The organism is Pseudomonas sp. TH08 (assembly GCF_016651275.1).
Taxonomy (GTDB): domain Bacteria; phylum Pseudomonadota; class Gammaproteobacteria; order Pseudomonadales; family Pseudomonadaceae; genus Aquipseudomonas.
The window spans coordinates 357849-415519 of record NZ_JAEKEE010000001.1 but is presented as its reverse complement, the minus strand read 5'-3'; the positions used below and the strand labels follow the sequence as shown (position 1 = coordinate 415519).

The following is a 57671-nucleotide window of genomic DNA, read 5'->3' as shown; positions in this document are numbered from 1 at the left end:
ATGCCTTGCAGATTGACCAGACCGTCGCTGTAGATCGCCGCGATGCCGATCACGCCGCCGGCCAGAATGGCGCGGTGCGGGGTCTGGAAGCGTGAAAGCTTGGCCAGGCCTTTCGGCAAATAACCAGCGCGGGCGAGGGCGAAGAACTGCCGTGAGTAGCCGAGAATAATCCCGTGGAAACTCGCCACCAGACCGAACAGGCCGATCCACACCAGCATGTGCATCCACGATGAGTTATTGCCAACCACGGCTTTCATTGCTTGCGGCAGTGGATCGTTGATGTTCGACAGTTGGCGCCAGTCGCCAACGCCGCCAGCCATGACCATCACACCGATGGCGAGGAACACCAGGGTCAGGATGCCGCTGACGTAAGCCTTGGGAATCGTGCGTTTCGGGTCTTTGGCTTCTTCGGCCGCCATGGCCGCGCCTTCGATGGCGAGGAAGAACCAGATCGCGAACGGTATCGCCGCAAAGATCCCGGGAATCGAGGCCATACTGAACTCGTTCGAGCCCGACCAGCCGTTGAGCACGAAATTGCTGAAGCTGAAGCCCGGCGCGACCACGCCCATGAACACCAGCAGTTCAGCGACGGCGAGCACGGTGACCACCAGTTCGAAGGTCGCGGCAATGCTGACGCCGAGAATGTTCAGCGTCATGAAGACGAAATAGGCGCCGACGGCGGCGATCTTCGGATCAAGCTCGGGATATTGCACGTTGAGATAAGCGCCGATGGCCATGGCAATCGCCGGTGGTGCAAAGACGAACTCGATCAGCGTGGCGATGCCGGCGATCAATCCGCCTTTCTCGCCGAACGCCCGACGGCTGTAGGCAAACGGCCCGCCAGCGTGTGGGATCGCGGTAGTCAATTCGGTAAAGCTGAAGATGAAGCAGGTGTACATGGTCGCGACCATCAAGGCTGTGACCAGAAAACCCAGGGTGCCCGCAGTGCCCCAGCCGTAACTCCAGCCGAAGTATTCGCCGGAAATCACCAGGCCGACGGCAATGCCCCATAGGTGCAGGGTGCCGAGTGTGGGTTTGAGCTGTGTGATGGAAGTCATAAGTCCTCGCTGTCTTTTTTATTGTTTGATCTGTTGGACTTTCGGGTGCGGCGGTTTGGGTGGATGAATGCTGTTCACGCAGCGGCAGTCTTGGTGCAAAACCTGAATGACGGGTACGCAAGGGCCGTGCCAGAGCGGCCAGACCTATGTGTCGTGTTATTTAGGACGCCAATCGCGAGCAGGCTCACTCCTACAGGAGGAATGTGGTGCAATTGTAGGAGTGAGCCTGCTCGCGATGGCGGTCGAATGGGCGACACCGAAACATCAGTGTCGCCCCAGCTTTTTAGAAAAAGCCCAACGGATTGATGTCGTAGCTCACCAGCAGGTTTTTGGTCTGCTGATAGTGGTCGAGCATCATTTTGTGAGTTTCACGCCCCACGCCGGACTTTTTGTACCCGCCAAACGCGGCATGCGCCGGGTACAGGTGGTAGCAGTTGGTCCACACACGACCGGCCTTGATGGCGCGGCCCATGCGGTAGGCTCGGTTGATGTCGCGGGTCCACAGGCCAGCGCCGAGGCCGAACTCGGTGTCGTTGGCGATGGCCAGGGCTTCAGCTTCGTCCTTGAACGTGGTGATGCTCACCACCGGCCCGAAGATTTCCTCCTGGAACACGCGCATCTTGTTGGTGCCCTTGAGCAGGGTCGGCTGGATGTAATAACCGGTCGACAGATTGCCCTCGAGTTTTTCCACTTTGCCGCCGGTCAGCAGTTCGGCGCCTTCACCCTTGGCGATTTCCAGGTAAGAAAGAATCTTGTCGAATTGCTGCTCGGATGCCTGCGCGCCGACCATGGTGTCGGTGTCCAGTGGATCGCCGCGTTTGATTTGCAGAACTTTCTTCATCACGACGGCCATGAACTCGTCGTAGATCGATTCCTGCACCAGTGCACGGGAAGGGCAGGTGCAGACTTCGCCCTGGTTGAAGAAGGCCAGCACCAGACCCTCGGCGGCTTTTTCGATGAAGGTCGGCTCGGCCTGCATGATGTCTTCGAAGAAGATGTTCGGCGACTTGCCGCCCAGTTCCACGGTCGACGGAATGATGTTTTCGGCAGCGCATTTCATGATGTGCGAACCGACCGGGGTCGAGCCGGTGAAGGCGATCTTGGCGATGCGTTTGCTGGTCGCCAGCGCTTCGCCGGCTTCTTTGCCGAAGCCTTGCACCACGTTAAGCACGCCAGGTGGCAGCAAGTCACCGATCAGTTCCATCAGCACGGTGATGCCCAGCGGGGTTTGTTCGGCCGGCTTGAGCACCACGCAGTTACCGGCGGCCAGCGCTGGCGCGAGTTTCCACGCGGCCATCAGGATCGGGAAGTTCCACGGGATGATCTGGCCGACCACGCCCAGTGGTTCATGGATGTGATAGGCCACGGTGTTGCCGTCGATTTCGGCCGCGCTGCCTTCCTGGGCGCGCAGGCACCCGGCGAAGTAGCGGAAATGGTCGGCGGCCAGCGGGATGTCGGCGTTGAGGGTTTCGCGGATGGCTTTGCCGTTGTCCCAGGTTTCGGTGATCGCCAGCAGTTCGAGGTTCTGTTCGATGCGGTCGGCGATCTGCAGCAAAATCAGCGAGCGCGCCTGCACGGACGTCGAGCCCCATGCATCGGCAGCGGCGTGGGCGGCGTCCAGTGCCTTGTCGATGTCTTCGGCAGTGGAGCGCGGGAATTCGGCAATCGGCTGGCCATTTACTGGCGAAGTGTTGGTGAAGTACTGACCTTTGACAGGCGCGACGAACTCGCCGCCGATGTAGTTACCGTACTTGCTCTTGAACGAGACTTTGGCGCCTTCAGTACCGGGGTGAGCATAAAGCATGATTGTTCTCCTTGGCTTTGTACTTATTAGAGAAACGCGCAGGTGCGCTTGCTATAAGCGTAGAGCAAAGGTCGGGCCACTGCCGTGCAGGTCAGGTAAATCAAGGTGTTGCGTGGTTTGTGTCGGACGAGCGGATTGCCGCTGTGATGGTTTCGGTACAGTCGGAGTGACAGTTTGTACCGTTTTCGGCACAGCCTGTGACCGGCCGGTCCCGCCAGCATTGCAATACACATTTACCTGGAGGATCCTCAGCCAACAGCAACCCCTGCAGGAGCTGCCGCAGGCCGCGATCTTTTGATTTTGCTTTTCTGCAGATCAAGATCAAAAGATCGCAGCCTGCGGCAGCTCCTACAGAGGGAACATGTCGACCTTTCGGGGAGAACAATAAGAAATGCACGACAACCATTTGAGTCGCCATGCCCAACAGGTTCTCACCGTTACCCAGGGCAAACCGCACCTGCATGGGCCCGGTGCCGATCCGTCGATTGCCCGGTCGTGGCTGCGTTGCCTTGAGGACTATCACCTCGACCCGGCGCTGAGCATGGCACCGACCGTGCTCGAACACGGACGTGTGCTGGAAAGTCGCGAACGTCTTCAACAGGTTCTGCAGATCGCCGGCACTGAAATGAGCAGCCTGCATCAGCAACTCTCCGGCGCCGGCCACGCGGTGTTGCTGACCGATGCGCGCGGGGTGATCCTCAACTGCGTTACCGCACCCGCCGAACGCAAGATCTTCGAACGCGCCGGCCTCTGGCTCGGTGCCGACTGGAGCGAAGCCTGTGAGGGCACCAACGGCATCGGCACCTGCCTGGTCGAGCGTCAGTCGCTGACCATCCATCAAGATGAACACTTTCGTGGTCGTCACACGGGCCTGACCTGCTCGGCAAGCCCGGTGTTCGACCCGCATGGCGAACTGCTCGCGGTGCTCGACGTGTCCTCGGCACGCCACGACGTCTCGCGTCAGAGCCAGTTCCACACGATGGCGCTGGTCAATCTGTCGGCGAAGATGATCGAGAGCTGCTACTTCCTGCGCTGTTTCGATAACCAATGGTTGCTGCGCTTTCATCTGCAGGCTGAATCTGTCGGCCTGTTCAGTGAGGGCTTGTTGGCGTTCGACGGGGAAGGGCGGATCAGCGCGGTCAACCAGAGTGCGCTGAACCTGCTCGGGCATATTCGCGGTGGCTTGCTGGGGAAACCCGTGGAGGCGTTTTTCGATTGTTCGCTGGGTGAATTGCTTGGCCGCGCGAGTGCCAATGCCAGCGCCAGTTGGCCGCTGCGTACCCGTGACGGGCGGCATTTGTTTGCCGTGTTGCGCGGTGAGTCGCGCAAGCCGTCGCCGATCACCCCGGCAGCAAAAACAATCGAAGCTCCGCGCCTTTCCGGCATCTGCCTGGGGGACGCTGCACTGCAGGCCGATTTCCGCAAAGCGCTGCGCGTGTTCGAGCGCGACGTGCCACTGCTGATCATTGGTGAGACCGGCTCCGGCAAGGAAGCCTTCGCCAAGGCTGTGCATCTGGCCAGTCAACGCTCGGGCAAAGCCTTCGTCGCGCTCAATTGCGCAGCCATCCCGGAAAGCCTGATCGAGAGTGAACTGTTCGGCTATCGCGGCGGCAGTTTCACCGGCGCGCGCAAGGACGGCATGCGCGGCAAGTTGCAGCAGGCCGATGGCGGCACGTTGTTCCTTGATGAAATCGGTGACATGCCGCTGGCGTTGCAGACGCGTTTGTTGCGCGTGCTGGAGGATCGGCAAGTGGTGCCGATCGGCGGTGAGCCGGAAGCAGTCAACGTGCGAATCATCAGTGCGACCCACCGCAATTTGCTCGGGCGGGTCGAGGACGGTAGTTTTCGTGAGGATTTGTATTACCGGCTCAATGGGCTGGAAGTCGCGCTGCCGGCATTGCGCGAGCGAAGTGATAAATCGCAGTTGCTGGATTTTCTGCTGGCCGAGGAGGCGGGCGGCGATACGATCCTGATCGAAGAGCCGGCGCGTCAGGCGTTGCTGGCGTTCAACTGGCCGGGGAATGTGCGCCAGTTGCGCAACGTGCTGCGTACGCTGGCGGCGTTGTGTGATGAAGGGCGGATCGGACTGGAGGATTTGCCGGCGATGATTCGGCAGTTGCGGCCGCCCGTCGTGGAAACGCCGACATCCGATCACCCGCTGGAAGACGCCGAGCGGTCGGCATTGCTGAATGCCCTTGAGCAAACGCGCTGGCACATGACTCACACGGCGCAGCAACTCGGTGTCAGCCGCAACACCCTCTACCGAAAACTGCGCAAACACGGCATCGCCCGCACCGCGTAACTCCCCTGTAGGAGCTGCCGAAGGCTGCGATCTTTTGATCCAGCTTTTTAAAATCAAAAGATCGCAGCCTGCGGCAGCTCCTCCGGGAAAGGTGTGTCTATCAAATCTCCTGATCAGCTAAAGAGTGCGATTTCCCCCTCCCTACGCTAACCTGCGGCCATGTTTTACGAGGTCGACTATGCACATTCATATTCTGGGTATCTGCGGGACTTTCATGGGCTCGATGGCGGTGTTGGCCAAAGAGCTGGGCCATCACGTGACCGGCTCCGACGCCAACGTCTATCCACCGATGAGCACGCAGCTTGAAGCCCAGGGCATTCAGCTGACGCAGGGTTACGATCCGGCGCAGCTCGATCCGGCACCGGATCTGGTGGTCATCGGCAACGCCATGTCCCGCGGCAACCCGGCGGTGGAATATGTGCTGAACAAAGGCCTGCCGTACGTTTCCGGCCCGCAGTGGCTGGCTGACCATGTGCTGCAAGGACGTTGGGTGCTGGCGGTTGCCGGCACGCATGGTAAAACCACCACCAGCAGCATGCTTGCCTGGGTGCTGGAGCACGCCGGCATGAGCCCGGGTTTCCTCATCGGTGGTGTGCCGCAGAATTTCTCGGTGTCGGCCCGTCTGGGTGGCACGCCGTTCTTCGTGATCGAAGCTGATGAATACGACAGCGCATTCTTCGACAAGCGCTCGAAATTCGTTCACTACCGTCCGCGCACCGCAATCCTCAACAACCTAGAGTTCGATCACGCCGACATCTTCCCGGATCTGCCGGCGATCGAGCGGCAATTCCATCACTTGGTGCGTACTATCCCGAGCGAAGGCCTGGTGATCCATCCGACCACCGAGCCTGCCTTGCAGCGTGTGATCGAAATGGGTTGCTGGACCCCGGTGCAAACCACCGGTGCGGGCGGTCAGTGGCAAGTCAAATTGTTGAGCGAGGACGGCTCGGCCTTCGAAGTGATGTTCGAAGGCGTGTCCCAAGGCACCGTCGAGTGGGAGCTGACCGGTCAGCACAACGTCGCCAACGCCTTGGCTGCTTTGGCGGCTGCGCGTCATGTTGGCGTGGTGCCGTCGATGGGCATTGCCGGGTTGAGCGCGTTCAAGAACGTCAAACGCCGTATGGAGAAAGTCGCCGAAGTACGCGGCATCACTATTTACGACGACTTCGCTCATCACCCGACCGCGATTGCCACCACGCTCGACGGTTTGCGCAAGCGTATCGGCGATGCGCCGTTGATTGCGATTATCGAACCGCGTTCCAACTCGATGAAGCTCGGCGCGCACCGTGACGGTTTGCCGGAGAGCGTGAACGATGCCGATCAAGTGATCTGGTACGCCCCGGCGAACCTCGGCTGGGATCTGGCGGGCACGGCTGCACTGTGCACCGTGCCCTCGATTGTCAGCGATTCGCTGGAAGGCATCATCGAACGCGTGAAAAGCCAGGCCCAGCCCGGCACTCATGTGGTGATCATGAGCAACGGCGGCTTCGGCGGCCTGCACGGCAAACTCGCCGAGGCGCTGCAATGAACACTCGTTTGCAGAGCAATGGCCCCGAACGCATCACGCTGGCGATGACCGGCGCGTCCGGCGCGCAGTATGGCTTGCGCCTGCTCGATTGCCTGGTGCGTGAAGATCGCGAAGTTCACTTCCTGATCTCCAAGGCTGCGCAACTGGTGATGGCCACCGAGACCGACGTCATGCTGCCGCCCAAGCCGCAGACGATGCAGGCGTTTCTGACTGAATACACCGGGGCCGCCGCCGGGCAGATTCGCGTGTATGGCAAGGAAGACTGGATGTCGCCGGTGGCCTCGGGTTCCGGCGCCCCGGCAGCGATGGTCGTGGTGCCGTGTTCCACCGGGACGCTGTCGGCGATTGCCACGGGTGCCTGCAACAACCTGATCGAACGTGCCGCGGACGTGACGCTGAAAGAACGCCGCCAGTTGATTCTGGTGCCGCGCGAGGCGCCGTATTCGAGCATTCATCTGGAACACATGCTCAAGCTGTCGAACATGGGCGTGACCATCCTGCCTGCCTCGCCAGGCTTTTATCACCAGCCGCAGACCATCGATGACCTGATCGATTTCGTCGTGGCGCGGATTCTCAACCTGCTGGGCATTCCTCAGGACATGCTGCCGCGTTGGGGTGAACATCATCTGAGCAGCGATGAATAAGCTGCTGGCGTCTCTGTTGGTGATAGTGCTGGCGCTGCATCTGACGGGTTGCGCCACGGCGCGAACGCTCGATGCGGCCAAGCCCGGGGCGCCGGTGGTGTATTCGGGGACGCGGCTGGATTTGTATGCAATGAATGGCGGGTGTTGCGCGATGGATCGGTTTGGCGCTGAGGCGCCAAGCTATCCGGGGGTGGATCTGCCGGCGAGTGCTTTGTTGGATACGCTGCTTTTGCCGTTGTCTTTGCTCACCGTCATTGGCGTGGGGTTTCAGGCGACTGGCGGATTGTAAAAGCAAAGATCGCCGCCTGCGGCAGCTCCTACAGGTGGTTGATATCAGTCACGGATCCGTGGCGATAACCAATTCCCCTGTAGGAGCTGCCGCAGGCTGCGATCTTTTGATCTTATTTGCCGAGCTTCCTCAGATCATCCGACTCGATCACCCGAACCCCATCCTGCTCTTCCAGCGCCAGCCGCCACATCGCTCGCGCCAGTTGGCACGCCTCGATGCCACGGTATTTACCCGGAATCAGCTTCGACAACGGCCCGGCCAACTGCTCGGCCAGACGTGGCTCCGTGCGTTCACCCAACAACAGTGAAGGTCGGCAAATGGTCAACTGCGGCCAATCCTGCGCGCGCAAGGCCTGCTCCATTTCGCCTTTGACCCGATTGTAGAAAACCGATGATTTCGGATCGGCGCCAATTGCACTGATCACAATCAAATGCCGCGCGCCCATTTCCCGTGCGCGTTTGGCAAACGCCACGACCATGTCCAAATCGACCGCGCGAAACGCCGCTTCCGAGCCCGCTTGCTTGATGGTCGTACCAAGACAGCAATAGGCGATGTCGACGCGCCCCGAAAGCTGCGGCAGAAATACCTGCGGATCACCGACCGGGTTTTCCAGGTGCGGATGCTCGGCCAATGGCCGACGCGAAGGGGCGAGCACGCGGGTGATCGTTGGCTCGTTGAGCAAACGGTCGAGTAGATGTTCACCGGTCAAACCGGTGGCTCCGGCTAGCAAAACGTGCTGAGGCGTCAAGTACATAGTGTCTCTCCCTTGATACTGTTCAGCTTAGTTGCTCTTTATCGCTCCGTCGTTCAATGCAGCACTTTGCAACGCTTTTCTGGCTTGCTGTTTACGCAGCAGTTGCCAGTGCGACAGCACAGTTTTCGGCGCCCAGATTTGCGGCTCGGACGCTTCGAAATTATCCGCCAGTTCTCGCTCGGCGACAGTGGCCTTGGCCAGTTTGAATGCTTGCTCGAGATCGTCGGTCTGGTTCAGCGCCTGGGCGAACAGCGCGTCGCCGAAGTAGGTGAAGTTGGCCTCTTCGGAGCAGCCGAACGAAACGCGATCAGCGCGTGACGCGGTCATGATCAGCGTGCGTTCGTCTTTCAGGGCAGGAATGAAACCGCCTGAGTAGCACGAAGAGATCACGATGATCTTGTCGCGGTTTTTCAGCGGCGCCAGCACGGCGGCGAGTTCGTCGGCGGGCAGATCGGCGAGTTCCATGCGCGGCTGGTCGAGCACCAGTTCATGCTCGGCGGTGCCGTGGCTGGTCAGGTAGATGAACAGCAAGTCTTCCGGGCCACTGCGTTCAGCGAGGGTCTGTGCCGCTCGCCGCAGATTCTCGCGGGTGGCCATCGGCCGGTCGCCGAGGTGGTCACGGTGGTTGACCAGACGGATCTGGCCATACGCGCCAAAACGCGTGGAGAGCATGTTGGCGACGTAGTCGGACTCGCGCAGGAACACGCTCTGCTTGCCGTCGCCGCCCAGTGTCAGGGTGTACAGCTCGACCGCTGGCGTCGAGGCCGGAACGGCGGCCAGTGCATCGTTGAGCAGTCGGCCCTGGGCGAGCAGGCCGAGTTCGAGGGTGTCGGGCAGCAACTTGCCATCGGCATCGCGCACGCGCTGGCCGTTGATCCAGGTGCCGCTCATCACGCTGCCATCGGTGAGCACCAGCGTGCCGCGCCCGGAGTAACTGTCGTTGTCGAAACCGCCGATATAAAAGCTGCCGTCGGACAGATTCAGTCGGCCCTGACCGCTGAAGCGCCAGTCGCTGAACTCGCCGACGTAATGGCTGCCGTCGGCACCGATCAATTCGCCCTTGCCGGTCAGCGCGCCTTCCTTGAATTGGCCGAGCCAGACATCGCCGTCGGCATTTTCGTAGCGGCCCTTGCCGTGCAATTGATTGTTCTTGAAGCCGCCGACATAGATGTCACCGTCGGCGCTGTTGAACGTGCCGTTGCCCTCCAGCTGACCGTTGACGAAATGCCCGGTGAACGAGTTGCCGCTGGCGTCGCCACGCTGGCCTTCACCGTTGGGTTTGCCGTGGGCGAACTGGCCTTGATAGGAGCTGCCGTCGTCCATTTCGAGACGGCCGAGCCCGGAATACTGGTCAGCCTTGAACTCGCCACGGTAGGTCATGGCGTTTTCTTTCAGCGTACCTTCGCCATCGCGCCGGCCTTGTTTGAAGCCGCCGGTGTAACTGCTGGCATTGGTCGTCAGGCTGCCCTGGCCGTCGAACAGGCCTTGCTGGAACTGGCCGCGATAGACCTCGCCATTGCTGCCGTGCCATTCGCCCTGACCGTGCCACTGGCCCTTGTCGAATTGCCCGGCGTACCAACTGCCGTTGGGGTAGTCGACGCGTCCCTGACCTTGCAACAAGCCATCGACCAGTTCACCGCGATACCGTCCGCCATCCGGCAGGCGCGCATCGGGAGGCAACAGCGATTCGCCGTCGCCGCAAGCGGCAAGCAAAAGGGTCATGGCAAGCGGTGCTAGAGAAGCGAGTGGGCGCATAGCGGGATCCGGGCAATTAGGCGACCGAGTATGCCGCAGCTGTGTGACCTAATGCAGCCGGTAAAAACAGTGTTGACGCGAAACAGCGTGCGCTGCTTCGCGTCCGGAACGTTTACACGAAGCAGAGCGACAGTGGCTCGGCGATATAGGCCGGTTTGTCCGAGCCTTCTATCTCAAGCGTTGCGGTAGCTTTGAGCAGCCACTGGCCAGGTTTTTTCTCGGTGACTTCAACCATATCCACCTTCAGGCGGACTTTCGAATTGACCTTGACCGGCTGGATGAAACGCACGCTGTCCAGACCATAGTTGACCACCATCTTCACGCCTTGCGGCAGGACGAGGATGTCTTCCATCAGTTTCGGCATCAGCGACAACGACAGGAAGCCGTGGGCTATGGTGCTGCCAAATGGCGTTTGCGCGGCTTTGACCGGGTCGACGTGAATGAACTGATAATCCCCGGTGGCTTCGGCGAACAGGTTGATGCGTTCCTGATCGATGGTGAGCCATTCGGAACGTCCGAGTTCCTTGCCGACATAATCTTTGAGCTCTGCAACGGGAACATAGGGCATTGAGACTCTCCTTGGGTTCATCGGTTTTATATTTTTTTGGGTGGGGGATTTGACCGCCCTGCGAACCACTGTAGATCATCATGGCGATTTGCTCCGGTCAACCGACCATGCTTTTGGCGAATGCCGATCCATAGCGCAGGCGTGCTTATAATGCCGAGCCCCCGCTGGGTGAAAAGTAAGACGGAGATGTCGGATGTTGCTACGTGGCCTGACCCTGCTGGTGCTGTTCCAATTGCTCGGCACGGCGATCAATCATTTGCTGTTGCCGGTGCTGCCGGGGCCGATCATCGGCCTGCTGCTGTTGCTGATATTCCTGATCATTCGCGGTGAAGTCGGCGAGCCACTGAACCTCGCGGCCGGCAGTCTGCTGCGTTATCTGCCTTTGTTGCTGGTGCCGCCGGCGGTGGGTGTAATGGTTTACGCCACGGCAATTGCCGCGGATTTCTGGGCGATTGTCGGCGCCCTGGTGGTGTCGCTGATCCTGTCGATGGCCTTTGCCGGCGTGCTGATGCAACGCATGGTCAAGCGTCACGCGCACCGCTCGGAGGAGTCCTGATGCTCTTTGATTGGCAGGGTGCCTGGGCTTCGGTCATTCATCATCCGTTGTTCGGCATAGGCATCACGCTCGGCGCCTATCAACTGGTGCTGGCGGCGTTCGAGAAGACCCGCTGGATCTTTCTGCAACCGGTGCTGGTCTCCATGCTGTTGGTGATCGGCGTGCTGGTCGGCTGTGGCCTGACTTATGCCGAGTACCGCAAGAGCACCGAGATCCTCAGTATTCTGCTCGGCCCGGCAACGGTGGCGCTGGCGGTGCCGTTGTATTTGAACCTCAAACGCATCCGCCAATTGTTCTGGCCGATTTTTACTACGCTGGTGATAGGCGGGGTGGTTGCGACGGGCATGGGCGTTTTGCTCGGTTGGTGGTTCGGCGCCGAACACATGATCCTGATGACCATGGCGCCGAAGTCGGTCACTTCGCCGATTGCGATGTTGGTGGCGGAGCAGATCGGTGGCGTCGCAGCACTGGCTGCGGTGTTCGTGCTGATCACTGGAGTGATCGGCGCGATCTTCGGCCCGGCGCTGCTTAACCGTCTCGGCGTACACAGCCCCGAGGCGCGCGGCATGGCGCTGGGCATGACCGCGCACGCGGTCGGCACGGCGGTGGCGATGCAGGAAAGTGATGAGTGCGGCGCCTTCGCGGCGCTGGCGATGAGTCTGATGGGCGTGGCCACGGCGGTGTTCCTGCCGTTGGCGGTGTCGATGGTGGTGTAAGGAAATGTCTATGAGTCTGCCGCTTTTCCCGCTGAACACAGTGTTGTTTCCCGGCTGCAACCTCGATTTGCAGATCTTCGAGGCGCGCTATCTCGACATGATCGGCCGCTGCATGAAACAGAGCGGTGGTTTTGGCGTGGTGTGCATTCTTGAGGGCGACGAAGTCGGCCTGGCGCCGGAAGGTTTTGCGCTGGTTGGTTGCGAGGCACGGATCACCGACTTCCAGCAGCAGGACAACGGCTTGTTGGGGATCCGCGTGCAGGGTGGGCGCCGCTTCAATGTATTGCGCACTGAAGTGCAGCGCGATCAGTTGATCCTCGCCGACGTCGAATGGCTGGACGATGAACCCGAGCAACCGTTGCAGGACGAAGACGCCGATCTGGTGGCGTTGCTCAAGGCCTTGGCCGAACACCCGATGGTCGAGGCGTTGAACATGGGCACTGACGCGCTTGGCCAGCAGTCGCTGGCCAATCAGTTGGCGTATCTGTTGCCGTTCGCCGAAGAAGACAAGATCGACCTGCTGCAACTCGACGATCCACAGCAGCGGCTGGATGCGATCCAGGCGCTGCTCGATGAGTTGCAGGGTGAACTGTTCGCCTAGTTTTACTTTGAATCAACTCCCGTTACTTGCCAGCATTGTTTTGGCTTTTCCTTTGACTTAATTTCAAGTTGCCCGCAGGACGCGGGTGACCTGGTTAATAATAAGGATAAGTCATGACTGTTTATGAAGATGAGTGGGGCTTCTGGGACGATATTGCCGGTAAGTATATTTTGAAACATGCCGGTAGCGATCATAACGTTAATCACGTTATTGAAGCGGCGGCGGTCTACGCCGATTTGATGGTCATCGAGCGTCGTAAACGCAAGGCCGCCAAAATTCCTGCCAACGATATTCCTCGTGTTTCCGCCACGGTAGAGTCTGTCGCTCCGATGGCTGCGGCCTGAATTTTCTTGTCATGCAGAAGGATCAGTTGCTGCGGATGGATAAGCGGCAAGACTTCTGCGTGGAGGTGGTTTTATGTCTACGAATAAAAGAGACAACATTGCATTTACCGCAAATCTTTATGTCAACGGGCTGCCAGTGGTGCTTAATCAGCAACGCCTGAAGCAGCGTTTACGCGACTCGCGGATAACCCAAAGTGAGAAGCTCGATGTTGAAGTAGCACTGGCGGACCTGCGCGAATCGAGTTTTATTACCCTCGCCGACCATGAGGATGACAAACCGCTGCTGCTGAAATTCACGCCACAGGGCGACAGCTATGCGATCAATGTTGTGCTGCGCGGTATGAATGATGGCGCACGATTGATCATAGAGAGTAATACGCACAATCTACTGGTCAGTCAGAACGAACAAAGTGAGTTTTTTCAATCAGCAAGAGCGCAGTGATGCGAGCCAGACTGAGTGATCTTGAAAGCGGCCCGACTTATATCGGGCTGGCGAGCGAGTCGAATAAAAAACCGCTGTATCGCGACACCGTTAATAGAATGGATATTTTCAAAAGTGTGGATCCGAATGTGACGGGGCATATTGCTTATAACAATAAACCGGTAGTTTTTGTGTTCAAGCTTATTGATAAGCTCCCGGTTGAGGCTTGATGAAACACGCCATTCATTTGTGCAATGAATGGCGTGTTTCACACGTTCAAATTATTTTGCGAATCAGGTTCTGTAGTGCTCGGGAACGGGCCACGCAATGTCGTTGGCAAATGTATTGTTACCTTTCGGTAAATTGAGTATCTCCCCGCCAGCATTTGCAACTCGATTGATCAGTGCGTCGTAAGGGGTGTAGCCAACGAGTTCTACAGAGCGTGCGTCGGCGCCTGTCCACGTTGCTTTCTCGATTTCCTCGGCGTCTTCGCCTGCTTGCCGAAAGATGTCTTCAACCCGGGCAGCCCGCTTCAAGTCCGAGTGCACCAGCCAGATCCTTTCGGCGCTGATGCCCCGCGTAGGCATTGATATCCGGCCTTCGAGTGTATCCCCGTCAAAATCCGTGTTGATCAGATAAATGTTTTCCACCCGGGGTACGACCTCGACGCCGCGGGTGTCGATGACATACAGGAACCCCAGTTTTTGTTCGCGTCGCAGCAATGGATAGTCGCGCGAGTCGTCCATTTCAAACGATGTATCAGATTCCCCGTCGGTGCTGTGTCGACCTCCGCCTGACGCATCGCTGTCACTGAAGTGTCCCGGATAGCGATTGGCCTGGGTGTTGTAATGCCGAGGGTTGGAGTAGTAATCAAAACTCATGTAGGACAAGGCATTGGCAAGGCCAAATGTCGCGCTCAAGGCCCGTTTGGTGGTCGAGTCAGAGGGGTTGCCACGCAGTTTTATCAGTCGTTTGTCGCGAGCCAGTTCGAAAGGCGTACGCAGATCAGCACGAAACATCCCCGGGATGTCAGTCCGATACAGCGAGTCGCGCACATTGCGCTTGTAACCTGCATGCTCCAGATAGCTTTGCAGAAACTGACGGTCATAGCGTTTATCAACGTCGGGTAATGAGTCGTTGAACTGTTCACCTTCATTTCTCAATCTGAGAATGTATGGATCCAGTTCTTCGGCAATTAGCTTGAACCGTTGCTCGTCATTACTCTGGGTCAATTGCTTGTGCTGTTCGGCCCATTCGGGGAACGGTCCGTTTTGCAGATCTTGCCGCAAACGAGTCTGCTGGGCCGCCGTCAAGTTGTAGCTGCGCAGGAGGTCCGAGCGCTCGCTCAGCGATTTCTGTGGATGGAGCCATTTCAATGAGTCAGCCAAATACCGGGAGACATCCGGTTCGTCGAAACGGGTGGCCCAGTCAGGCGCCCTGCCAAGGGCTTGCGCTTCGGTGCGAAAGACTTGAGCTTCGGCGCCGTGCAGGCGGTAGGCACTCCAGATTTCGCCATCGGTCCAGTGCGCAAGCGGTGTGGCAGATGAGTCTGCTGGCGCGTGGGACCGAACGGCCTTGACCCAATTGCCGCTGCGAGAATCTCTGAGCGCCAAAAGGTCAGTGGGTAACCATCCATTGGCTTCGAAATAGTTGCGCCTGGAAACGCCGTAGTAGCCTTGGCTATCCGGTAAATGATGGATGGAGTAGTCGAGGTGATCGTAATACTCAACCGGCTTTTTCAGGCTCCAGGTGTTGCCGTTGGCGATTCGATAAAGCGGTGGCCCGGAGGGATTGCGTTCGGAAGGCAGCTTTGCCCGCCAGGCTTTCATGGCGTCATCGAACATCACCATCACTGTCTGCGTGCCGCTTTCTGCATGATCGCCGGCCACTTCGGCGAATTGCCTGCCTTTGTAGGATTTCAGTCCGGCTGTATCGGGCGCGGATAACTCGCGTCCGGGTTTTTGTACGTAGGGTTGCAGTGGCGAAACCGGGGCGGTATGCACCACCGCGGTGGCGTCCGATAGCGGCGTGACCGATACCGTCACGGCAGGCTCGGTGTGCACTGTCCTTCCTGACGAACTTTCCAGTCCGCCTTCTGATGGGAGCGGGGTTGACCCCCGGGCCTGATGCGACCGGGCAGATTGAAATCCAGGTGTTCCAGCCCGGTGTCAGGTGTGACGGGGCGGGATGTCGAAGGCGTGGAGGTATCGACTTCAGGCGTTAATCGAGGGACTTTCGGTTTGTTGCGCATAAAGGTGGGACTCCATGTCGATAAGTCAGCCGATCCAATGGCTGACTGAAGTTTCCCGATGTGGTGATGGACATCACATCGGGCGTTTCACATTAAGCAGGTCGTGCAATGATCAATGGTTAGTTGCCGGCTCGATGATCAGAGGCCGGCGCGAGCCTTGTCGGCTAGGTAATGTCGTCAGGTCCGGTAGTGCTCAGGCACCGGCCAGACGATGTCGTCGGCGAAGGTGAGTTCGCCTTTCGGCAGTTCAAGCACTACGCCGCCAGAACTGGCGATTTCGTCGATGAGTCCGTCGCAGAGGGATCTTCGGTGGTAGTTGTCGAAGTCGGTCCCCTCCCAAATGCTCTCCTCGTAATATTCGAGCCTGTCGTTGGTCTCCGCCATTGCGTAAATGTCGTCCACTCGAGCTGCCCGTCTGAGGTCCGATCGCACCAGCCAGATTCTTTCAGCACTCACGCCCCGAGTCGGCATTGATATATGCCCTTCGAGTTCGTCGAACCAGAATCTGTTCTTTTTATTGAAGGCTAGTTCCTCGTGCCCCGGGACGACTTCTACGCCACGGGTGTCAATGGCATAAACAAACGAGGTGGTCTGCTTGCGGCGCATGGAGGTGTAGTTTTGCGTGTCATCAAAGACGAACGAACTGTCAGAGTCGGATTCGTTACCTTCACGTTCTCCACGGGAAACGCTACTGGCATCGGAGTCGTAGCCATCTGACCTGTCGCCGTCTTGCGAGACATTGTCGTCGAAGGTGGATTCACCGCCCGAAGGCCTTCTTCTTACCCCCGTGTCCGGATTGATGCCGGGGTAAAGGTTGGCCTGCGAGTTGTAGTGCAGCTCGTGAAAGTAACCACCATTTGATGCAGCGTAACTTGTGGCGTTTTTCAGGCCGAAGGTCGCGCTGAATGCGCGATGGGTGGTCGTGCCGCTCGGGTTGCCCTTGCGATGGATCATGCGCCTGTCCCTGGACAGCTCGAACGGCGTTCGAGTCTCGCCTCTGAACATGGCCGGAATATCGGTACGGTAAAGCGCGCCGTACTTGTTGCGCAGGTAGCCGAGGCGGGCCGTGTAGTCGGCAAGAAATTCTTCGCTATAGCGAGACATCGGTTCACCGTGGGCGAATTTGCTACCTTGGGTCCTCAGCTTCTGCACGTGATGTTCAAGTTCTTCGGCGATCAGTTTGAAGCGCTGATCATCGTCCTTGTTCATTGTCATGCGTTTATGCTCTTCGGCCCATGCGGGCATCTGGTAGCTTTCGAGGTCCGTGCGCAGGCGCTTCAATTGCGACGCCGTCAGGTTGTAGCTGCGCAGTAGTTTGCGACGCTCTTTGAGGGACATTGTCGGGTGGACCCACCTCAACGAGTCTGTCACTTGCACGAGATCCTGATCGTGCTGGGCGCGCGTGGCCCAGGACGGCGGTTTGCCGGATGCATCCGCCTCGGCACGGAAGTCCAACAGTTGGGCGTCGGTCAGGTTGTACGTTTGCCGCAGATCGCCATCTGACCAATTCGCCAGTTTTACCGGTGGCGGGATGGTGTCTCGGGGTTGGGACAGGTCAACTTCCACCCAGCGATGGTTATGGTCTCTGTAGGCATGGGCGACAATGGGCGCGTCGCTGTCGGAGCCGAGATTGCGTACTTCGTGGAATCCGTTGGCACTCGCGGATTCGGAAACTATATGGCTTTCGCCGTCCTGAATGATCTGATGGCTGTCCAGAAAGGTCAGATGGCGGCCTTCCTTCCACAGGTTGTTTTTGATGGAACGGTAAATCACCGGGCCCGGCTCTAGTTCCGACCGCTTCTTCACTCGCCACATATTGATGCTTTGGTCAAACATGACGAATGCATGATGTGTTTTACCGTTGATTTCCAGATCCACGAACGGAGTGCCGCCGTAGCTTTTTACCCCGAGCGCGTTAGTTTCTATCGTCTTCCTATCCAACAAGGACGGGGAGAATGTGTAATCCATCAATGATCCTGGACCGGGCGTGCGGGTGGTCGAGTGACTGGTTGTCGGCAAATCGTGCACGGTCACGAAAGGTGTTGTTTGCAGATCAGCAGGGGACGGCCCGGTGAACGGCGTGTACGACGGCAGGTCCCCAGGGTTTGGGGAATCAAATCCCAGCAGCCGTCTCTCGAAATCCCTGAGGTATTCTAAAGTTATGTCGTCATGACCTGATCGTTTGGTGGAACTGCCTGGCAGGTCAGACCCCTGGGGCGAGCGTGGTCGAGGTTTTTGCCGCATAAAATTTGCACTCCATGTTTAATGGCTCGCCGATCCGTCGGCGGGCTCCGGTAAACCCGGCTCGACGCAAAGGGCGAACCGGGCAGAAATCATCGGGTAAAGCGTCAGGCGTTTTGGCTCGCCTCGATAAACAGGTCCTGCTCCTCGATACGCAAGGCTGGATCGCTATCGATGCTCCAATAGTTGTCCACCGAGTCGTAGTAAACCGTCCCGGCCATGCGCGGGGTAAAGCCGATGTTCTTGACGGTTATTTTCGTCGCCAGCTCGTTCTTTTCCCGTTGCCGACGAATATCGGCCAGCAACGCGTCGACGTCTGCGTAGCCACGCGCGTCGATCACATAGAGTTGCAGCACTTCAAACAGCAACTCGACCGAATAGATGTTGCCGGACGACGTCGCCACGCTGATCGATTCCACCGGACCTGCATGATCGACACTTGGCAGTTGAATGACCGCACTGCCGATTTGCAGATGGCGGGCGTCCAGCCGGATATCGTCGCGGGTAATCGTTTCAGTCATTTTCGTGGTGAAGATGGTCCATGACGACGCGTCGGACGTTTGCGCAATGGCCCCAGGAGTGGACAGGCTGAACGTGCTGTTGCTGACCGGATAGACATCGTAGGAAGAGGCCTGACCGTGCAAAACGTAAGTGCCATTGTGTGGTGGCGGCGGAAAGTCGATGGCCTGGGGTTTGCTGCCCAGTTGCACCGGTTTGATGGGGCCAGGTCGGACGAACGGGTATTTGCCTTGCCTTGGCTGCAGGCATTCGCGGGCGGTCAGGGTTTTGCTGCCCGGGGCGTCGGCGTCTTCACGGTAAGGCACGCGTGGCGCGGCGATGTTGTACGAGGTGCCATCACGCATGATCAAGACGATCGGGTGCCTGACTTGCACGAAGGTGGTCTTGATGTTGTTGAAGCCAGTCTGACCATCGCGGTCTTTTTTGGCCTTTATCACGCCGGTGAAATTTAGCGTCTTCGACGGCAGAAGCAGCCACAGGTTGAATTGTTCGTACTGCAAATAGCGGACGCCCGCCGCATTGCTGCTGACGGATACGTCGTAGCTGACCCTGACGTCGAGAATGTCGGTCGCGTCGTAGTCCAGATGAAGGGTTCGAGCGGCTTCGGGCGCGTTGGCAGGGGCGAAAATATTCAGGCGTGAACCGTTGCGCGAAACAAAGTGATGCGTGGCCGGGTGAGTAAAGATGTCCACCGTGCCGCTGTTGGCGATGTGTGGCGCCGGTGGACGTTCACCGATGACCAGCACGCGGCACTCGACGTCATGCGCCAGGGCATCCGTGAGTTGCAGCGCCAGAACCGGTTCCAGTTCGTAACGGTCCTGGGTCTTGAACAGCAGCCGGCTGTTTTTCACTACGCGTTTATCGTCGATCTGTTGATAAACACCTTCGACGGTCAACACATGGTCGGGCTCTTCGCCGTCCACGCCCTTTAGAGAAGTGACGACCAGCGACGTGCCAATGACCTGCCAGCGTTGAATCCGCGCCAGTGGCCAGCCGAACTCGATGATGCTCGTTTCTGTACCGTCTTCGATGATCACGGGGCGGGCTGCGGTGTTGGCGATGTAGTAACGATCAATGCCGGGCCCGCCACCCACCCGACAGTCGGTGCCGCGAATGATGATCGTATCGTCACCGGCGCCAGCCGCGACGTGGTCGTTGCCGTTGGCCGAGATTTGATCAGCGCCGTCGCTACCGGTGATTCGATTCGAGCCATTGCGCAGGGTCGAGAGGTTTTCGATGGATTTGATTTGCGCGACTTCGACCGCCGCGACGGTGGCATCCTGACTGCGCAGCGCGATCTTGCCGGTCTGCAAGTTCACGTCGTAACCCACATGACGGGTGTCGCTGGTCGGGCGCGAGCCTTCGAAGGTCAGCGTGTCGTTGCCTGCACCCGCGTCGAGGACGCTGCCTTTTGCCGGTTTTTCGGTCCGATCGAACTCCTGTCGGGTGGCCTCGAAATAGAACACATCATTCTTGTCGCCACCGGTCAGCACTTTCTCGCCTTCGGCATAGCTGAAAATATTCGGCCGGGCCTGTACGCCGACGACCTGATCATCGCCGCCACCCAGCCGCCACAAAATCGCCTTGTCGTCCCCAGGTGTGCCGGTGATCACGCCTCTGAGGTCGGCGGGCAGCCCGTCGCGGGCGTCGATGCGGTCATCGGCGCTAATGACGGTGGGCAATTTGTCTGCTTTATAGGGTTGTTCGCCGAGCGTTTCGTCCCACTGGTAACGCCAGACTTTCACCGGTTCGAGCACCACTCGGTAGTTACCGTTGACGACATGTTCCACGTAATTCTTGTAGGCGCCTTCAAGCAGTTGCTCGGTCGAGCCCTGTAGTTGTTTGGCGTAGTGAACGGAGAACTGCGCGATTTTGAAGCGGTCCATGATGTCTTCATCCAGCTCTTGGCGGGTGAAGGCGAACCAGCCGGAGCGCAAGCGTTCGTGGGCGGTCAATTCGATGTAGTCATCGATGTCGTCGACCACCCTGGCCGCCCGGTAGATTTCCGCTGTGAGAATAAGGACGACAGCGGCCGCGATACCGAGGGGGCCGGCGACGGCGCCAAACCCTTTCAGTGCAGCCAGGCCCAGGGCAATACTGATGCCCGCACCGGCTACGGACAAACTGCCGGCGACGTAGTGATCCTGACTTTCCTTGCCGGAGGTGGCGGCGGCTGCGTTGAACGATTTGATGGCGCTGAAGACGTCAAACGGCAATGTGATCACGCTGGCGAATAACCCGGCCCCGCGTGCCATATATTTACCCACCGAGGTAGCGGGAAAACGACCGAACACCTTAGAGCCACTTTCAAGCATCGCTTCACCGGTTTTGGTTAAACCACGCTCGATGATCAAGGAGCCGAGTTCAGCCCCTATCGCACCACCGTTAAACGCCGCTTCGCCCCAGTCCCCGACCTTGATGGCTTCTACCAACCCCATATAACCGCTGTAGATGCCATAAGCCTGCAAACCGACGCCGGCGCCGCTGGTAAGGTAGGTTTTGCCCGTGTGCACCCAGGAAGGCAAGTGGTCCAGAGTGTTGACACGATGGATATCGATTTTCTGCGCGGCATTGCTCAGCTTGTTCAAGCGATCGACCTGGCTGCCGGGCGTGACAGGCTCGGCGCTGACCATCAGTGCTGGCGCATCGACAGAGCGCAGTGTGGAAATCTCGAACATCAGCGTTGCCACGGTCTCGCTCGCGGCGACGTCCGTGGCGACGATGCGCGCCACGACTTTGGCCGGGTCAAAACTCATGCTGTCGAGAAAGCCCTGATCGGCCACTTTCAGATTGAGGTTGTCAGGGCTGAGGTGTTGCCCGTTGATTTTCGCCCCGAGAACCTCAAGCTCGACCCGGGACACGGTGAATTCGCCGATGCGCAGTGGTCCATAGCGTTTGTCGAGGGACTTGAGCGTCGGTGCCGGAGACTTGTCAGGCCTGGCTGTCGGCTCAGGCAGGACGGCAGGTAACTGCAGGTGCCCGGCCGGTGGTGCGTGGGTATTGGCCGAAGAGTCGATGTCCGATATCTGCAGTGTGCGAAAAGTTACCAGTTCGACAGCGGGTTGAATAAGTTTTGCCATTGTTTCAATCCTTTATAAAACGCCGCGATGCGGCGCCGGTTTCCATACCGGTGGGCGAACGAAAGGGCTCCCGTAGAGTCATTCGAGAGTTGCAGTCATGGTTATTGGTGTTTCTAGTAGTTACTGTCAGGAAACTCGTTACGAGTTGATGGTTTTATAGCTATGTGTTTGTCGTGGCTTATGTTTCAGGCCAGACAATGTCATCGGCATATTCATTTTTATTTCCGGACAACAACAATATCGGCTTGCCACTCGCCGCGACTTCATCAATCAACTGGTCGTATTCGTATTTATTGGTTCGTCCCGCATGGGTGGCCGCTTCAATAGATTCGGCACGGTTTCCGGCCTGTTCGGTAATGTCCTGGACTTTTGCGCCTTTGGTCAGGGTTGAGTTCAACAACCAGATCCGCTCCGCTGGCAGTCCTGCCCGGCTGACCGAGATCAAGCCTTCATAGTCGTCGTCGGGAAACCAGGTCTGCGGCTGCTCGCGGGCTGCGGAATTGAACATGTGGTTCTCTTCATGCGGCACGACTTCCAGGGTGCGGGTGTCCAGCGCATAAATGAACATCTCGGTCTGCCGTTCGCGGATCGTCACGTAGTTGCGTTCGTTATCCAGAGAGACTGGATCGTCGGTGTCCGACCAACTGGAAGATGAGCTGCTGTCACTGTCACTGGAGTCACTCGAACTGCTGTCCGACGCCGCCTCGCCGGCGCTTCTACCGGGATACTTGTTGGTCTGAGAGTTGTACTGGAGATATTCGGGATCTGGTGCGCTGGCATACATCAGGCCTTCCTTCAGGCTGAAGGTGGCGCTGATCGGTTTGAGGGTCGCCGCGCCCGGTTTGTGGGCATAACGGGGAAGCATCGCATCGTCATTCGCCAGTTCGAACGGGGTGCGATCGTCGCCCCTGAACAGGGCCGGTACGTCGGTTCGATACAGGCAGTCATGCTTGTTGCGCCGATAGCCCAACCTGGCGAGTAACGCTTCACGCAGTGGCGTGGTCAGGCTGGTTTCCGGGTGATACCAGTCATGCCGGGCGCCGCGTTTGAGATTGAGTTCGTTGCTCAGGTCCAGGCTCAACCGGGTGAGATTCTGCGGATTACTGAAGTCTGCCGTCAGTTGCTTGTGCGTTTCGGCCCACTGCGGAATTTGCAGTTCGGTTTTCATCTCCATGCGCAAACGCAGCAATTGGCTCGGCAACAGGTTATAGGACTGCAACAACGCTTCGCGTGCGTCCGGGCTGAGCGCCGGATGCAGCCAGCGCAAGCTGTCGCGAAGCAGGTCAGCGGCCGGGTTTGCCGTGACATTGACTTCTGCCCACAGCGGAGGCTTGCCGAGTGTTTGTGCTTCTACCCGGAACCGCCCGATGTCGGCGCCTTGAATGTCGTACACCTCCCAGATTTCCTGGTCGGTCCAGTGTTTGAGGTGCGTGGGCTGTGCGCTGAAACCAGCGCTCGGTGGGTCGACCTGGATCCAGTTACCGTAGCGATCCATAAAGGCAAAGCGCGTGCCGGTCTCCACTGAACCCAATGCCGGCTCAAGGTGGTAATAACCTTGCCCGTCGGGCGAGTGTGCCGATGCCCTGTAGCGGCTCTGGTTGAGAATGATGTGGGGTTTGGAGACGCGGGGCTGTTTGGCCGCGCTGTCGGTTTGCGCGTCTGCGGCCGGGCCCGGTCTTTTTGTCGTGTGGGGTTCTGGGCTGACGACGGGGTTCTCATTGGTTTGGCTGGCGAGGCGCCAGGTCGGCCGTCCGGGGTTTTTTACCAGCAGTGGGCCGGATGCATCGCGCTCCGTCAGCAGCTTGACCTGACAGGTGCCGAGTGTTGCATCGAATTCGACGTGCGCCGTATGCAGTGCGCCTTCGTGCTCGATGTCGACGAATCGGCGTCCGACAACAAAGCGAAAACCCGCTGCATCGGCATCTTGCAGACCACGGAGGAAGTCGGGCCTAAGCCAGTATTGGTTAAACGGATTGTCTGCTGCCTGCGCGGTAATGCGGCTGCCTGGCAATTCGCTGATGACCACTGCTGGCATGCGCGGGGTCTCCCTGCTTGAGTGGGGCAGGGGAATTTCAGTGGCGATATTGTGGGGCCAGGTGTCGACCGGCCTTGCGAAAGGCGATGAAGGCGCCGGGTTGATGCCGGGTTGTCGAGTCGTAGGTGAGTTGTTTTCGGTCTTGTTCGGAGTTGTGGCGGGTGGCTTTCTGGGTATCTTTGGGCTCATTGAAACTCCGTGGTAATTGAACTTGTATTAAGTTGGCTGTTATTTGGTATGTTTCGGGAGGGTGTTTATTTGACGTGCGGTCAAGTACAAAGCCAAATCTGCAAGAGTGATTTGCCTTGTCGGAATCGGGGTGAGCGCGGGGCTTAATCTAAATGATTTTGTACGGAGTGTGAGAGGAGAAGTGCGAGGCTTTTATCTTGAATGTGTAACTTCAGTTTTTTATTTTCGATAAAACCAAGGCTTGTAGGAAGTTGACTGGGAAAATTCTGGGGAGGGAATAAGAAGTTGGCCTCACTCTCGTCGGAAAAGTCCTCGGAGAGTGGGTAGGGGAGTTGCGTAAAGATGTGTTGCGATTAGTAGGCGTAGCGCAATAGCGTATGAGGCAAATGACGCAGGACGAAAAAGCCGAACAACACCAGCAACGCCGGCAAAATCAACCACCAGACCTTGACCGGCATGGCATTGAGCGGCTCTTTACGCTGGCTCAACCACAGTCCCGCCGCACACACGCACGCCGCCAACATCGACCCGGCGAGGATGTCCGTCGGCCAATGCGCCCCCAGGTAAACCCGCGATAACGCAATCGACAACGCCGGAATGCAACCGAGCAGCAGCCAGGTCAGGCGCATGCGCGGCGGTTGTCCCCGGCCTGCCAGAACGGCCAACACCAGGAACAGCGCAAACGAGCCGGAAGCGTGGCCGCTGGGCATGCTGTAACTGGTCAGCGGATCACTCAGCACTTCCGGGCGTACCCGAGCGAAAAACATTTTGGTGCCGGTGTTCAGCAACGCTGTGCAGAGCAACACGCCGCCGGCGAAGATTGCCTGACGCCATTGTCGACACAGCAGCAACAGGCCGGTAAGCAGGGCGCTGAACATCAGCATGTTGCGGAATTCGCCGATCAGGGTAAACGTCACCGCAATCTCATCGAGCATCGGTTGACGATGCTCCTGCACCAGGGTCATCACGCCTTGATCGAGTGCCGTCAGGTACGGATAACCGATGAACAGGCCAATCAGGATCAACAGGCTCATGCTGCTGATCCAGATCGTCGCACGGCGATGGCGGCGCAGGCTGCTGTTGACGCTGAGGCCGACCATTACCGCAATGCTTGCCGCAACGATCCCCGCTTCCAGCCAGAAGCCCTCCGGCAGTGGCAAGCGAATCGCCGCGCCGGTTGCCCAGCCCGGCAGCAGGTAAGCGAGGCTCCAGCCGGCGGCGGCCAACAGGCTGACGGCGGCAAAACGCGGAAAGGGCATGTCGCACATGCCGGCGACCATTGGCAGCATCGGACGCAAAGGGCCGATGAAGCGACCGACCAACAGGCTTGCGATGCCGTAGCGCTGGAAATAGCTTTCGGCGCCGGCCATCCATTCTGGATGATGGCGCAGCCCCGGCAAGCGGCGGATGTTCTGGTGGAAGTGGCGGCCGAGGAAATACGAAATCAAGTCGCCGAGAATCCCGCCGAGGAAACCCAGCAGCAAGGTCTCGCTCAACGACAGCGCGCCGCTGCCGGCCAATACGGCGATGGCAAACAGCAGCACCGTGCCGGGCACGATCAAACCGGCAATCGCCAGGCACTCCACGCAAGCAACGATGAACACCGCTGCGGCCAGCCACTGCGGATTGGCCGCCAGCCAACCGGTCACGCTATCGAGCCATGGCCCCATACAAACAACTCCAAATCATTAGTGGCCTCTTGTAGGAGCTGCCGCAGGCTGCGATCTTTGCTTTGCAAAAGATCAAAAGATCGCAGCCTTCGGCGGCTCCTGCATGAGTGTGTATTTACAGCAGAAAATAGTCGCGGCCTTCGACCTGACCCCGGCGCAACGGGTTCCGCGTGCACCATTGCGCGTAGGTCGCGTCGACGAAGCGGTACATCAAGTGTTCGTCGCGGCCGTGGGGGATGCCCAAACGGGTGGTCTGGATAATGTGCGGAGGTGCGGGCCCGGTGTCTTCTACCAGAAGTACTTCGTGATCGAAACGTTTGGCGTCCCACATCGGCACTTTCAGCCCGAGTGCCTTGCACAGCAAGGTCTGCCCGGCGCAGAGCTTCTGCGAAGGGCGGGCACGCCCCTGAGCATCGGGATTGTTCAACAGCATCTGCGCCAGACTCGCCGGACCACTGATGTCATCGACCCACGGATAAGCGGATTTGATCAGTACGGCGTTGCCCGGACCCTGCGCGCTGAAGTTCAGCGAATCGCCGCCACGGGCGTAATACATATAGATGTGGCCGCCATCCAGAAACAAAGCCTTACGCTTTTCCGTATAGCCAAGGGAGGCATGACTGCCTTTTTCCGCGCAGTAATACGCTTCGGTTTCGATGATCCGCGCGCTCAGCCATAAGTCGCCAACGCGATGGCGGATGACTTTGCCGAGCAGATCTTGCGCGAGCACTTGCGCGTCGCGGTCGAAAAAAGCGTCCGGGAGCCCCAGCGGCAGGCGCTCGGCGTGGGAGCGAACGGTCAGGTTGGACATGGCAGGCAAGGTTTATCCAGGCTGAAGAGGTCGTGATGATAACAATGCGCGGCTTAATTACGCCTGAACGTCGGCGATTCAAGGCTCATTTCGACCATCCGCCCGTCACCGCTGTTAGTCCCGAGACGCGACAGCTATAATCTGCCGCTTTCCTCTTTGCCAAGACCCCAGCAGACCATGACTGAGTCCGTTCTTGACTACATGACCCGATTGGGTCGCGCCGCCCGCGAAGCTTCCCGGGTCATCGGCCGTGCCAGCACCGCGCAGAAAAACCGCGCCTTGCAGGCTGCTGCCAATGCGTTGGACGCTGCGCGCGCCGAACTGGCTGCAGCCAATGAACAGGATCTGGCCGCCGGTCGCGCCAACGGTCTGGAACCCGCGCTGCTGGAGCGTCTGGAACTGACCCCGGCACGCATCGACGGCATGATCGTCGGCCTGCGTCAGGTCGCAGCGTTGCCGGACCCGGTTGGCGCGATCCGTGACATGAGCTTCCGTCCGTCGGGCATTCAGGTCGGTAAAATGCGCGTGCCACTGGGCGTGATCGGGATCATTTACGAATCCCGACCGAACGTGACCATCGATGCCGCCAGCCTGTGCCTGAAGTCGGGCAACGCAACCATCCTGCGCGGTGGCTCCGAAGCGATCCATTCCAACCGTGCCATCGCTGCCTGCATCCAACGCGGTCTGGCCGAGGCAGAATTGCCCGCCGCCGTGGTGCAAGTGGTCGAAACCACCGACCGCGCCGCCGTCGGCGCGATGATCACCATGCCCGAGTACGTCGACGTGATCGTGCCGCGCGGTGGCCGTGGCCTGATCGAGCGCATCAGCCGCGATGCCCGCGTGCCGGTGATCAAGCATCTGGACGGCATCTGCCACGTTTACGTCAGTGCCCACGCCGATCTGCCGAAAGCCCAGCGTATCGCCTTCAACGCCAAGACCTATCGGTATGGCATCTGCGGTGCGATGGAGACCTTGCTCGTCGATCAAACCGTTGCCAAGGATTTCCTGCCGTCGATGGCTGCCCAGTTCCGCGAAAAAGGCGTTGAACTGCGCGGTTGCGCGCGCACCCGAACGATCATCGAGGCCGTGGCGGCCAGCGAAGACGACTGGAACACCGAATATCTGGCGCCGATCCTGTCGATCCGCGTGGTCGACGGTCTGGATCAAGCCATCGAACACATCAACCATTACGGCTCGCACCATACCGACTCGATCGTCAGCGAAAATCTCGCCGACACCCGCCGTTTTGTGGCGGAAGTCGACTCGGCGTCGGTGATGATCAACACCCCGACCTGCTTTGCCGATGGATTTGAATACGGATTGGGTGCCGAGATCGGCATTTCTACTGATAAGCTGCACGCCCGTGGCCCGGTGGGCCTCGAAGGACTGACCTGCGAGAAGTACATCGTGGTCGGTGATGGCCAGTTGCGCGGCCAGGCGACGGTCTGACTTGACCGACCTCGACCTGACAGCGCCGCGTACCGGCAGCGAGCCCCGGCCCCGTCGCATCGGCGTACTGGGCGGAACGTTCGATCCGGTGCACATCGGTCATTTGCGTGGCGGCCTGGAAGTCGCAGAAGCGCTGGCGCTCGACGAATTACGCCTGACGCCGAGCGCCCGCCCGCCGCATCGCAATACGCCGCAAGTGTCGGCGCAGGATCGGCTGGCGATGGTCGAGTGCGCGGTGGCCGGAGTGCCGCCGCTGGTGGTGGACGCCCGCGAATTGCAGCGGGATAAACCGTCCTACACCATTGATACCCTGGAGTTGATGCGCGCCGAAATGCCCGCCGAGACCCAGGTTTTTCTGCTTTTGGGCTGGGACGCATTTTGCGGCCTGCCCACTTGGCACCGCTGGGAAGAGTTGCTCCAGCATTGCCACATCCTGGTGCTACAGCGCCCGGACGCCGACAGCGAACCGCCGGATGCCTTGCGCAACCTGCTGGCAGCGCGTTCGGTGAGCGACCCGCTGGCCCTGAAAGGGCCGAGCGGACAGATTGCATTCGTCTGGCAGACACCGCTCGCGGTTTCCGCCACCCAGATCCGTCAACTGCTGGCCAGCGGTAAGTCGGTACGTTTCCTGGTGCCCGACGCGGTCCTGGCCTACATCGATGCGCACGGTCTGTATCGTGCGTCGAACTGAACAAGGCGTGCTTCACTGATACGAATCCACGTGTCGCCAAGCCGCCGAATATATGAGCAAAACGAGTTTTATATGACTGACAAAGACCAAACCAAAGTAAAGCGCAAAGGCACATTCAAGAGCGCCCCGCTGCCAGAGCCGGTCAACACCAATGAGCCGCTCAAAGGCGACGAACTGGTCAAGCTGGCCGTAGCTGCCCTGGAAGACGTCAAGGCACAAGACATCCAGATCATCGATGTTCGCGACAAGCAGAGCATCACTGACTACATGATCATCGCCACTGGTACGTCCAATCGCCAGATCAACGCGATGCTCGACAAGGTTCGCGAAGAAGTCAAAAAGCAGGGCGCCAAGCCGCTGGGCGAAGAAGGCAAGGGCGACAGCGACTGGGTGCTGTTGGACCTGGACCTTGTGATCGTGCACATGATGACTGCCTCGGCACGTCAGTTCTACGACCTGGAACGCCTGTGGGCCGGTGCTGAGCAAAGCCGTGCGGCAGACGCCAAGCACCACAGCCCGGAAAACACCCACGAGCATTTCACCAAGCTCAATAAAGACCAGCTGTAAGGGATTGCTGTGCGACTGCGACTGATCGCCGTCGGTTCACGCATGCCCAAATGGGTGGAAGAAGGCTGGCATGAATATGCCAAGCGTCTTCCGTCCGAGCTGGCCCTGGAACTGGTGGAAATACCGCTCAATACCCGTGGCAAGAATGCCGACGTGGCCCGCTTCATCCGCCAGGAAGGCGAAGCCATGCTGGCCAAGGTCGGGCCGAACGAGCGGATTGTCACGCTGGAAGTCCACGGTAAACCCTGGAGCACCGAACAGTTGGCGGTCGAACTCGATCGCTGGCGGCTGGATTCGCGCACGGTCAATTTCATGGTCGGTGGCCCGGAAGGGCTGGCGCCGGAAGTCTGTGCCCGCGCCGATCAGCGCTGGTCGTTGTCGCCGTTGACGTTGCCGCACCCGCTGGTGCGGATTCTGATCGGCGAACAGCTGTATCGTGCCTGGACCGTGCTGTCCGGTCACCCTTACCACAAGTAATCCTGCCCTCATGTCTCAGCCGATCCGCATCAAGGACCACGAAAAAGACGCACGCTTAGTGCGTAGCCGCGTCGTGTTCGGGGCCATTGCGATCGTGTTGCTGATCGGTGTATTGATCGCGCGGCTGTATTTCCTGCAGGTGATCCAGTACGAGTACCACTCGACCCTTTCGGAAAACAACCGCGTCCACGTGCAGCCGATTCCGCCGACGCGCGGGCTGATTTTCGACCGTAACGGCGTGGTGGTGGCGGACAACCGTCCAAGCTTCAGTCTGAGCATGACCCGCGAGCGCTCCGGCGACTGGCAGCAAGTGCTCGATGTGATCGTCGAAGTGCTGGAGCTGACGCCCGAGGATCGGGTGATCTTCGAGAAACGCATGCGTCAGGGGCGCCGGCCGTTCGAGCCTGTACCGATCCTGTTCGAGCTGACCGAAGAGCAGATCGCCCGCATCGCGGTGAATCAGTTCCGTCTGCCCGGCGTCGAAGTGGTTGCGCAACTGGTTCGTCACTACCCGCAGGGCGCGCACTTTGCGCACTCGGTGGGTTACATGGGGCGGATCAACGAGAAAGAGCTTAAAACCCTCGATCCGGTCAACTACAGCGGCACCCATCACATCGGCAAGACCGGCATCGAGCGTTTCTACGAGCCGGAATTGCACGGTCAGGTCGGTTACGAAGAGGTCGAGACCAACGCCCGTGGCCGTGTTCTGCGCGTGCTCAAGCGTACCGATCCGATTCCCGGCAAAGACATCGTCCTCAGCCTCGACATCAAATTGCAGGAGGCGGCCGAAGCCGCGCTCGGCGGGCGTCGTGGCGCGGTGGTGGCGCTGGATCCGAAGACCGGCGAAGTGCTGGCGATGGTCAGTCAGCCGAGTTTCGACCCGAACCTGTTCGTCACCGGGATCAGCTTCAAGGCCTATGCCGAGTTGCGCGATTCCATTGACCGGCCGCTGTTCAACCGTGTGCTGCGCGGTCTGTACCCGCCGGGCTCGACGATCAAACCGGCGGTGGCGATTGCCGGTCTCGATTCGGGTGTGGTGACGGCGTCGAGCCGAGTGTTTGATCCGGGCTACTACATGCTGCCCAACTACGACCACAAGTACCGTAACTGGAACCGCACCGGTGATGGCTTCGTCGACCTCGACACGGCGATCATGCGTTCCAACGACACCTACTTCTATGACCTGGCGCACAAGCTGGGCATCGATCGGCTGTCGGCTTATATGAACAAGTTCGGCATCGGCCAGAAGGTCTCGCTGGACATGTTCGAAGAATCCCCCGGCCTGATGCCGTCCCGCGAATGGAAACGTGCGACGCGCAAACAGGCGTGGTTCCCCGGCGAAACCCTGATCCTCGGGATCGGCCAGGGCTACATGCAATCGACGCCACTGCAATTGGCCCAGGCCACAGCGCTGGTCGCCAACAAAGGTGTGTGGAACCGTCCGCACCTGGCCAAATCCCTCGAAGGGGTGAAGCCGATCGACGAAAACCCGATACCGGACATTGTCCTGCGCGACCCGTCGGACTGGACCAAGGTCAACCACGGTATGCAGCAGGTCATGCACGGCGCCCGTGGTACCGCGCGTAAAGCCGCCATTGGCGCGCAATACCGTATCGCCGGTAAATCGGGTACGGCCCAGGTCGTTGCGATCAAGCAAGGCGAGAAGTACGACCGCTCCAAGGTTCAGGAGCGTCACCGCGACCACGCCTTGTTCGTCGGTTTCGCCCCGGCCGATGATCCACGCATTGTGGTGTCGGTGATGGTCGAGAACGGTGAGTCCGGCTCCGGCGTCGCCGCGCCGGTAGTACGTCAGGTCATGGACGCCTGGCTGCTCGATCAGGACGGACGTTTGAAGGCCGAATACGCCAGCCCAATCAGTGCGGAGGCTACGGCCCGTGATGAATAATTTTGATCGCATGCTCTCCAGTGAGGATGTGATGCGTCGCCGCGCGACGTTGCTGCAAAGACTGCATATCGATGGCCCGTTGTTGATTCTGTTGCTGATCCTCGCCGCCGGCAGTCTGTTCGTGCTGTATTCGGCGAGTGGCAAGAGCTGGGATCTGCTGGCCAAACAGGCCACTTCGTTTGGCATCGGTCTGGTATCGATGATTGTCATTGCTCAGTTCGAACCGCGCTTCATGGCGCGCTGGGTGCCGCTCGGTTACGTGATCGGGGTGGTGCTGCTGATGGTGGTGGACATCATGGGCCACAACGCCATGGGCGCTACACGCTGGATCAACATTCCCGGGGTGATCCGCTTTCAGCCCTCGGAATTCATGAAGATCCTGATGCCGGCGACCATCGCCTGGTACCTGTCGAAACGCACGTTGCCGCCGCAGCTCAAGCATGTCGGCATCAGTTTGATGCTGATCGGTGTGCCGTTCATTCTGATCGTGCGCCAGCCCGACCTTGGTACGTCGCTGCTGATTCTCGCTGGCGGTGCGTTCGTGCTGTTCATGGGTGGGTTGCGCTGGCGCTGGATCCTCAGCGTGCTGGCCGCTGCCGTACCCGTGGCCGTCGCCATGTGGTTCTTCATCATGCACGACTACCAGAAGCAACGAATCCTGACGTTCCTCGACCCGGAAAGCGATCCGTTGGGCACGGGCTGGAACATCATTCAGTCGAAAGCCGCCATCGGTTCCGGTGGCGTGTTCGGCAAAGGCTGGCTGCTCGGCACCCAGTCGCACCTGGACTTCCTACCGGAAAGCCACACCGACTTCATCATCGCCGTACTCGGCGAAGAATTCGGTCTGGTGGGCATTTGTGCGCTGCTGTTGATCTATCTGCTGTTGATTGGCCGGGGCCTGGTGATCACCGCTCAGGCACAGACGCTGTTCGGCAAATTGCTCGCCGGCGCGTTGACCATGACGTTTTTTGTTTACGTTTTCGTCAACATCGGTATGGTCAGTGGCCTGTTGCCGGTCGTAGGGGTGCCGTTGCCGTTCATTAGCTACGGAGGAACTTCGCTGGTGACGCTGCTGTCAGCGTTTGGGGTTTTGATGTCGATCCATACCCATCGCAAGTGGATCGCACAGGTTTGAATAAGGTGAAGAGTTCAATGCAAGTAATGCGTGGCTGGGCGACTCGATGCGCGCCGCTGGTTGGCCTGATGGGCCTGCTGGGGAGCGTGCAGGAAGCGCTGGCCGGCGAATACGAAGGCTCGCCGCAGGTGGCCGAGTTCGTCGGTGAAATGACCCGCGACTACGGTTTCGCCGGTGAGCAACTGATGGCGGTGTTCCGCGAGGCTCAACGCAAACAGGCGATTCTCGACGCCATCTCCAGACCTGCCGAGCGGGTCAAGCAGTGGAAAGAATACCGCCCGATGTTCATCACTGACGCGCGTATTGCGCGAGGTGTGGACTTCTGGCGTCAGCACGAGGCGACACTGGCCCGTGCCGAGCAGGAATACGGCGTACCGGCACAAGTCATCGTGTCGATCATCGGCGTTGAAACCTTTTTCGGACGTAATACCGGTAATTACCGGGTGATCGATGCCTTGTCCACGCTCGGTTTCGACTATCCTCCGCGTGCCGAATTTTTCCGCAAGGAATTGCGTGAGTTTCTGCTGCTGGCCCGTGAAGAGCAGGTCGATCCGCTGACCCTCAAAGGCTCCTACGCCGGGGCCATGGGCTTGCCGCAGTTCATGCCGAGCAGCTTTCGCGCCTATGCGGTGGATTTCGACGGTGACGGCCACATCAATATCTGGAACAACCCGGACGATGCGATCGGCAGCGTCGCGAGTTATTTCAAGCGTCACGGCTGGGTGGCGGGCGAGCCTGTGGTCAGCCGCGCCGATGTGCGTGGCGATCAGGTCGATGCCGGCCTGACCACGGGCATCGAGCCGACAAAGACCGTCGGAGAGTTGCGGGCGCTGGGCTGGTCGAGTCATGATGCGCTGCGCGATGATATGCCGGTGACTGCATTTCGCCTCGAAGGCGAAAACGGCCCTGAATACTGGATGGGCCTGAAGAATTTCTACGCGATCACGCGTTATAACCGCAGCGTGATGTACGCCATGGCCGTACATCAACTGTCTGAACAGCTGGTACAAGCACGGGGCGTCAAGTAATGCGGGCATTGCCTAACAATAAACCCCTGAAGCTGGTGGCATTCGCTGCGTTGGCGGTGCTGGTCGCCAGCTGCACGACCAGCCGTTCGCCGACGCCGAAAACCTCCAATACCGCTGTGCGAGCGCAGCCGGGTCTGGACATCAACCGCGCGCACAAAGACGGCGCGCCGTGGTGGGACGTCGACGTTTCGCGCATCCCTGATGCCACACCGACCCTGCACACCGGCCCGTACAAGGCCAACCCGTACACCGTGCTGGGCAAAACCTATTTCCCGTTGCAGGAATCCAAGACCTACGTTGCCTCGGGCACGGCGTCCTGGTACGGCACCAAGTTTCACGGTCAGAACACCGCCAATGGCGAGGTCTACGACCTGTACGGCATGAGTGCCGCCCACAAGACATTGCCACTGCCAAGTTACGTTCGGGTGACCAACCTGGACAACAACCGCACGGTGATCCTGCGGGTCAATGACCGTGGGCCGTTCTATTCCGATCGCATCATCGACTTGTCGTACGCCGCCGCGAAAAAACTCGGTTACGCCGAAACCGGCACCGCGCGCGTCAAGGTTGAAGGCATCGATCCGCAGCAGTATTGGGCAGCCAAGGGCCGTCCGGCACCGTTGATGCTCAACGAGCCGCAGGTTGCGCAGAATAGCGCGCCGGTGATCACGGCGTCGGCCGGCACCGTCGAGCAATGGACGCCGCCACCGCAGCAACATGCCTCTGACACCGTCCCGGTGCCGATGAGTGCAAAAAAAAACGCTTCTGCAACAGCAACTGGCCAGTATCTGCAGGTGGGCGCGTTCGCCAACCCGGACGCTGCAGAACTCCTGAGGTCGAAGCTCAGCGGGATGGTGAGCGCTCCGGTGTTCATCAGCTCGATCGTGCGCAATCAGCAGACCCTGCATCGGGTCCGTCTGGGGCCGATCGGTTCGCCGGGTGAAATTGCTCAGGTGCAGAACAGCGTGCGCCTGGCCAACCTTGGTTCGCCAAGTGTGGTCACGGAATAAGCAATACGTAGGACTTGATTGACGATTCACCAGCGATTGGGGGGTGAATCAGGTTGTTGGCTCGTCGAAGAACAAAAGCCCGGCAAGGGTGACTGGAGTGAGCAACTGAATACGCGATGGCTCGTTAGAAAGTCATCTGATTAAATTTTGCCTTAGGGCAGTTTCCATTAGCGATTTCGAGAGACGGATGAACATCACCACCTTTGCCAAACGCCTGTGTCTGCTAGTCCCGCTGCTCCTCTCGCCAGCCGCCTTCGCGGCCGAGATGATGCCGTCGCCACCACAACTGGCCGCCAAAGCCTACGTCCTCATGGATGCCGCCAGCGGCAACGTGCTGGTAGAAAGCAACGGTGACCAGCGTCTGCCGCCGGCCAGCCTGACCAAGCTGATGACCGCGTACATTGCGACCCTGGAAATCCGTCGTGGCCAGATCGGTGAAAACGACCCGGTGACCGTCAGCGAAAACGCCTGGCGTACCGGCGGTTCGCGGATGTTCATCAAAGTCGGCTCGCAGGTGACGGTCAGCGACCTGCTGCACGGCATCATCATCCAGTCCGGCAACGACGCCAGCGTGGCACTGTCCGAGCACATCGCCGGCAGCGAAGACGCTTTCGCCGACCTGATGAACAAAACCGTGACTGATCTGGGCATGAGCAACACCCACTTCATGAACCCGACCGGTCTGCCAAATCCTGAGCACTACTCGTCGGCTCACGACATGGCGATCCTGGCGCGCGCGATCATCCACGAAGACCCGGCTCACTACGCGATCTACTCGCAGAAAGAGTTCTTCTGGAACGGCATCAAGCAGCCTAACCGCAACCTGCTGCTGTGGCGTGACAAGACCGTTGACGGTCTGAAAACCGGTCACACCGACGAAGCCGGCTACTGCATGGTGTCCTCGGCTGTACGTGATGGCCAGCGCCTGATTGCTGTGGTGTTCGGCACCAACAGCGAAGTGGCTCGCGCCGCTGAGACCCAGAAGTTGCTGACCTACGGCTTCCGCTTCTTCGAAACCCAGACCTTCTATCAGAAGGGCACCGAACTGGCTCAGGCCCCGGTGTGGAAAGGCACCACCAATCAAGTCAAGGCCGGCCTGGCTGAAGACCTGACCATGACCCTGCCAAAAGGCCAGCTGAAAAAGCTCGCAGCCAGCATGACCATGAACCCGCAACTGACCGCGCCAATCGCCAAGGGCGACGTGATCGGTAAAGTCGAAGTGAAACTGGAAGACAAGGTTGTGCACAGCGCCGACCTGATCGCTCTGGACGCTGTCGAGGAGGGTGGTATCTTCCGCCGCATGTGGGATAGCATCCGTCTATTCTTCTACGGCTTGTTCAACTGATTTGTGTTGACCTGCATGGCCCCGCCCCGATCCGGTGCGGGGCCATGCGCGTTACCACGGCTTAAGAGGCCGTTACGCCATGACCGATACCGAAGTAAAGGCGCCAAAGATCGAATTCCCGGTGACTGATTATCCCGTTAAGGTGATCAGCGATACCGGAGTGGGCAACAAAGACAAGATCATCGACATCGTCAAAAAACACGCGACCATCAATGATGAGCGTATCGACGAACGTCAAAGCACCAACGGCAAATACACCACGATTCAGTTGCACATCGTCGCGACCGACCAGGATCAGCTGTACAACATCAACAGCGAACTGCGGGCGACCGGCTTCGTGCATATGGTGTTGTGATGCCGGGCACGCTGGGCTTTCGTGAGCTCGGCCAGATGGCGTACGAGCCGGTCTGGCATGCCATGCAACGCTTTACCAACGAACGCGGCAGCGATGCCGCCGACGAAATCTGGCTCGTCGAACACCCGCCGGTGTTCACTCAGGGCCAGGCCGGCAAGGCCGAACACCTGTTGCTGCCGGGCGATATCCCGGTGGTGCAGGTCGATCGCGGCGGGCAGGTGACTTATCATGGCCCCGGCCAATTGGTGGCTTACTTGCTGCTGGATGTGCGCAAGCTGGGTTTCGGCGTGCGCGATCTGGTCAGTCGCATGGAGCTTTGCCTGATTGAACTGCTGGCCAGCTACGGGGTAACCGCAGCGGCCAAGCCAGACGCTCCCGGCGTATACGTCGATGGCGCGAAAATCGCTTCTCTGGGTTTGCGGATTCGCCACGGTTGTTCCTTTCATGGCCTGGCCCTGAACGTGGATATGAACCTGGAACCGTTTCGACGGATTAATCCCTGCGGCTATGCCGGGCTGGCGATGACCCAGCTGAGCGATCACGCAGGATCGATTGAATTTGCCGAGGTAAGTGCCCGGCTGCGTGCGCAGCTCGTCAAACACCTCGACTATGCTGAGCAGACGACCCTGACGGGCGGAATCGACTGATATGACTACTGATGCAGTGCAAACCATGATCCCGACGCTCGACGTGACCGAGCGCCCGGCCCCGCGTCCCAAGGTAGAAGCCGGCGTCAAGCTGCGCGGCGCCGAGAAGGTTGCACGCATCCCGGTAAAGATCATTCCGACTACCGAACTGCCGAAGAAACCTGACTGGATTCGCGTGCGCATCCCGGTTTCGCCGGAAGTCGACCGTATCAAAAGCCTGCTGCGCAAACACAAGCTGCACAGCGTTTGCGAAGAAGCGTCCTGCCCGAACCTCGGTGAGTGCTTCTCCGGCGGCACCGCGACCTTCATGATCATGGGCGACATCTGCACCCGTCGCTGCCCGTTCTGCGACGTTGGCCACGGTCGTCCGAAGCCACTGGACGTCAATGAGCCGCAAAGCCTGGCCATCGCCATCGCCGACCTCAAGCTCAAGTACGTGGTGATCACTTCGGTAGATCGCGATGACTTGCGTGACGGCGGTGCCCAGCACTTTGCCGACTGCATCCGTGAAATCCGCAAGCTGTCGCCGAACGTGCAGCTGGAAACCCTGGTCCCGGACTACCGTGGCCGCATGGACGTCGCCCTGGAGATCACTGCCGCCGAGCCGCCGGATGTGTTCAACCACAACCTGGAAACCGTGCCGCGCCTGTACAAGGCTGCGCGTCCGGGTTCGGACTACCAGTGGTCGCTGACTCTGCTGCAACGCTTCAAGCAGATGATGCCGCACATTCCGACCAAGTCCGGCCTGATGCTGGGTCTGGGCGAGACCGACGAAGAAGTCATCGAAGTCATGAAACGCATGCGCGAACACGACATCGACATGCTGACCCTGGGCCAATACCTGCAACCTTCGCGCAGCCACTTGCCGGTGCAGCGTTTCGTCCACCCGGACACTTTCGCCTGGTTCGCCGAAGAAGGTTACAAGATGGGCTTCAAGAACGTTGCCTCGGGCCCGCTGGTGCGTTCTTCGTACCACGCCGATGAGCAAGCGAAGCTGGTCAAGGCTGAGTTGATGGGTTCCTGATTCAGCGCTGAAGCCTTCACAAAAATACCCGCCTCGGCGGGTATTTTTGTTTTTGGGAAGCGCTCACCTAACCTGTGGCGAGGGAGCTTGCTCCCGCTGGAGTGCGAAGCAGTCCCAAAAATCTTGGGGTCGCTGCGCAACCCAGCGGGAGCAAGCTCCCTCGCCACAAGGTGGGCGAGTCATAGTGCCTCTTTTTTTGCGCGCTTTCCTGACTACTGTGTGCGCATGACTTCACACTGGGAGCCCCAAGGATGACCGTTCGACCGACCCACAGCCTTTTTCCGCATAAACCGGTGCCGGCGCTGCCGTCAGAGGGCGTGATCGGCGTTATTGCGCCTGCCGGGCCCGGCGCCCTGGACACCGACAAGGCTGTGCAATGGATGCGCGCCCGCGGTTACGCACTGAAGGTGTTCCCCGGCGTCTATGAGAAGGATGGCTATCTGGCCGGCAGCGATGATGTTCGTCTCAACGACCTGCACGCTGCGTTCGCCGATCCAGAGATTCACGCCATTATCTGTCTGCGCGGCGGCTACGGCACGCCGCGCCTGCTGGATCGCATCGACTACGACCTGCTCAGTCGTAACGCCAAGCCCTTTGTCGGCTACAGCGACATCACCGCGCTGCACCTGGCGATCAGCCGGTACGCCGGGTTTGTGACCTTTCACGGGCCGCTGCTCAACGCTGACCTGCTCGGCGACAAGGAGCCGCCGACCGTGACTTCGTTCTTCGCCATGCTGCGCGGCCAGTTGAAAGCGGGGAGTGTGCTGAGTCATCCGGTGGCGTATCCATTGACCACCGTTGAGCCCGGAGTTGCCCATGGGCGTTTGCTCGGCGGCAATCTGGCAATGATTGCTTCGACATTGGGCACGCCTTACGAAATCGATGTCGAAGGGGTGATTCTGCTGATCGAAGACATCAACGAACCGCTGTATCGCATCGACCGGTTACTGACCCAGATGCGTCTGGCCGGCAAACTGGCGAAGTTGCGCGGTGTCTTGGTCGGGGATGTGGCTGGGGTGGATGTCGCGGCACTGAATCGCTTGCTCAAGCAGACCTTCGAGCCGCTACGGATTCCAGTGCTGTCGGGATGGCGCAGCGGACACTGCGATCCGAACCTGACGTTGCCGATGGGCGCGTTGGTAAGGCTGGATGCCGGCAAGAAAGAGTTGATGCTCGAGCAGGACGTCGTTACCCGATAAAACAAAAAGATCGCAGCCTGCGGCAGCGCCTACATCGACCCTTGTAGGCGCTGCCGCAGGCTGCGATCTTTTGATCTTGCTTTACTGAGTACGCAGGCTCTCAAGCAGCTTGTGCGTCGGATACCCGTCCGCCGGCCAGCCAAACGACTGCTGCGCACTGCGAATCGCCTTGCGCGTGTTGGCGCCGATAATCCCGTCCGCTGTGCCCGCATCGTAGTTGCGTGCGCTCAGCAGGTTCTGCAATTCGATCCGCTCGGAGCGGCTCAGCGGCAGATCATCTTTTGGCCACGTGCCATTGATCAAACCACCGCCATTGAAGCGTTCCGACAACAGGCTCACCGCCAAGGCATACGACGACGAGTTGTTGTACTTGAGGATTGCGCGGAAGTTGTCGAGGATCAGGAACGCCGGGCCACGATAACCGGCCGGCAGCAGCAGGGCGGCCGAGAGCTGTTCGGAACCGGCAGGTACTTGACCGCCGTTGGGCAGGGTCACGCCCAACTGACGCCATTCGGCGACGCTTTTGCGCATCGCACCGTCAGCCAGGGTGTAATCGAAACTGCTCGGCAATTGCACTTCGAAGCCCCATGGCTGACCACGCTGCCAGCCCGAGCTTTGCAGGTAATGCGCAGTCGATGCCAGAGCGTCGGCCGGGCTGCCCCAGATGTCGCGGCGACCGTCACCGTCGAAATCCACGGCGTGGGTGTTGTAGGTGGTCGGAATGAACTGGGTCTGGCCCATCGCACCGGCCCACGAGCCCAACATTTTCTCCGGGGTGATATCGCCCTGTTGCAGGATTTGCAGCGCGGCAATCAATTGCGCATGGGCAAAGCCCGGACGCCGGCCTTCATAAGCGAGGGTCGCGAGCGAGTTGATCACCGACTTGCTGCCCTGGAACTGGCCGAAGTTGCTCTCCATGCCCCACACCGAGACCAATGCCTGGCGATCAACGCCATAGCGTTGCTCGATGCTTTGCAGAATGTCGGCGTACTGGTTGATCAGCGCCTGACCTTTGCGCACACGCAGCGGCGACAGCGCGCCGTCGAGGTATTCCCACACCGGGCGCGAGAACTCTGGCTGGCTGCGGTCGGCGCGAATCACGCTGGCGTCGAAGCTGACATTGGCAAACGCCCGGTCAAACAGATCAGGACGAATCCCGGCGGCCAGCGCGTCCTTGCGGAAACCCGCCTGCCATTCGGCAAAGGTCTGGGTCGGCTGAAGGTCGAGAGGGTCGGCGGACGGCACTACCGGCGGGATGATCGCTGGGGCCGTGGCGACAGGGGCGGCTTGAAGAGGTTGCGCGTCGGCGGCGGTGGGTTTTTCCGCACAGGCGACAAGCAGAACGAAGCTTGCTGCAGCGATCGAATGGCGAACAGGCCAACGACGGGAAAGACTTGGGGGCATGCACAGTTCCAAGGGAAACGAATCAGGTGCAGACCTTAACATGACCGGGGGGTACTGCGCTTCAGGCAGCCAGAAAGTAAGAAGCCTCCCAGCTGTCAGACTGGAAGGCTTCGCGGCGGTAGCTGCCTTTACCCTTGGTTGGTCGTTCCTGACGACTGCGGAACAGGGGTTGGGCGACGATGGATTTGGCCTTGTTGGGGCCATGTTTCGATGGCTTTTTGCTCATGAGGAGTCTCTTCAGTGAGTGGGTTTTGCGCGGCAAATAATCTGCCGATGTCGGGCATCTGTCTAGAGGGCAAATGCGGGTGTTTTTGTAGGAAAACAAGGTCAAAGGATCGCAGCGTGCCGCAGTTCCTACACCGATCCATGTAGGAGCTGCGGCACGCTGCGATCTTTTGATCTTATTCAGCAGGCAAAGACAGTCGCTGGCCAGACATCAACAAAGCCAGTCGGCTCAGACTCATCCACGGCGAACCTGCAGCCTGACCCTTGATCTGCGCGTCGATGCGCTGCGCTTCGAGCAACAACTGCGCCCAGCGTTGCGCCGAGTAGCGTTGCAGGGCTTTGCTCATCAGCGGCTTGCGTTTGTCCCAGACCGGCGGCTTCGCCTGGCTGAAACACTTGTCCAGCGGCGTGCCCTGGCTGTACTGCAACGAGATGTTGGCCAGCAGGCGCAACTCCCGCGCCAGTGCCCAGAGAATCACCGGTGGCTCGACGCCTTCACCGCGCAGCCCTTCGAGCATGCGCAGTGCATGGGCCGGTTCACCGTTGAGCACGGCATCGGTCAAGCCAAACACGTCGAATCGCGCACTGTCCGCCACAGCGGCCTGCACGGTTTCAACGGTGATCTGCCCGCCTTCGGCCATCAGCTTGAGCTTCTCGATTTCTTGCGCGGCGGCGAGCAGGTTGCCCTCGACACGTGCAGCAATCAATTCGACTGCGTCCTGGCTGGCCGACAAACCGGCCTGTGACAAGCGCTGACGAATCCAGCTCGGCAACTGATTGGCATCCACCGGCCAGATCTGGATGAACTGAGTTTGCTGACCTTCGACCAGCGCCTTGCCCCACTTGGTCTTCTGCGCACTGCCATCGAGCTTGGGCAGGCTGATCAGCAGCACCGTGTCTTCAGCGGGGCGTGTGCAGTATTCGATAAACGCGGCGGCACCCTTGTCACCGGGTTTGCCCGAAGGCAAGCGCAGTTCCAACAGGCGTTTTTCGGCGAACAACGACATGCTCGCGCCGGCTTGCAACAACGTGCCCCAATCGAAATTGGCGTCGGCAGCAAAGACCTGGCGCTCGTCGAAACCTTGCTGGCGTGCAGCGCGGCGGATGGCGTCGGCGGCTTCCTGACACAACAGCGGGTCATCGCCGCTGATGATGTAGACCGGCGCAAGGGCGCCTTGCAGGTGTTTAGCGAGTTGGGCGGGAGCGAGCTTCATAAGAAAGGTCGAACGGGGCGCCTGAGCGCCCCGAACGTCTTACTGCTGCGGTACTTCGAGCGGCGACTGGCGCGGGGTTTCCGCTTCAGCCTTTTGTGCCGCTTGCAGCGCATCGGCTTCAGCCTTGGCGCGGTCATTGGCGGCTTGCTGCAGTTGCTGCAGTTGCGCCGGGGTCAGTTGTTGCAGACGCAGCATCATGCGCTGAACCAGCTCACGACGGGTTTCGCGACGAGCGTCGTTGGCTTCCTGATCGGAGCCGACGAGGTTGTTGCCGTCGTGAATGAACACTTTCTGCACTTCAAGCTTGCTGCTCAGCAGGTTGAGGTTGTGTTCACCAATAATGTCGTAGTTCAGGACGGTGTTGACTTGATACTCGCCAGTACGGCCAGCACCGGCGTAGCTGAGGATGCGCTGGTTTTCCTGTTCGTCAGACAGGTACAGCTTGTACGGCGCGCCGCTGTAAACCTTGACGCCGCTGGACTCCAGCACCTGACGCAGCTCGGTGACGGTCTCGCCGTAGGCGTTACGTGCGCTCAGGTCGAGCTCTTTGATCGTCAGTTCGGTGGTGCCGGTGCCACGCAGCTGGAAACCGCAGGCGCTCAGCAGCACAGCGAGGCCCATCACCAGCAGATTGCGTTTGATCATTGTGTTGCTCCCCTTGAAACCATGTGGGCCGACCCTGCGGCCCGAAAGGTTTTACAGTGCGTCAGGCGAACCTGACGCCCAATCCAATTTAGCTGGCGACGATGTTGACCAGTTTCCCCGGTACAACGATCACTTTACGAATGGTCAGGCCGTCGACGAAACGCAGCACGTTTTCGTTGATGCGCGCGGCGGCTTCGACTTCTTCGCGCGTCGCGCTGGCCGGCATTTCGATCTGGCCGCGCAGCTTGCCGTTGACCTGGATGACCAGTGTCAGGCTGTCCTGCACCAGCGCACTTTCGTCCACTGCCGGCCAGCCGGCGTCGATGACCGCGTCGGCGTGGCCCAGTTGGTTCCACAACTCGTGGCTGATGTGCGGGGTGATCGGAGCCAGCAGCAGCGTTACCGCTTCCAGACCTTCGTGAAGCAGCGCACGATCCTGTTCGGTGCCTTGCGCGGCTTTTTCCAGCACGTTCATCAGCGTCATCACTTGAGCGATGGCAGTGTTGAATTTGTGGTTCTGGCCGACGTCATGGCTGGCCTGTTTGATGGCCAGGTGGATCGAGCGGCGCACGGCTTTCTGCTCGTCGTTCAGCGCGGCAACGTCGAGTTTGCCCGGCAAGCCCTGAGTGACGTGGGCTTGCGCCAGGCGCCAGACGCGCTTGAGGAAACGGTGCGAGCCTTCAACGCCGGAGTCAGACCATTCGGCGCTCATGTCAGGCGGCGAAGCGAACATCATGAACAGGCGGCAAGTATCTGCGCCGAACTGATCGATCATCGACTGTGGGTCGACGCCGTTGTTCTTCGACTTGGCCATCTTCTCGGTGCCACCGATTTCCACCGGCAGGCCGTCGGATTTCAGCTTGGCGCTGATGACCTTGGCTTTGCTGTCACGCTCGAGTTCCACGTCTGCCGGGTTGAACCAGGTATAAGCACCATTGGCTTCGCGACGGTAGTAAGTCTCGGCGATCACCATGCCTTGGGTCAGCAGGTTCTTGAACGGCTCGTTGGAGCTGACCAGGCCTTCGTCACGCATCAGCTTGTGGAAGAAACGCGCGTAGAGCAGGTGCAGAATCGCGTGCTCGATACCACCGATGTACTGATCGACCGGCAACCAGTGATCGGCTGCGGATTTTTCCACCAGACCACCTTCAAAATGCGGCGAGGCGTAGCGGGCGTAGTACCACGACGACTCGACGAAGGTGTCCATGGTGTCGGTTTCACGCTTGGCAGGCTGGCCGCATTTAGGGCAGGTGCACTCGTAAAACTCAGGCATGCGTGCCAGCGGCGAACCGGCGCCGTCCGGCACGACGTCTTCCGGCAGGACGACAGGCAGTTGATCTTCCGGCACCGGTACGTCGCCGCACGCGTCGCAGTGGATGATCGGGATCGGGCAGCCCCAGTAGCGCTGACGGCTGATGCCCCAGTCGCGCAGGCGGAACTGGGTGCGCGAGGCGCCCAGCTCTTTCTTGATCAGCGCAACTTCCATGGCATCGAACGCGCCAGCGAAGTCGAGACCGTCGAACTCGGCGGAATTGATCAGCGTGCCGTGTTCGCCGTAGGCGTCTTGCCACGGGGCCGGGTTGCTGTCGCCAGAGCTGGTGCGCACCACCGATTTGACCGGCAGGTTGTACTTGTGAGCGAATTCGAAATCGCGCTCGTCGTGCGCCGGCACTGCCATGACGGCGCCGTCGCCGTAGTGCATCAGCACGTAGTTGGCGACCCATACCGGGAGTTTTTCACCGGTCAGCGGGTGCTCGACGAACAGGCCGGTTGGCAGGCCTTTTTTCTCTTGAGTGGCGACGTCGGCTTCGGCAACGCTGCCGCCCTTGCATTCAGCGATGAACGCTTGCAGCTCGGGATTGTTCTTTGCCGCCAGAGTGGCCAGTGGGTGTTCGGCGGCCACGGCGACGTAAGTCGCGCCCATCAGGGTATCCGGACGGGTGGTGAAGACTTTCAGCGTGCCGGCTTCGCCGATAGAGTCGACGTTGTACGGGAACTGCACTTCCATGCCGCGGGATTTGCCGATCCAGTTGCGCTGCATGGTCTTGACCTGTTCAGGCCAGCCAGTCAGTTCGTCGAGGCTCTCCAGCAGCTCATCCGCGTAAGCGGTGATCTTGAAGTAGTACATCGGGATTTCGCGTTTTTCGATCAGCGCGCCGGAACGCCAACCGCGACCGTCGATCACCTGTTCGTTGGCCAGAACGGTCTGGTCGACCGGGTCCCAGTTCACGGTGCCGTTTTTACGGTAGATCACACCTTTTTCGAACAGGCGAGTGAACAGCCATTGTTCCCAACGGTAGTAATCCGGCTTGCAGGTGGTCACTTCACGCGACCAGTCGACCGCCAGGCCCAGGCTGCGCAGCTGGGACTTCATGTAGGCAATGTTTTCGTAGGTCCACTTGGCGGGCGCTACGTTGTTTTTCATCGCGGCGTTTTCTGCCGGCATGCCGAAGGCGTCCCAACCCATCGGTTGCAGAACGTTCTTGCCTTGCATGCGCTGGTAGCGGGAGATCACGTCGCCGATGGTGTAGTTGCGCACGTGCCCCATGTGTAGCTTGCCGCTGGGGTAAGGGAACATCGACAGGCAGTAGAAAGTCTCCTTGCCTGGCTGTTCACTGACTTCAAAGGACTTTTGCTCGTCCCAAAACGACTGGGCGGCGGCTTCAATTTCACGGGGCTGATATTGTTCGTGCATGGCTACTTTTGTACTGGATAGGGGTGGCCTAATCCTCTTCAACGCAGGTCTCGGGGTTGGCCCGGACGAGCTGGAAGTGGAATTACAGGAAGCGCCGTAGCATACATGACCGCGCTTGGCCTAGGGAAACCCTGATTACAGCTACATACCCCGCAATACTTGCGTCGGGGCCGTTGGTCGCGGCGTACAGCCGGTTTGTATAGCGAAGCTAAGCTCTAACTGGGGAGTGAGTCTTATCTTCAATGAGGTGAGGGATGGTGGAGCAACGGCAAAAAAAAGTGACGAAACCCGAGTTGTACGAGAGGTTGATCGATCGTCTGGGGATGGCCTTGGACGCTGTAAAAACCGCTGACCGGCTGCGCGACGAGCGCCCCCTGGAACTGGAATTGCGTGGCTTGAGCCCCGCCGAGTTCAAACTGGTCAAGGCCTATCTGGATCGTAGTGAACGTGAAACGCATGGATGCCTGTCACAAGCAGTGAAGCAGCTCGATGCAGCACATTCGGCCAAGGTCATCTGGCTCAAGGACAAGGCGCCCGGCAGAGACACCGTCAAGGTACGTGCTTTGCAGGCCAAGTAAACGCATGGCAGGTTAAGAACCGGATCTTTTTCCGCAAGATCCCGCCTACTGGTTGTAACGCTTCATTAACACTCTTAGGCTTCGGGCATCTCTGGAGATGCCCGATGCCTTTTCGTTATTTCATCAAGCAACTTCTATTGCCGCCCGGCATTCTGTTGCTGCTGTTGCTCGCCGCGTGGTGGCTGCGCCGCTCGCGGCCGCGACTGGCGGGTTTGTTTTTTGCCATGGGTTTTGGCGGCTTTTGGTTGATGAGCCTGCCGGTGGTTGTGCAATGGGGCGCCAAAGCGCTGGAGCGCGAGCCGCCGTTGGCCCGTCAGGAATGGACGACGCTGGCCCAGCGCGCTGATGCCATTGTGGTGTTGGGTTCCGGGCGTGAGCGCGGCGATCTGGCCTGGGGCGAAGATCAGCCGACTGGCGTCGGGCTTGAGCGCCAGCGTTATGCCGCGCGATTGGCCAAGGCGTCCGGGTTGCCGATCCTGACCAGTGGCGGCTTGCATTACGGCACGCCGCCGACCGAAGCAAAGTTGATGGCCGATTCCCTGCTGGACGACTTCGGCGTGAGCGTTCGTTGGCAGGAAGGCGAGAGCCGCACGACGTGGGAAAACGCGAAGTTCAGCGCCGACATGCTGTTGCCACAGGGGATCAAGCGTGTGGTCGTGGTGACGCAGGCGTGGCATATGCCGCGCGCAGTGTGGTGTTTCGAGCAGGCAGGGTTTGAAGTGGTGCCGGCTCCGGTAGGTTTTCTCGGCACTGACAATGCGCGGCCATTTGGTGGCTGGCTGCCGGAGTTCAAATCGATCTGGCAGAGCGGGCAGTTGCTGAATGAGGCGGTGGGGCAGGTGGGGTATTCGCTTTTCTATCGCTGAAGATCAGAAGACCGCAGCCTGCGGCAGCTCCTACAGGGAAAATACAAGTCCTGTGTAGGAGCTGCCGCAGGCTGCGATCTTTTGCTTTAAAGGGTTTTCGACATCCGGCTCGCCATCAGCGCCCAGCCAAACAACAGCAAGCACACGATGATCAACGGCCACGAGCGCCATTGCAGATACGGCGTCAGGTTATGCATCGGTACCACTTCGCCGTACAAAATGCCCTGCTCGAACTGCGGGATCTGCTCGGTGATCTGCCCATAAGGGTTGATCAGCCCGGTCACGCCGTTGTTGGTCGCACGGATCATCCAGCGACCCGCCTCCAGCGCGCGCATCTGCGCCATCTGCAAGTGTTGCAGCGGGCCGATCGAGGTGCCGAACCAGGTGTCGTTGCTGATCGTCAGCAGCAAATCGCTGCGTGCCGACAGGCTGGCAGCGAACTCCGGGTACACCACTTCGTAGCAGATGAACGGCGCAATCTGATAACCCTTGGCCTGTAACAACGCTTGATCGGCCGGGCCACGTGCGAAGTCGGACATCGGCAAGTCGAAGAAAGCAATCAGTCCACGCAATACATCCTGCAATGGCACGTATTCGCCAAATGGCACCAGTTTCTGCTTGAGGTAAGTACCGTCGCCTTCGCCAACCACGGTGATACCGTTGAAGAAGCGTTTTTCGTGACGAACCGTCTCGCGGATTGGCACGCCAGTGATCAGCGCCGATTTACGCTCAGCAGCGAAGTTGCCCATCATGGCCAGGTAGCCCTCGGCGGACTCCTTGAGCACCGGCACGGCGGTTTCCGGCCAGATCAGCAGGTCCACCGGTTTCGAGCGAAAGCTCAGGTCACGGTACAGCGCCAGTTGCGCGTTGAGCTGCGCCGGATCCCATTTCATGCTTTGTTCGACGTTACCCTGAATCGCGGCAACGGTCAGTGGTGCGCCAGAAGGGCTGGTCCAGGCGTGGCCCTTGAGGGCGATACCCGCGACCCAAGGCCCGACCAGCAACAGCAGGCCGGCGACGACAAAAGCTTTGCGACCGGTTTGCAGCAGGCGCGGTGTGTTGTAGATCAGCGCCGCCGTCAACGCCAGCACGAACGACACCAGCCACATGCCACCGACGGGTGCTAGTCCGGATAACGGGCCGTCGAGCTGACTGTAACCGGAATACAACCACGGGAACCCGGTGAGGAACCAGCCACGAAACGCTTCCTGGCCGACCCACAGCGCAGCAAATGCCAGGGCATCGGCCACCGGCGCTTCGTTACGTCGCAACCAGCGCGCCCATAGCCAGGCTGGCAGCGCGAAGAACCATGCGATCGCGGCCGTGAACAACAGCATCAGGAACCCGGCCAGCAGCACTGAAGCGCCGCCGAAATGGTGAATGCTGTAATAGATCCAGCTGGTGCCGGCGCCAAACAGGCCGAAACCGAAGCACCAGCCACGGCCCAGCGCCTGACGCGGACTTAGTTCGCGCAAACCGGCATAGAACAAGCCGACCGCGAGCAAAGCCAGCGGCCAGATGTTGAACGGTGCCAGAGCGAATGTGGTGATTGCACCGGCCGCCACGGCCAGCAGGTTACCGGGCCAGCCGGGGCGGGTTGTCCAGCGCATTTCAGTCCTTAGATTTTTTACCGGGCGATTGGCGTCAGTCGCAGCAAATGAATCCGACGGCTGTCGGCGTTCAGGATGCGGAAACGATAGGCGCCGATTTCAGTGATTTCATTACGTTTTGGCAAGTGCCCGAACGCGCTCATCACCAGGCCGCCGACAGTGTCGAATTCGTCGTCGGAGAACTCGCTGTCGAAGAACTCGTTGAAGTTCTCGATCGGCGTCAGGGCCTTGATCAGAAAGTCGCCACTTGGCAGCGGCTTGATGTAGCTGTCTTCTTCGACGTCGTGTTCGTCTTCGATGTCGCCGACGATCTGCTCCAGCACGTCTTCAATCGTCACCAGACCGGCCACGCCGCCATATTCGTCGATGACGATGGCCATGTGGTTGTGGTTGGCGCGGAATTCACGCAGCAACACGTTCAGACGCTTGGACTCCGGCACGAAGGTGGCCGGGCGCAGCAGATCCTTGATGTTGAAGCTGTCACCGTTCTCCTTGAGGATCAGCGGTAGCAGATCTTTGGCCAGCAGCACGCCCATCACGTCGTCATGGCTTTCGCCGATAACCGGATAGCGCGAGTGGGCCGAGTCGACCACGGCCGGGAGAAACTCACGCGGTGTCTGGGTCGCCTTGATGCTGATCATCTGCGAGCGCGGGACCATGATGTCGCGTACTTGCAGGTCAGCCACCTGAATGGCGCCTTCGACGATGGCCAGCGCTTCGCTGTCCAGCAGTTTGTTCTGATGTGCATCACGCAGCAGCTCAAGGAGCTCCTGGCGGTTCTTCGGCTCGTGGGCAAAAGCCTGGGTCAGTTTACCCAGCCATGACTTCTGCCCGTTGCTCGATCGATCTTCGCTCATAGCGATTACTCTGAATCCTTTGTTGTAACGATAGGGGATGTTTCGGTTTCGATTTCGTCGTCCGCGTACGGATCGGGATAGCCCAATTCGGCAAGCAACGTTCGTTCCAGTGCTTCCATTTCTTCGGCTTCTTCATCATCTATATGGTCGTAACCAAGCAGATGCAAGCAGCCGTGAATGACCAGATGCGCCCAATGGGCCTTTAGTTCCTTGCCTTGCTCGGCGGCTTCGCGCTCGACCACGGCCACGCAGATCACCAGATCGCCAAGCAATGGGATGTCGAGAAACTCGTCGGGCACTTCGGCCGGGAACGACAGGACGTTGGTCGCGTAATCCTTGTGGCGCCAGGTGTGATTGAGCTCACGGCCTTCTTCCTCGTCAACCAGACGAATGGTCATTTCCGAGTCAGCGGTGCGCTGGCGCAGGGCCAGTTCGCACCACAGGCGGAAGTCGGCCTCACTCGGCGCGTTCGCGTCAGTCGCGATTTGCAGGTCTAGCTCAAGCATTTCGCGAGGTGTCCTTGGGTGCTTCGTCACGGTTTTCGAAGCGCTCGTAGGCTTCGACGATCCGCTGGACCAAAGGATGGCGCACGACGTCTTTGGGCATGAAGTGCGTGAAGCTGATGCCTGGCACGTCTTTGAGCACTTCGATCACATGGTGCAGACCCGATTTGGTGCCTTTCGGCAGGTCGACCTGGGTGATGTCGCCGGTGATGACCGCTGTAGAGCCGAAGCCGATCCGGGTGAGGAACATCTTCATTTGTTCGACGGTGGTGTTCTGGCTTTCGTCGAGGATGATGAAGCTGTTGTTCAGCGTGCGGCCACGCATGTAGGCCAGCGGCGCGACTTCGATCACTTGGCGTTCGATCAGCTTGGCGACGTATTCGAAGCCGAGCATTTCGTAGAGTGCGTCGTAGAGCGGGCGCAGGTACGGGTCGATCTTCTGCGACAGGTCGCCGGGCAGGAAGCCGAGTTTTTCACCCGCTTCAACCGCCGGACGCACCAGCAGGATGCGCCGGATCTGCTCGCGTTCCAGTGCGTCGACAGCGCAGGCCACGGCCAGATAGGTCTTGCCGGTACCGGCCGGACCAATGCCGAAGTTGATGTCGTTGCCGAGGATTTCCTTCACGTAGCGCAGCTGATTCAAGCCGCGTGGGCGAATCATGCCTTTCTTGGTGCGCAGGGCGACGGAGGCTTCGGCGGGGGCGTGATTGTCCAGCTCGACGACGGCCGATTCCTGGAGGAACAGGTGCACGATGTCTGGCGACAGCTCGGTACCCTTGGTTTCCCGGTACAGGCGGCGCAGCAGGTTTTCCGCAGACGTGGTGTGCTTGGGGTCGCCGATCAGCTCGAACTGATTGCCGCGGTTGCGGATCTCGATGGTCAGGCGCTGTTCGATCAAGCGCAAATGCTCGTCGAATTGCCCGCACAGATTGGCGAAGCGGCGAGCCTCAAAGGGCTCGAGGATAAAACGATGTGGTTCTATGGGTGCGTTCAAGGTCGTATTTAGCCGCCCTGGGGCAATTAAGATGAAATCAAGGATAACGCCAGAGGCTTGGGTGCGAAAGCTCTTAAATATGGATGCTGCTTTCGAACCCATTCTCTGTGGCTGGCGGTGACTTTTGTGGTGAGGGGATTTATCCCCGACGGGGTGCGGAGCGCCCCCAAAACCAGCCCGCGCGGTACATCAGAGTCACCGAGGTCGCTGGTTTTGGGTTGGCTGCGCCAACCATCGGGAATAAATCCCCTCGCCACAAAAGCCCGCTCTGCCTGTGTTACTGGATCAGCGAGCCGCGCAGCGAGTGCGGTTGCGCCGCATCGATGTGCACGTCGGCGAACTGACCGATCAGGGTTGGATTGTCGCAGCGGAAGTTGACGATTCGATTATTCTCGGTGCGCCCTTGCAGTTCACCCGGATCTTTTTTCGAGTAATCGGTCACCAGAATGCGCTGGATCGAGCCAACCATTTGTCGGCTGATCTCAAACCCTTGCTGATTCAGGCGATGTTGCAGGGCGTTCAGGCGTTCTTTTTTCAGCTCTTCCGGCGTGTCGTCGGCCAGATCAGCCGCCGGAGTGCCGGGGCGCTGGCTATAAACGAAGGAATAGGAGAAATCGAAACCGACGTCGGCAATCAGCTTCATGGTCTGCTCGAAATCTTTCTCGGTTTCACCAGGGAAGCCGACGATAAAGTCCGAACTGATGCAGATGCCCGGCACCGCCGCACGCAGTTTGCGCAGCTTGGATTTGTACTCCAGTGCGGTGTGGTTGCGCTTCATCGCCGCCAGAATCCGGTCGGAACCCGATTGCACCGGCAAGTGCAGATGCTTGACCAGTTCCGGCACGTCGGCGTGGGCCTGGATCAGGCTGTCGGAGAACTCCAGCGGGTGCGAAGTGGTGTAGCGAATGCGGTCGATGCCATCGATGGCGGCGACGACGCGAATCAGCTCGGCGAGATCGGCCAGGCGCCCATCATGGGTCGTACCGCGATAACCGTTGACGTTCTGCCCCAGTAGAGTCACTTCACGCACGCCGTTCTCGGCGAGGTGGATGACTTCGGCGATCACGTCGTCGAACGGCCGGCTGACTTCTTCGCCACGGGTGTACGGCACCACGCAGAACGTGCAGTACTTGCTGCAACCTTCCATTACCGACACGTAGGCGCTCGGGCCGTCGATACGCGGCTCGGGCAAGTGGTCGAATTTTTCGATTTCCGGGAACGACACATCCACTTGCGGCAGCTTGGTGATGCGCGCGGCGTCGATCATTTCCGGCAGGCGGTGCAGGGTTTGCGGGCCGAAGACCACGTCGACGTACGGTGCGCGATCACGGATGGCCGCGCCTTCCTGACTGGCCACGCAACCGCCGACGGCGATCACCATTTCAGGATTGGCCAGTTTCAGTTCGCGCCAGCGACCCAGTTGCGAGTACACCCGGTCCTGGGCGCGTTCGCGGATCGAACAGGTGTTGAGCAGAATCACGTCTGCGTCTTCCGCCCGGGCGGTGACTTCCAGGGCCTGATGTTCACCCAGCAGATCGACCATGCGCGAGCTGTCGTACTCGTTCATCTGGCAACCGTGGGTTTCGATGTAAAGCTTCTTGGCCATGGATTTAGGTCGTCACGTGATTCAAAGAACCGCGCATTATAGGGAACATGCTGTCAGGTTCCTACCGCTGTGCGTCCGGTGGCTATGCTATAGTTCGCGCCCTCATTTTTATCCCCGATGTTGTCCGCCCGCCATGACCAAACGCGAAGCTCCAATCTACAAGGTGATTTTCCTCAACCAGGGCCAGGTGTTCGAAATGTACGCCAAGCAGATCTATCAAAGTGATCTGTGGGGTTTCCTGGAAGTGGAAGAGTTCGTCTTTGGCGAGCGCACGCAAGTGGTCGTCGACCCGAGCGAAGAAAAGCTCAAGGCGCAGTTCGAAGGCGTGGTGCGCAGCTTTGTGCCGATGCATTCGATTGTGCGCATCGATGAGGTGGAACGTCTGGGCACCCCGAAAATCAGCGAAGCCCGCGGCGCGGTCGGCAACGTCATGCCGTTCCCGATGCCGATGCCTGAGAAGTAAAACCGAGATTCACAGATGAAGGGATTTTTGTGGCGAGGGGATTTATCCCCGTTGGGCTGCGAAGCGGCCCTAAATCCTGCAACCAGGTTTTATCTGACACACCTCATTGATTGGATTTGCGACTGCTACGCAGCCGGTCGGGGATAAATCCCCTCACCACGATGAGTAATCACTACAGACTCATTCTGCTGACGTTCAGGGAAGCGGCGAGAAAGGCGTGCGCCCATCGGCGCTCTGCAATTCCATCAGGTATTTACGGAAAATTTGCCCGAGCACCTGCGTGGCAGTCTCAAGGTCTTCGCGAGACATTTTTTCGGAAACTTCGTCAGCCGTGTCCAGCGCATCTTCAGCGCCGTTGACTGCAGCCATCTTCAGCACGATGTACGCCTGAATGTTATTGGCTTGCACGCCTTCACCGTGGAAGAACATCGTGCCGAGTTTGAATTGCGCCTGAGCGTGGCCTTGCAACGAGGCTTTTTCGAAATAGCTCAGGGCTTGATTGAGGTCGCGTGGCGCGGTTTTGCCGTCGTAGTAGAACTCACCCAACTCGTACTGCGCTTGCGCATCCCCTTCGTCCGCCGCTTTTTGACACGCGGCCAAGGCCTGCGTGACATCTTGCGGCTGAGTATTGAGGGTGCAACGACCCATCGCCGGGATCAACAACGAGTTGCCGCCTGCTTGTGCATGCGCGAGCAGGGGCTGAAGGAGCAACAGGCAGCCCAAGGCAAGGGTGCGGCCGGTGCGGTTCATGGGAATCGACTTACCTCTGAAGGGCACGCGGACCCATCGAGGGATCCAATAAGCGCGCATTATGAAATAAGCAGGGCCAACCTTACAAAGTCTTTACTCGTTTTTCTGCTGCGCGGGGAATATATCGCCCACTTTATGGGAGATTCCTGGCAGGAGCGCTGGAAAAACAGTGCGGATGTAGGTGAAAGCTGACGCTGGCAATAGCCAACGTCAGCGGTACGGCGATTACTTCAGTGCAGCGAAGGCGCGCTCGGCAGCGTCCAGCGTCAGTTTCAGCTCGGCTTCGCCATGGGCGATCGAGGTGAAACCGGCTTCAAATGCGCTCGGTGCCAGGTACACACCGCCTTCCAGCATCAGGTGGAAGAAGCGACCGAACAGTGCCGCGTCGCTGGCCATGACGTCTTCAAAGGTGACGATGTCGTCGGCGCCGCTGAAGTACAGACCGAACATGCCGCCGGCCTGAGTGGTCACGAACGGAATGCCCGCAGCATCGGCGCGCTGTTGCAAACCGTCGAGCAGACACGTGGTGTAATCGGTCAGTTCGGCGTGGAAACCGGGACGGCTGATCAAGCGCAGAGTGGTCAAGCCCGCCGCCATCGCCAGCGGGTTACCCGACAACGTGCCGGCCTGATACACCGGGCCCAGCGGCGCGATGCGCTGCATGATTTCACGCTTGCCACCGAAGCAACCGACCGGCATGCCGCCACCGATGATCTTGCCGAAGGTGGTCAGGTCAGGATTGACCCCGTAGTACGCCTGGGCGCCGCCGAGGGCAACGCGGAAACCGGTCATCACTTCGTCGAAAATCAACACCACGCCATGCTTGTCGCACAACGAACGCAGGCCTTCGAGGAAGCCTGGCGCCGGCGGTACGCAGTTCATGTTGCCAGCTACCGGTTCAACGATGATGCAGGCCACTTCCTGGCCGACTTCAGCGAGCATTTTTTCAACGGCGTCGATGTCGTTGAACGGCAGGGTCAGGGTGTGTTTGGCGAACGCTGCCGGTACACCGGCCGAGCTCGGTACGCCCTGGGTCAGCGCGCCGGAGCCGGCCTTGACCAGCAGGCTGTCGGAGTGGCCGTGGTAGCAGCCTTCGAACTTGATGATGCTGTCGCGGCCGGTGTAACCACGAGCCAGACGGATTGCGCTCATGGTCGCTTCGGTGCCGGAGCTGACCATGCGCACCATGTCCATCGATGGCACCAGCGAGCAGACCAGATCGGCCATCTCGGTTTCCATCGCAGTTGGCGCGCCGTACGACAAGCCGTGCTGCAGTTGATTGCGCACCGCGTCGAGCACGTCCGGATGGCTGTGGCCAAGGATCATCGGGCCCCACGAACCGACGTAATCGACATAACGCTTGTCGTCTTCGTCGGTGACGTAGGCGCCTTCAGCGTGTTTGAAGAACAGCGGTGTGCCGCCAACGCTCTTGAACGCGCGAACTGGCGAGTTCACGCCACCGGGAATGTGTTTTTGGGCGTCGGCAAACAGGGTTTCGGAACGAGACATGATCGGGCTCTCAATCTTTAGAAATTGGCTATTTATTTACGAAGCAGTTCATTGAACGCGCGGGCGCGGCGGGTCACTTCGGCGGTGCTTCCGGCGCCGAACAAACCGTGAACCACGGCCAGCAGGTCGACCCCGTGGGCCACCAGCGGCGCGGCGTTGTCGAGAGTGATGCCGCCAATCGCGCAGATCGGCAGGTGCAGTTTGCGCCGGGCTTCGTCGAGCAGATCAAGGCTGCAGGTCGGCGCGCCGGGCTTGGTGTTGGAGTTGAAGAAGCGGCCGAAGGCGACATAACTCGCGCCTTCTTTAGTCGCCTGCTCTGCCAGTTCAAGTTGCGCGTGGCAGGTCGAACCGATGATCGCTTTCGAGCCGAGCAGGGCGCGGGTCGGCGACAGCGGGCCGTCGGTCTGACCGAGGTGCACGCCGACGTTGAGGCGCGCGGCCAGTTCGGCGTCATCGTTGATGATCAACTGCGTCTTGTAGCGCTCGCACAGATCGCGCAGCGCTTCGGCCTCGCGCAGACGGCGGGCTTCGTCGTTGCTCTTGTCGCGGTATTGCAGCAGGGTGACGCCGCCTTCCAGCGCCGCCTCCACGTAAGACAGAAACTTGCCGGCCAGCAGCTCGCTGTCGGTGATGGCATACAGGCCACGTAGTTTCATCAGGCAGACCTCACGACGTTACGAGCAAAAATCCAGCGGCAGGCGACGCGGGACGAACTGGCCTTTGCCCAGCTGTTCGGCATCGCGCAGGGTGCGCCAGGTGTAATCCAGGGCACTGCGCACGGCGCTGGCCAAGTGTTCGCCCTGGGCCAGTCGACCGGCGAGGGCGCTGGCCAGAGTGCAGCCGGAACCGTGATAGCTGCCCGGCAGACGCTGGCAGACAAAGGTTTCACGCAGGCCATCGCGGCTGTACACGCGGTTGTGGATTTCAGTTTCGTCGCCATGGCCGCCGGTGATCAGCAGGTTTTTGACGAACGGCAGGAGTTTTTCAGCGCACTCGTCCGCGGTACCTTCGGGCAGTTCGGCAAGGATGCGGGCTTCAGGGAGGTTAGGCGTGGCAATGATCGACAGTGGCAGCAGACGCTCGCGCATCGCATAGCCGACTTCGTCCTTGCCCAGGCGTCCGCCGCCACCGGCGCGCAGCACCGGGTCGCAGACCACTGGCAAATGCGGGTGCGCCGAAAGCAGTTCGACAACGGTGTCGACCATTTCCAGCGAGCCGAGCATGCCCAGTTTGACTGCAGCGACTTCGGAGTCGTTGAGCACGGCATTGGCCTGAGCCAACACCCACTCACGGTCGAGGACGCGGAAGTCAGTGACGTTGACGGTGTCTTGCACGGTCAGGGCGGTGACGGCCGGAGCCGCATGGCAACCCTGCGCGAGCAGGGCTTCGATATCTGCCTGCAAGCCGGCGCCACCACTTGGGTCGTGGCCGGAGAGACAGAGGACAACGGGGCGGGAGCTGTAGATATTCATGGTGCGCGAGCTTACCACCAAAGCTGATTTTCGGGGGTAGGTGACAGAGCAAGATCAAAAGATCGTCCGAACGCGGCCCGAGCCTTCGGCAGCTCCTACAGTGAACGTATTCCAATGTAGGAGCTGCCGAAGGCTGCGATCTTTTGATCTTCCTGACCAATCTAACAGCTCTAGCTCGCTGCTTTGCTCTGAAACGCCCGTTCTAGAGCCTTTGTAGGAAAAATTTCGATGGTGCTCAATGGCCATCAACGGCTATGCTAGTCTGGATCCAAACCAATAACAGGTAATACCGGTTTTACGTCTACTCAAAAGGAATGGGGGGCTTCCTGACACAACCGGACGAGCCACGCTGGGGCTTCAATGCGCTATTTGCTGATGTTGCTGTTCTGCTTGCCCCTCCTGGCGAGCGCCGTCGAATTCGACGAAACCACCCAGAGCCTCCCACTGGGCCGGTCTCTGCAAGTGTTCGAAGACCCAAGCGGTCAGGCGAGCATTGCCGATGTCCGTGCGCAGGCCGCTGCCGGCAATTTCAAAGCCCACGATAAAGCCACGCTCAATGCCGGGTATTCGCGTTCGGCGTTCTGGCTGAAGATCGACCTGCATTACCGGCCGAACAATCCTGCGGCCCAGCGCACCTGGCTGCTGGAGTTGGCGTATCCACCGCTCGATCATCTTGATTTGTACTTGCCCGATGCCAGTGGCGACTATCACCTGATCCGTCAGACCGGCGACGCGTTGCCGTTCGCCAGCCGCGAGATTCGCCAGAACAATTACCTGTTCGACCTGGCCTTCGAGCCCGATCAACGACAAACCGTGTACCTGCGACTGGCCAGCGAAGGTTCGATCCAGGCGCCGGTCACCTTGTGGTCGAGCACTGCCTACCTCGAAGATCAACCGGTGCGCCTATACGTACTGGGCATCATCTATGGCGTGTTGTTGGGGATGCTGGTTTACAACCTCTTCATCTACCTCAGCGTACGCGACACCAGCTACCTCTATTACATCTTTTACATCGCCTCATTCGGCTTCTATCAACTGTCGGTAAATGGCGCGGCGGCCGAGTATTTCTGGCCGAACAATCCGTGGTGGACCAACGCCTCCACGCCATTCTTCATCGGTTGCGCCGGTTTGTTCGGCAGCCAGTTCGCGCGCAGTTTCCTCCAGACCAAAACCCACAGCCGCGGGCTCGACCGCTTGCTGATCGGCTTGATTGCCTTTGGCGCGCTGGTCATCGGCCTGTCACTGATGACCAGTTACGCCCTGGCCCTGCGTTTGGCGACGACGTTGGCGCTGACCTTCACCGTGGTGATC

The 57671-nt window shown here is 59.5% G+C and carries 52 protein-coding genes (2 of these 52 cut by a window edge); 27 read left to right on the top strand and 25 right to left on the bottom strand.

Annotated elements, in window-relative coordinates; translation table 11 throughout:
- On the bottom strand, positions 1–1058 hold the 5' portion of the coding sequence (gene eat, locus JFT91_RS01965; RefSeq protein ID WP_201231445.1) for an ethanolamine permease. The gene continues 313 nt to the left of window position 1, outside the view; the window shows 1058 of its 1371 coding nt (coding positions 1–1058); its start codon is at positions 1056–1058; the stop codon falls past the left edge of the window.
- A 283-nt stretch (positions 1059–1341) separates the two neighbouring features.
- Entirely contained in the window at positions 1342–2862 is a 1521-nt protein-coding gene (gene exaC / locus JFT91_RS01960) for an acetaldehyde dehydrogenase ExaC (protein WP_201231444.1), read from the bottom strand.
- A 391-nt stretch (positions 2863–3253) separates the two neighbouring features.
- Between exaC and JFT91_RS01955 the strand changes: the two genes are divergently transcribed.
- The 4 genes from JFT91_RS01955 (at position 3254) to JFT91_RS01940 (ending at position 7625) form a co-directional block, all read left to right on the top strand.
- Positions 3254–5164, top strand: coding sequence for a sigma-54-dependent Fis family transcriptional regulator (locus JFT91_RS01955; protein WP_201231443.1), 1911 nt, complete (start codon positions 3254–3256; stop codon positions 5162–5164).
- 178 nt (positions 5165–5342) lie between these two features.
- Positions 5343–6692, top strand: a complete 1350-nt coding sequence (mpl, locus tag JFT91_RS01950; RefSeq protein ID WP_201228643.1) for a UDP-N-acetylmuramate:L-alanyl-gamma-D-glutamyl-meso-diaminopimelate ligase — start codon at positions 5343–5345, stop codon at positions 6690–6692.
- Complete coding sequence (ubiX, locus tag JFT91_RS01945; RefSeq protein WP_201231442.1) at positions 6689–7336, top strand: flavin prenyltransferase UbiX; 648 nt, start codon at positions 6689–6691, stop codon at positions 7334–7336. Before mpl ends, ubiX begins: the two co-directional genes overlap by 4 nt.
- A complete protein-coding gene (locus tag JFT91_RS01940; RefSeq protein WP_201231441.1) occupies positions 7329–7625 on the top strand; it encodes a YceK/YidQ family lipoprotein in 297 nt (98 codons plus the stop codon). The genes ubiX and JFT91_RS01940 overlap by 8 nt, the downstream gene beginning before the upstream one ends.
- A 112-nt stretch (positions 7626–7737) precedes the next feature.
- Here the strand turns inward: JFT91_RS01940 and JFT91_RS01935 are convergent, their stop codons facing one another.
- The 3 genes from JFT91_RS01935 to JFT91_RS01925 all read right to left on the bottom strand — a co-directional run bounded on the left by JFT91_RS01935 (position 7738) and on the right by JFT91_RS01925 (position 10702).
- Entirely contained in the window at positions 7738–8379 is a 642-nt protein-coding gene (locus tag JFT91_RS01935) for an oxidoreductase (protein ID WP_201228641.1), read from the bottom strand.
- Positions 8380–8406: 27 nt separating this feature from the next.
- Complete coding sequence (locus JFT91_RS01930; protein WP_201228640.1) at positions 8407–10134, bottom strand: C13 family peptidase; 1728 nt, start codon at positions 10132–10134, stop codon at positions 8407–8409.
- A 112-nt stretch (positions 10135–10246) separates the two neighbouring features.
- Entirely contained in the window at positions 10247–10702 is a 456-nt protein-coding gene (locus tag JFT91_RS01925; RefSeq protein ID WP_201148825.1) for a MaoC family dehydratase, read from the bottom strand.
- A gap of 193 nt (positions 10703–10895) precedes the next feature.
- On the opposite strand from JFT91_RS01925, the gene JFT91_RS01920 reads away from it, so the two are divergent.
- The 6 genes from JFT91_RS01920 to JFT91_RS01895 all read left to right on the top strand — a co-directional run bounded on the left by JFT91_RS01920 (position 10896) and on the right by JFT91_RS01895 (position 13570).
- Positions 10896–11258: a CidA/LrgA family protein gene (locus JFT91_RS01920; protein ID WP_201228639.1), complete on the top strand. Its 363-nt coding sequence runs from the start codon at positions 10896–10898 to the stop codon at positions 11256–11258.
- Positions 11258–11974 carry an LrgB family protein gene (locus tag JFT91_RS01915; protein ID WP_201231440.1) on the top strand — a complete coding sequence of 239 codons (717 nt, stop codon included), beginning with the start codon at positions 11258–11260 and terminating at the stop codon, positions 11972–11974. The genes JFT91_RS01920 and JFT91_RS01915 overlap by 1 nt, the downstream gene beginning before the upstream one ends.
- Before the next feature lie 10 nt (positions 11975–11984).
- Positions 11985–12575, top strand: a complete 591-nt coding sequence (locus JFT91_RS01910) for an LON peptidase substrate-binding domain-containing protein (protein ID WP_201148827.1) — start codon at positions 11985–11987, stop codon at positions 12573–12575.
- A 113-nt stretch (positions 12576–12688) separates the two neighbouring features.
- On the top strand, positions 12689–12919 hold the full coding sequence (locus JFT91_RS01905) for a hypothetical protein (protein ID WP_201231439.1): 231 nt from the start codon (positions 12689–12691) through the stop codon (positions 12917–12919).
- Positions 12920–12992: 73 nt separating this feature from the next.
- The gene (locus JFT91_RS01900) at positions 12993–13361 is read left to right on the top strand and encodes a hypothetical protein (RefSeq protein WP_201231438.1); all 369 of its coding nucleotides are present in this window, start codon (positions 12993–12995) and stop codon (positions 13359–13361) included.
- Positions 13361–13570: a hypothetical protein gene (locus tag JFT91_RS01895; RefSeq protein WP_201231437.1), complete on the top strand. Its 210-nt coding sequence runs from the start codon at positions 13361–13363 to the stop codon at positions 13568–13570. The genes JFT91_RS01900 and JFT91_RS01895 overlap by 1 nt, the downstream gene beginning before the upstream one ends.
- Positions 13571–13633: 63 nt before the next feature.
- Here JFT91_RS01895 and JFT91_RS01890 read toward each other — a convergent pair whose 3' ends face one another.
- The 6 genes from JFT91_RS01890 to JFT91_RS01865 form a co-directional block, all read right to left on the bottom strand.
- A complete protein-coding gene (locus JFT91_RS01890) occupies positions 13634–15403 on the bottom strand; it encodes a hypothetical protein (protein ID WP_201231436.1) in 1770 nt (589 codons plus the stop codon).
- A gap of 365 nt (positions 15404–15768) precedes the next feature.
- A complete protein-coding gene (locus JFT91_RS01885) occupies positions 15769–17559 on the bottom strand; it encodes a hypothetical protein (protein WP_201231435.1) in 1791 nt (596 codons plus the stop codon).
- 380 nt (positions 17560–17939) lie between these two features.
- A complete protein-coding gene (locus tag JFT91_RS01880; RefSeq protein WP_201231434.1) occupies positions 17940–21431 on the bottom strand; it encodes a calcium-binding protein in 3492 nt (1163 codons plus the stop codon).
- A gap of 178 nt (positions 21432–21609) precedes the next feature.
- Complete coding sequence (locus JFT91_RS01875) at positions 21610–23466, bottom strand: hypothetical protein (protein ID WP_242489204.1); 1857 nt, start codon at positions 23464–23466, stop codon at positions 21610–21612.
- Positions 23467–24008: 542 nt separating this feature from the next.
- A complete protein-coding gene (locus JFT91_RS01870) occupies positions 24009–25325 on the bottom strand; it encodes a bifunctional DedA family/phosphatase PAP2 family protein (protein WP_201231432.1) in 1317 nt (438 codons plus the stop codon).
- Between the two features lie 115 nt (positions 25326–25440).
- Entirely contained in the window at positions 25441–26136 is a 696-nt protein-coding gene (locus JFT91_RS01865; protein WP_201232225.1) for a DNA-3-methyladenine glycosylase, read from the bottom strand.
- Positions 26137–26313: 177 nt separating this feature from the next.
- On the opposite strand from JFT91_RS01865, the gene JFT91_RS01860 reads away from it, so the two are divergent.
- The 13 genes from JFT91_RS01860 to JFT91_RS01800 all read left to right on the top strand — a co-directional run bounded on the left by JFT91_RS01860 (position 26314) and on the right by JFT91_RS01800 (position 38969).
- Complete coding sequence (locus JFT91_RS01860) at positions 26314–27585, top strand: glutamate-5-semialdehyde dehydrogenase (protein WP_201231431.1); 1272 nt, start codon at positions 26314–26316, stop codon at positions 27583–27585.
- Positions 27554–28276 carry a nicotinate-nucleotide adenylyltransferase gene (nadD, locus tag JFT91_RS01855; protein ID WP_374091333.1) on the top strand — a complete coding sequence of 241 codons (723 nt, stop codon included), beginning with the start codon at positions 27554–27556 and terminating at the stop codon, positions 28274–28276. Before JFT91_RS01860 ends, nadD begins: the two co-directional genes overlap by 32 nt.
- A 72-nt stretch (positions 28277–28348) precedes the next feature.
- Positions 28349–28843, top strand: coding sequence for a ribosome silencing factor (rsfS, locus tag JFT91_RS01850; protein WP_016986117.1), 495 nt, complete (start codon positions 28349–28351; stop codon positions 28841–28843).
- A 9-nt stretch (positions 28844–28852) separates the two neighbouring features.
- On the top strand, positions 28853–29320 hold the full coding sequence (gene rlmH / locus JFT91_RS01845) for a 23S rRNA (pseudouridine(1915)-N(3))-methyltransferase RlmH (RefSeq protein WP_003185785.1): 468 nt from the start codon (positions 28853–28855) through the stop codon (positions 29318–29320).
- Positions 29321–29330: 10 nt separating this feature from the next.
- Complete coding sequence (gene mrdA, locus JFT91_RS01840) at positions 29331–31226, top strand: penicillin-binding protein 2 (protein ID WP_201228635.1); 1896 nt, start codon at positions 29331–29333, stop codon at positions 31224–31226.
- Between the two features lie 31 nt (positions 31227–31257).
- Positions 31258–32361 carry a rod shape-determining protein RodA gene (gene rodA, locus JFT91_RS01835; protein WP_177431391.1) on the top strand — a complete coding sequence of 368 codons (1104 nt, stop codon included), beginning with the start codon at positions 31258–31260 and terminating at the stop codon, positions 32359–32361.
- A 17-nt stretch (positions 32362–32378) separates the two neighbouring features.
- Positions 32379–33389: a lytic murein transglycosylase B gene (gene mltB / locus JFT91_RS01830; RefSeq protein WP_201231430.1), complete on the top strand. Its 1011-nt coding sequence runs from the start codon at positions 32379–32381 to the stop codon at positions 33387–33389.
- Positions 33389–34399: a septal ring lytic transglycosylase RlpA family protein gene (locus tag JFT91_RS01825; RefSeq protein ID WP_007909599.1), complete on the top strand. Its 1011-nt coding sequence runs from the start codon at positions 33389–33391 to the stop codon at positions 34397–34399. The genes mltB and JFT91_RS01825 overlap by 1 nt, the downstream gene beginning before the upstream one ends.
- A gap of 187 nt (positions 34400–34586) precedes the next feature.
- Positions 34587–35744, top strand: a complete 1158-nt coding sequence (locus JFT91_RS01820) for a D-alanyl-D-alanine carboxypeptidase family protein (RefSeq protein WP_201147404.1) — start codon at positions 34587–34589, stop codon at positions 35742–35744.
- Positions 35745–35823: 79 nt separating this feature from the next.
- Positions 35824–36099, top strand: a complete 276-nt coding sequence (locus tag JFT91_RS01815; RefSeq protein ID WP_039761816.1) for a DUF493 domain-containing protein — start codon at positions 35824–35826, stop codon at positions 36097–36099.
- Positions 36099–36746: a lipoyl(octanoyl) transferase LipB gene (gene lipB, locus JFT91_RS01810; RefSeq protein WP_008087909.1), complete on the top strand. Its 648-nt coding sequence runs from the start codon at positions 36099–36101 to the stop codon at positions 36744–36746. Before JFT91_RS01815 ends, lipB begins: the two co-directional genes overlap by 1 nt.
- Positions 36747–36771: 25 nt before the next feature.
- The gene (lipA, locus tag JFT91_RS01805; RefSeq protein ID WP_162184605.1) at positions 36772–37770 is read left to right on the top strand and encodes a lipoyl synthase; all 999 of its coding nucleotides are present in this window, start codon (positions 36772–36774) and stop codon (positions 37768–37770) included.
- Between the two features lie 251 nt (positions 37771–38021).
- Positions 38022–38969, top strand: a complete 948-nt coding sequence (locus JFT91_RS01800) for a S66 peptidase family protein (RefSeq protein ID WP_201231429.1) — start codon at positions 38022–38024, stop codon at positions 38967–38969.
- 81 nt (positions 38970–39050) lie between these two features.
- Here the strand turns inward: JFT91_RS01800 and JFT91_RS01795 are convergent, their stop codons facing one another.
- The 5 genes from JFT91_RS01795 to leuS form a co-directional block, all read right to left on the bottom strand.
- Positions 39051–40373, bottom strand: a complete 1323-nt coding sequence (locus tag JFT91_RS01795) for a lytic murein transglycosylase (RefSeq protein WP_201231428.1) — start codon at positions 40371–40373, stop codon at positions 39051–39053.
- 61 nt (positions 40374–40434) lie between these two features.
- Positions 40435–40599 carry an alternative ribosome rescue factor ArfA gene (gene arfA / locus JFT91_RS01790; RefSeq protein ID WP_016986126.1) on the bottom strand — a complete coding sequence of 55 codons (165 nt, stop codon included), beginning with the start codon at positions 40597–40599 and terminating at the stop codon, positions 40435–40437.
- Positions 40600–40774: 175 nt separating this feature from the next.
- Complete coding sequence (holA, locus tag JFT91_RS01785; protein ID WP_201231427.1) at positions 40775–41812, bottom strand: DNA polymerase III subunit delta; 1038 nt, start codon at positions 41810–41812, stop codon at positions 40775–40777.
- 39 nt (positions 41813–41851) lie between these two features.
- On the bottom strand, positions 41852–42457 hold the full coding sequence (locus JFT91_RS01780) for an LPS-assembly lipoprotein LptE (protein WP_201228630.1): 606 nt from the start codon (positions 42455–42457) through the stop codon (positions 41852–41854).
- Positions 42458–42545: 88 nt separating this feature from the next.
- Positions 42546–45152 carry a leucine--tRNA ligase gene (leuS, locus tag JFT91_RS01775; protein ID WP_201231426.1) on the bottom strand — a complete coding sequence of 869 codons (2607 nt, stop codon included), beginning with the start codon at positions 45150–45152 and terminating at the stop codon, positions 42546–42548.
- A gap of 254 nt (positions 45153–45406) precedes the next feature.
- Here leuS and JFT91_RS01770 point away from each other — a divergent pair, with 254 nt between their 5' ends.
- Positions 45407–45730, top strand: coding sequence for a hypothetical protein (locus JFT91_RS01770; RefSeq protein ID WP_201228628.1), 324 nt, complete (start codon positions 45407–45409; stop codon positions 45728–45730).
- Positions 45731–45834: 104 nt separating this feature from the next.
- Positions 45835–46596, top strand: a complete 762-nt coding sequence (locus JFT91_RS01765) for a YdcF family protein (protein ID WP_201228627.1) — start codon at positions 45835–45837, stop codon at positions 46594–46596.
- 86 nt (positions 46597–46682) lie between these two features.
- Here JFT91_RS01765 and lnt read toward each other — a convergent pair whose 3' ends face one another.
- From lnt to miaB, 5 genes are all read right to left on the bottom strand, one after another.
- Positions 46683–48206, bottom strand: a complete 1524-nt coding sequence (gene lnt / locus JFT91_RS01760) for an apolipoprotein N-acyltransferase (protein ID WP_201228626.1) — start codon at positions 48204–48206, stop codon at positions 46683–46685.
- A gap of 17 nt (positions 48207–48223) precedes the next feature.
- Complete coding sequence (locus JFT91_RS01755) at positions 48224–49063, bottom strand: CorC family transporter (protein WP_007909641.1); 840 nt, start codon at positions 49061–49063, stop codon at positions 48224–48226.
- Positions 49064–49068: 5 nt separating this feature from the next.
- Positions 49069–49569 (bottom strand): rRNA maturation RNase YbeY, encoded by a 501-nt coding sequence (ybeY, locus tag JFT91_RS01750; RefSeq protein WP_201228625.1) that lies wholly within the window; start codon positions 49567–49569, stop codon positions 49069–49071.
- On the bottom strand, positions 49562–50560 hold the full coding sequence (locus JFT91_RS01745) for a PhoH family protein (protein WP_201147415.1): 999 nt from the start codon (positions 50558–50560) through the stop codon (positions 49562–49564). Before JFT91_RS01745 ends, ybeY begins: the two co-directional genes overlap by 8 nt.
- A gap of 277 nt (positions 50561–50837) precedes the next feature.
- Positions 50838–52166, bottom strand: a complete 1329-nt coding sequence (miaB, locus tag JFT91_RS01740) for a tRNA (N6-isopentenyl adenosine(37)-C2)-methylthiotransferase MiaB (protein WP_008081077.1) — start codon at positions 52164–52166, stop codon at positions 50838–50840.
- 133 nt (positions 52167–52299) lie between these two features.
- Between miaB and JFT91_RS01735 the strand changes: the two genes are divergently transcribed.
- The gene (locus JFT91_RS01735) at positions 52300–52629 is read left to right on the top strand and encodes a DUF1820 family protein (protein WP_003185742.1); all 330 of its coding nucleotides are present in this window, start codon (positions 52300–52302) and stop codon (positions 52627–52629) included.
- Positions 52630–52824: 195 nt separating this feature from the next.
- Here JFT91_RS01735 and JFT91_RS01730 read toward each other — a convergent pair whose 3' ends face one another.
- The 4 genes from JFT91_RS01730 to JFT91_RS01715 form a co-directional block, all read right to left on the bottom strand.
- Positions 52825–53379, bottom strand: coding sequence for a tetratricopeptide repeat protein (locus JFT91_RS01730; protein ID WP_201231425.1), 555 nt, complete (start codon positions 53377–53379; stop codon positions 52825–52827).
- A gap of 225 nt (positions 53380–53604) precedes the next feature.
- Positions 53605–54888 (bottom strand): glutamate-1-semialdehyde 2,1-aminomutase, encoded by a 1284-nt coding sequence (hemL, locus tag JFT91_RS01725; protein WP_201231424.1) that lies wholly within the window; start codon positions 54886–54888, stop codon positions 53605–53607.
- Between the two features lie 32 nt (positions 54889–54920).
- On the bottom strand, positions 54921–55544 hold the full coding sequence (gene thiE / locus JFT91_RS01720; RefSeq protein ID WP_201228622.1) for a thiamine phosphate synthase: 624 nt from the start codon (positions 55542–55544) through the stop codon (positions 54921–54923).
- 18 nt (positions 55545–55562) lie between these two features.
- Positions 55563–56360: a hydroxymethylpyrimidine/phosphomethylpyrimidine kinase gene (locus JFT91_RS01715; protein ID WP_016986138.1), complete on the bottom strand. Its 798-nt coding sequence runs from the start codon at positions 56358–56360 to the stop codon at positions 55563–55565.
- 360 nt (positions 56361–56720) lie between these two features.
- Here JFT91_RS01715 and JFT91_RS01710 point away from each other — a divergent pair, with 360 nt between their 5' ends.
- A protein-coding gene (locus JFT91_RS01710; RefSeq protein WP_201231423.1) for a hybrid sensor histidine kinase/response regulator crosses the window boundary here: on the top strand, positions 56721–57671 show its 5' end (the start). 1407 nt of this gene lie beyond the right edge of the window; 951 of the gene's 2358 nt are visible here — the first part of the coding sequence; it begins with the start codon at positions 56721–56723; the stop codon falls past the right edge of the window.

Coding starts and splice junctions, on each gene's coding strand:
- JFT91_RS01930 (WP_201228640.1), bottom strand. CDS start 10,134: ATGCGCCCACTCGCTTCTCTAGCACCGCTTGCCATGACCCTTTTGCTT.
- JFT91_RS01900 (WP_201231438.1), top strand. CDS start 12,993: ATGTCTACGAATAAAAGAGACAACATTGCATTTACCGCAAATCTTTAT.
- hemL (WP_201231424.1), bottom strand. CDS start 54,888: ATGTCTCGTTCCGAAACCCTGTTTGCCGACGCCCAAAAACACATTCCC.
- JFT91_RS01935 (WP_201228641.1), bottom strand. CDS start 8,379: ATGTACTTGACGCCTCAGCACGTTTTGCTAGCCGGAGCCACCGGTTTG.
- exaC (WP_201231444.1), bottom strand. CDS start 2,862: ATGCTTTATGCTCACCCCGGTACTGAAGGCGCCAAAGTCTCGTTCAAG.
- ubiX (WP_201231442.1), top strand. CDS start 6,689: ATGAACACTCGTTTGCAGAGCAATGGCCCCGAACGCATCACGCTGGCG.
- JFT91_RS01715 (WP_016986138.1), bottom strand. CDS start 56,360: ATGAATATCTACAGCTCCCGCCCCGTTGTCCTCTGTCTCTCCGGCCAC.
- ybeY (WP_201228625.1), bottom strand. CDS start 49,569: ATGCTTGAGCTAGACCTGCAAATCGCGACTGACGCGAACGCGCCGAGT.
- JFT91_RS01865 (WP_201232225.1), bottom strand. CDS start 26,136: ATGTCCAACCTGACCGTTCGCTCCCACGCCGAGCGCCTGCCGCTGGGG.
- JFT91_RS01820 (WP_201147404.1), top strand. CDS start 34,587: ATGAACATCACCACCTTTGCCAAACGCCTGTGTCTGCTAGTCCCGCTG.
- JFT91_RS01875 (WP_242489204.1), bottom strand. CDS start 23,466: ATGCCAGCAGTGGTCATCAGCGAATTGCCAGGCAGCCGCATTACCGCG.
- lipB (WP_008087909.1), top strand. CDS start 36,099: ATGCCGGGCACGCTGGGCTTTCGTGAGCTCGGCCAGATGGCGTACGAG.
- JFT91_RS01955 (WP_201231443.1), top strand. CDS start 3,254: ATGCACGACAACCATTTGAGTCGCCATGCCCAACAGGTTCTCACCGTT.
- JFT91_RS01765 (WP_201228627.1), top strand. CDS start 45,835: ATGCCTTTTCGTTATTTCATCAAGCAACTTCTATTGCCGCCCGGCATT.
- JFT91_RS01915 (WP_201231440.1), top strand. CDS start 11,258: ATGCTCTTTGATTGGCAGGGTGCCTGGGCTTCGGTCATTCATCATCCG.
- JFT91_RS01920 (WP_201228639.1), top strand. CDS start 10,896: ATGTTGCTACGTGGCCTGACCCTGCTGGTGCTGTTCCAATTGCTCGGC.
- JFT91_RS01910 (WP_201148827.1), top strand. CDS start 11,985: ATGAGTCTGCCGCTTTTCCCGCTGAACACAGTGTTGTTTCCCGGCTGC.
- JFT91_RS01755 (WP_007909641.1), bottom strand. CDS start 49,063: ATGAGCGAAGATCGATCGAGCAACGGGCAGAAGTCATGGCTGGGTAAA.
- JFT91_RS01770 (WP_201228628.1), top strand. CDS start 45,407: ATGGTGGAGCAACGGCAAAAAAAAGTGACGAAACCCGAGTTGTACGAG.
- lipA (WP_162184605.1), top strand. CDS start 36,772: ATGATCCCGACGCTCGACGTGACCGAGCGCCCGGCCCCGCGTCCCAAG.
- JFT91_RS01940 (WP_201231441.1), top strand. CDS start 7,329: ATGAATAAGCTGCTGGCGTCTCTGTTGGTGATAGTGCTGGCGCTGCAT.
- JFT91_RS01780 (WP_201228630.1), bottom strand. CDS start 42,457: ATGATCAAACGCAATCTGCTGGTGATGGGCCTCGCTGTGCTGCTGAGC.
- thiE (WP_201228622.1), bottom strand. CDS start 55,544: ATGAAACTACGTGGCCTGTATGCCATCACCGACAGCGAGCTGCTGGCC.
- mrdA (WP_201228635.1), top strand. CDS start 29,331: ATGTCTCAGCCGATCCGCATCAAGGACCACGAAAAAGACGCACGCTTA.
- JFT91_RS01860 (WP_201231431.1), top strand. CDS start 26,314: ATGACTGAGTCCGTTCTTGACTACATGACCCGATTGGGTCGCGCCGCC.
- JFT91_RS01925 (WP_201148825.1), bottom strand. CDS start 10,702: ATGCCCTATGTTCCCGTTGCAGAGCTCAAAGATTATGTCGGCAAGGAA.
- JFT91_RS01730 (WP_201231425.1), bottom strand. CDS start 53,379: ATGAACCGCACCGGCCGCACCCTTGCCTTGGGCTGCCTGTTGCTCCTT.
- JFT91_RS01895 (WP_201231437.1), top strand. CDS start 13,361: ATGCGAGCCAGACTGAGTGATCTTGAAAGCGGCCCGACTTATATCGGG.
- JFT91_RS01870 (WP_201231432.1), bottom strand. CDS start 25,325: ATGGGGCCATGGCTCGATAGCGTGACCGGTTGGCTGGCGGCCAATCCG.
- JFT91_RS01905 (WP_201231439.1), top strand. CDS start 12,689: ATGACTGTTTATGAAGATGAGTGGGGCTTCTGGGACGATATTGCCGGT.
- leuS (WP_201231426.1), bottom strand. CDS start 45,152: ATGCACGAACAATATCAGCCCCGTGAAATTGAAGCCGCCGCCCAGTCG.
- rsfS (WP_016986117.1), top strand. CDS start 28,349: ATGACTGACAAAGACCAAACCAAAGTAAAGCGCAAAGGCACATTCAAG.
- JFT91_RS01735 (WP_003185742.1), top strand. CDS start 52,300: ATGACCAAACGCGAAGCTCCAATCTACAAGGTGATTTTCCTCAACCAG.
- mltB (WP_201231430.1), top strand. CDS start 32,379: ATGCAAGTAATGCGTGGCTGGGCGACTCGATGCGCGCCGCTGGTTGGC.
- holA (WP_201231427.1), bottom strand. CDS start 41,812: ATGAAGCTCGCTCCCGCCCAACTCGCTAAACACCTGCAAGGCGCCCTT.
- arfA (WP_016986126.1), bottom strand. CDS start 40,599: ATGAGCAAAAAGCCATCGAAACATGGCCCCAACAAGGCCAAATCCATC.
- mpl (WP_201228643.1), top strand. CDS start 5,343: ATGCACATTCATATTCTGGGTATCTGCGGGACTTTCATGGGCTCGATG.
- JFT91_RS01825 (WP_007909599.1), top strand. CDS start 33,389: ATGCGGGCATTGCCTAACAATAAACCCCTGAAGCTGGTGGCATTCGCT.
- JFT91_RS01880 (WP_201231434.1), bottom strand. CDS start 21,431: ATGGCAAAACTTATTCAACCCGCTGTCGAACTGGTAACTTTTCGCACA.
- miaB (WP_008081077.1), bottom strand. CDS start 52,166: ATGGCCAAGAAGCTTTACATCGAAACCCACGGTTGCCAGATGAACGAG.
- JFT91_RS01815 (WP_039761816.1), top strand. CDS start 35,824: ATGACCGATACCGAAGTAAAGGCGCCAAAGATCGAATTCCCGGTGACT.
- JFT91_RS01795 (WP_201231428.1), bottom strand. CDS start 40,373: ATGCCCCCAAGTCTTTCCCGTCGTTGGCCTGTTCGCCATTCGATCGCT.
- rodA (WP_177431391.1), top strand. CDS start 31,258: ATGCGTCGCCGCGCGACGTTGCTGCAAAGACTGCATATCGATGGCCCG.
- nadD (WP_374091333.1), top strand. CDS start 27,554: ATGGCCAGTTGCGCGGCCAGGCGACGGTCTGACTTGACCGACCTCGAC.
- JFT91_RS01885 (WP_201231435.1), bottom strand. CDS start 17,559: ATGGATTACACATTCTCCCCGTCCTTGTTGGATAGGAAGACGATAGAA.
- JFT91_RS01800 (WP_201231429.1), top strand. CDS start 38,022: ATGACCGTTCGACCGACCCACAGCCTTTTTCCGCATAAACCGGTGCCG.
- lnt (WP_201228626.1), bottom strand. CDS start 48,206: ATGCGCTGGACAACCCGCCCCGGCTGGCCCGGTAACCTGCTGGCCGTG.